The organism is Streptacidiphilus sp. BW17, from assembly GCF_041262485.1.
GTDB lineage: Bacteria > Actinomycetota > Actinomycetes > Streptomycetales > Streptomycetaceae > Streptacidiphilus.
Genome location: NZ_JBGCCR010000038.1, coordinates 1 through 56,222, shown reverse-complemented (window position 1 = coordinate 56,222; position 56,222 = coordinate 1). Strand labels below are relative to the sequence as shown.

The 56,222-nt window shown below is 70.6% G+C and carries 51 protein-coding genes and 2 pseudogenes (1 of these 53 running past the window's edge); 23 read left to right on the top strand and 30 right to left on the bottom strand.

Annotated features, from left to right (window positions below; genetic code table 11):
- The 6 genes and pseudogenes from ABH940_RS31975 to ABH940_RS31950 all read left to right on the top strand — a co-directional run.
- Window positions 1-1,443 carry the 3' portion of an ABC transporter ATP-binding protein gene (locus ABH940_RS31975; protein WP_370070952.1) on the top strand. Its footprint begins 198 nt before the window's first position, so the window shows 1,443 of its 1,641 coding nt (coding positions 199-1,641); the start codon falls outside the window, past its left edge; its stop codon occupies window positions 1,441-1,443.
- Entirely contained in the window at window positions 1,440-2,825 is a 1,386-nt protein-coding gene (locus ABH940_RS31970; RefSeq protein ID WP_370106870.1) for an ABC transporter permease, read from the top strand. The genes ABH940_RS31975 and ABH940_RS31970 overlap by 4 nt, the downstream gene beginning before the upstream one ends.
- Complete coding sequence (locus tag ABH940_RS31965; RefSeq protein ID WP_370070948.1) at window positions 2,822-4,135, top strand: ABC transporter permease; 1,314 nt, start codon at window positions 2,822-2,824, stop codon at window positions 4,133-4,135. The genes ABH940_RS31970 and ABH940_RS31965 overlap by 4 nt, the downstream gene beginning before the upstream one ends.
- Before the next feature lie 10 nt (window positions 4,136-4,145).
- A complete protein-coding gene (locus tag ABH940_RS31960) occupies window positions 4,146-4,550 on the top strand; it encodes a cytidine deaminase (protein ID WP_370070946.1) in 405 nt (134 codons plus the stop codon).
- 44 nt (window positions 4,551-4,594) lie between these two features.
- Window positions 4,595-4,717 (top strand): annotated as a pseudogene (locus tag ABH940_RS31955) (RNA polymerase subunit sigma-24); the annotation flags it as partial.
- 195 nt (window positions 4,718-4,912) lie between these two features.
- Window positions 4,913-6,211 carry a thymidine phosphorylase gene (locus tag ABH940_RS31950; RefSeq protein ID WP_370070944.1) on the top strand — a complete coding sequence of 433 codons (1,299 nt, stop codon included), beginning with the start codon at window positions 4,913-4,915 and terminating at the stop codon, window positions 6,209-6,211.
- A gap of 21 nt (window positions 6,212-6,232) precedes the next feature.
- Here ABH940_RS31950 and ABH940_RS31945 read toward each other — a convergent pair whose 3' ends face one another.
- The 3 genes from ABH940_RS31945 to ABH940_RS31935 form a co-directional block, all read right to left on the bottom strand.
- Complete coding sequence (locus ABH940_RS31945) at window positions 6,233-6,790, bottom strand: Uma2 family endonuclease (RefSeq protein ID WP_370070942.1); 558 nt, start codon at window positions 6,788-6,790, stop codon at window positions 6,233-6,235.
- A 27-nt stretch (window positions 6,791-6,817) separates the two neighbouring features.
- Complete coding sequence (locus tag ABH940_RS31940; protein WP_370070940.1) at window positions 6,818-7,972, bottom strand: phosphodiester glycosidase family protein; 1,155 nt, start codon at window positions 7,970-7,972, stop codon at window positions 6,818-6,820.
- 111 nt (window positions 7,973-8,083) lie between these two features.
- Complete coding sequence (locus ABH940_RS31935) at window positions 8,084-9,379, bottom strand: MFS transporter (protein WP_370106869.1); 1,296 nt, start codon at window positions 9,377-9,379, stop codon at window positions 8,084-8,086.
- A 62-nt stretch (window positions 9,380-9,441) separates the two neighbouring features.
- Here ABH940_RS31935 and ABH940_RS31930 point away from each other — a divergent pair, with 62 nt between their 5' ends.
- The 4 genes from ABH940_RS31930 (at window position 9,442) to ABH940_RS31915 (ending at window position 14,807) form a co-directional block, all read left to right on the top strand.
- Window positions 9,442-10,410 (top strand): LysR family transcriptional regulator, encoded by a 969-nt coding sequence (locus tag ABH940_RS31930; RefSeq protein WP_370070936.1) that lies wholly within the window; start codon window positions 9,442-9,444, stop codon window positions 10,408-10,410.
- Between the two features lie 175 nt (window positions 10,411-10,585).
- Window positions 10,586-12,973 carry a protease pro-enzyme activation domain-containing protein gene (locus tag ABH940_RS31925; RefSeq protein ID WP_370106868.1) on the top strand — a complete coding sequence of 796 codons (2,388 nt, stop codon included), beginning with the start codon at window positions 10,586-10,588 and terminating at the stop codon, window positions 12,971-12,973.
- A gap of 135 nt (window positions 12,974-13,108) precedes the next feature.
- Window positions 13,109-14,230 (top strand): adenosine deaminase, encoded by a 1,122-nt coding sequence (locus ABH940_RS31920; protein ID WP_370106867.1) that lies wholly within the window; start codon window positions 13,109-13,111, stop codon window positions 14,228-14,230.
- Between the two features lie 169 nt (window positions 14,231-14,399).
- On the top strand, window positions 14,400-14,807 hold the full coding sequence (locus ABH940_RS31915) for a hypothetical protein (protein ID WP_370070930.1): 408 nt from the start codon (window positions 14,400-14,402) through the stop codon (window positions 14,805-14,807).
- Window positions 14,808-14,923: 116 nt separating this feature from the next.
- Here ABH940_RS31915 and ABH940_RS31910 read toward each other — a convergent pair whose 3' ends face one another.
- The 5 genes from ABH940_RS31910 to ABH940_RS31890 form a co-directional block, all read right to left on the bottom strand.
- Window positions 14,924-15,112 carry a PspC domain-containing protein gene (locus ABH940_RS31910; protein ID WP_370070928.1) on the bottom strand — a complete coding sequence of 63 codons (189 nt, stop codon included), beginning with the start codon at window positions 15,110-15,112 and terminating at the stop codon, window positions 14,924-14,926.
- A gap of 68 nt (window positions 15,113-15,180) precedes the next feature.
- Window positions 15,181-15,780, bottom strand: coding sequence for a VanZ family protein (locus ABH940_RS31905; protein ID WP_370070926.1), 600 nt, complete (start codon window positions 15,778-15,780; stop codon window positions 15,181-15,183).
- A 114-nt stretch (window positions 15,781-15,894) separates the two neighbouring features.
- Window positions 15,895-16,317, bottom strand: coding sequence for a hypothetical protein (locus ABH940_RS31900; protein ID WP_370070924.1), 423 nt, complete (start codon window positions 16,315-16,317; stop codon window positions 15,895-15,897).
- Window positions 16,314-17,741: a sensor histidine kinase gene (locus ABH940_RS31895; RefSeq protein WP_370071055.1), complete on the bottom strand. Its 1,428-nt coding sequence runs from the start codon at window positions 17,739-17,741 to the stop codon at window positions 16,314-16,316. Before ABH940_RS31895 ends, ABH940_RS31900 begins: the two co-directional genes overlap by 4 nt.
- Window positions 17,742-17,986: 245 nt before the next feature.
- Window positions 17,987-18,664, bottom strand: a complete 678-nt coding sequence (locus ABH940_RS31890; RefSeq protein ID WP_370070922.1) for a response regulator — start codon at window positions 18,662-18,664, stop codon at window positions 17,987-17,989.
- Window positions 18,665-18,888: 224 nt separating this feature from the next.
- Between ABH940_RS31890 and ABH940_RS31885 the strand changes: the two genes are divergently transcribed.
- The gene (locus ABH940_RS31885; RefSeq protein WP_370070920.1) at window positions 18,889-19,569 is read left to right on the top strand and encodes a SigE family RNA polymerase sigma factor; all 681 of its coding nucleotides are present in this window, start codon (window positions 18,889-18,891) and stop codon (window positions 19,567-19,569) included.
- 165 nt (window positions 19,570-19,734) lie between these two features.
- On the opposite strand, the gene ABH940_RS31880 is transcribed toward ABH940_RS31885, so the two are convergent.
- From ABH940_RS31880 to deoC, 4 genes are all read right to left on the bottom strand, one after another.
- Window positions 19,735-20,370, bottom strand: coding sequence for a uridine kinase (locus tag ABH940_RS31880; protein ID WP_370106866.1), 636 nt, complete (start codon window positions 20,368-20,370; stop codon window positions 19,735-19,737).
- Between the two features lie 99 nt (window positions 20,371-20,469).
- Window positions 20,470-21,375: an aldehyde dehydrogenase family protein gene (locus tag ABH940_RS31875; protein ID WP_370106865.1), complete on the bottom strand. Its 906-nt coding sequence runs from the start codon at window positions 21,373-21,375 to the stop codon at window positions 20,470-20,472.
- A complete protein-coding gene (locus ABH940_RS31870) occupies window positions 21,368-22,804 on the bottom strand; it encodes an aldehyde dehydrogenase family protein (RefSeq protein ID WP_370070914.1) in 1,437 nt (478 codons plus the stop codon). The genes ABH940_RS31875 and ABH940_RS31870 overlap by 8 nt, the downstream gene beginning before the upstream one ends.
- A gap of 5 nt (window positions 22,805-22,809) precedes the next feature.
- The gene (gene deoC / locus ABH940_RS31865) at window positions 22,810-23,799 is read right to left on the bottom strand and encodes a deoxyribose-phosphate aldolase (RefSeq protein ID WP_370071053.1); all 990 of its coding nucleotides are present in this window, start codon (window positions 23,797-23,799) and stop codon (window positions 22,810-22,812) included.
- A 159-nt stretch (window positions 23,800-23,958) separates the two neighbouring features.
- Between deoC and ABH940_RS31860 the strand changes: the two genes are divergently transcribed.
- Entirely contained in the window at window positions 23,959-24,723 is a 765-nt protein-coding gene (locus ABH940_RS31860; protein ID WP_370106864.1) for a PH domain-containing protein, read from the top strand.
- A gap of 264 nt (window positions 24,724-24,987) precedes the next feature.
- Here the strand turns inward: ABH940_RS31860 and ABH940_RS31855 are convergent, their stop codons facing one another.
- The 4 genes from ABH940_RS31855 to ABH940_RS31840 all read right to left on the bottom strand — a co-directional run bounded on the left by ABH940_RS31855 (window position 24,988) and on the right by ABH940_RS31840 (window position 29,106).
- Window positions 24,988-25,752 (bottom strand): tyrosine-protein phosphatase, encoded by a 765-nt coding sequence (locus ABH940_RS31855; RefSeq protein WP_370106863.1) that lies wholly within the window; start codon window positions 25,750-25,752, stop codon window positions 24,988-24,990.
- 58 nt (window positions 25,753-25,810) lie between these two features.
- Complete coding sequence (locus ABH940_RS31850) at window positions 25,811-27,532, bottom strand: phospho-sugar mutase (RefSeq protein WP_370070908.1); 1,722 nt, start codon at window positions 27,530-27,532, stop codon at window positions 25,811-25,813.
- Between the two features lie 165 nt (window positions 27,533-27,697).
- On the bottom strand, window positions 27,698-28,528 hold the full coding sequence (locus ABH940_RS31845; protein WP_370070906.1) for a purine-nucleoside phosphorylase: 831 nt from the start codon (window positions 28,526-28,528) through the stop codon (window positions 27,698-27,700).
- Between the two features lie 140 nt (window positions 28,529-28,668).
- Entirely contained in the window at window positions 28,669-29,106 is a 438-nt protein-coding gene (locus tag ABH940_RS31840) for a gamma-glutamylcyclotransferase (RefSeq protein ID WP_370070904.1), read from the bottom strand.
- 72 nt (window positions 29,107-29,178) lie between these two features.
- Between ABH940_RS31840 and ABH940_RS31835 the strand changes: the two genes are divergently transcribed.
- Complete coding sequence (locus ABH940_RS31835; protein ID WP_370070902.1) at window positions 29,179-30,630, top strand: NAD(P)H-quinone dehydrogenase; 1,452 nt, start codon at window positions 29,179-29,181, stop codon at window positions 30,628-30,630.
- Between the two features lie 172 nt (window positions 30,631-30,802).
- Window positions 30,803-31,651 carry a DeoR/GlpR family DNA-binding transcription regulator gene (locus ABH940_RS31830; RefSeq protein WP_236047862.1) on the top strand — a complete coding sequence of 283 codons (849 nt, stop codon included), beginning with the start codon at window positions 30,803-30,805 and terminating at the stop codon, window positions 31,649-31,651.
- Between the two features lie 147 nt (window positions 31,652-31,798).
- Here ABH940_RS31830 and ABH940_RS31825 read toward each other — a convergent pair whose 3' ends face one another.
- Window positions 31,799-32,812, bottom strand: coding sequence for a bile acid:sodium symporter family protein (locus tag ABH940_RS31825; protein ID WP_370106862.1), 1,014 nt, complete (start codon window positions 32,810-32,812; stop codon window positions 31,799-31,801).
- Between the two features lie 37 nt (window positions 32,813-32,849).
- Window positions 32,850-34,625 carry a biotin carboxylase N-terminal domain-containing protein gene (locus tag ABH940_RS31820; protein WP_370106861.1) on the bottom strand — a complete coding sequence of 592 codons (1,776 nt, stop codon included), beginning with the start codon at window positions 34,623-34,625 and terminating at the stop codon, window positions 32,850-32,852.
- A 230-nt stretch (window positions 34,626-34,855) separates the two neighbouring features.
- Between ABH940_RS31820 and ABH940_RS31815 the strand changes: the two genes are divergently transcribed.
- Window positions 34,856-35,338 (top strand): hypothetical protein, encoded by a 483-nt coding sequence (locus ABH940_RS31815; RefSeq protein WP_370070895.1) that lies wholly within the window; start codon window positions 34,856-34,858, stop codon window positions 35,336-35,338.
- Here ABH940_RS31815 and ABH940_RS31810 read toward each other — a convergent pair.
- The 5 genes from ABH940_RS31810 to ABH940_RS31790 all read right to left on the bottom strand — a co-directional run bounded on the left by ABH940_RS31810 (window position 35,226) and on the right by ABH940_RS31790 (window position 38,872).
- Entirely contained in the window at window positions 35,226-36,032 is an 807-nt protein-coding gene (locus ABH940_RS31810; protein ID WP_370070893.1) for a hypothetical protein, read from the bottom strand. The two genes, ABH940_RS31815 and ABH940_RS31810, sit on opposite strands and share 113 nt — an antisense overlap.
- 93 nt (window positions 36,033-36,125) lie before the next feature.
- Window positions 36,126-36,746, bottom strand: coding sequence for a nucleoside triphosphate pyrophosphatase (locus ABH940_RS31805; protein WP_370106860.1), 621 nt, complete (start codon window positions 36,744-36,746; stop codon window positions 36,126-36,128).
- Between the two features lie 37 nt (window positions 36,747-36,783).
- On the bottom strand, window positions 36,784-36,909 hold the full coding sequence (gene mmpB, locus ABH940_RS31800) for a morphogenic membrane protein MmpB (protein WP_370070889.1): 126 nt from the start codon (window positions 36,907-36,909) through the stop codon (window positions 36,784-36,786).
- Between the two features lie 117 nt (window positions 36,910-37,026).
- A complete protein-coding gene (locus tag ABH940_RS31795) occupies window positions 37,027-37,230 on the bottom strand; it encodes an acyl-CoA carboxylase subunit epsilon (RefSeq protein WP_370106858.1) in 204 nt (67 codons plus the stop codon).
- Between the two features lie 46 nt (window positions 37,231-37,276).
- On the bottom strand, window positions 37,277-38,872 hold the full coding sequence (locus ABH940_RS31790; protein ID WP_370106857.1) for an acyl-CoA carboxylase subunit beta: 1,596 nt from the start codon (window positions 38,870-38,872) through the stop codon (window positions 37,277-37,279).
- A gap of 148 nt (window positions 38,873-39,020) precedes the next feature.
- Here ABH940_RS31790 and ABH940_RS31785 point away from each other — a divergent pair, with 148 nt between their 5' ends.
- Window positions 39,021-39,881, top strand: coding sequence for a biotin--[acetyl-CoA-carboxylase] ligase (locus tag ABH940_RS31785; RefSeq protein ID WP_370070883.1), 861 nt, complete (start codon window positions 39,021-39,023; stop codon window positions 39,879-39,881).
- A 204-nt stretch (window positions 39,882-40,085) separates the two neighbouring features.
- Entirely contained in the window at window positions 40,086-41,213 is a 1,128-nt protein-coding gene (locus tag ABH940_RS31780; protein WP_370070881.1) for an adenylate/guanylate cyclase domain-containing protein, read from the top strand.
- Between the two features lie 12 nt (window positions 41,214-41,225).
- On the opposite strand, the gene ABH940_RS31775 is transcribed toward ABH940_RS31780, so the two are convergent.
- The 4 genes from ABH940_RS31775 to ABH940_RS31760 all read right to left on the bottom strand — a co-directional run bounded on the left by ABH940_RS31775 (window position 41,226) and on the right by ABH940_RS31760 (window position 47,040).
- Window positions 41,226-41,834: a DUF4291 domain-containing protein gene (locus tag ABH940_RS31775; protein WP_370106856.1), complete on the bottom strand. Its 609-nt coding sequence runs from the start codon at window positions 41,832-41,834 to the stop codon at window positions 41,226-41,228.
- A gap of 262 nt (window positions 41,835-42,096) precedes the next feature.
- Window positions 42,097-42,399 (bottom strand): hypothetical protein, encoded by a 303-nt coding sequence (locus ABH940_RS31770; RefSeq protein ID WP_370106855.1) that lies wholly within the window; start codon window positions 42,397-42,399, stop codon window positions 42,097-42,099.
- A gap of 53 nt (window positions 42,400-42,452) precedes the next feature.
- On the bottom strand, window positions 42,453-46,229 hold the full coding sequence (locus ABH940_RS31765; protein ID WP_370106854.1) for an RHS repeat-associated core domain-containing protein: 3,777 nt from the start codon (window positions 46,227-46,229) through the stop codon (window positions 42,453-42,455).
- A gap of 88 nt (window positions 46,230-46,317) precedes the next feature.
- Entirely contained in the window at window positions 46,318-47,040 is a 723-nt protein-coding gene (locus ABH940_RS31760) for a hypothetical protein (RefSeq protein WP_370070873.1), read from the bottom strand.
- Between the two features lie 239 nt (window positions 47,041-47,279).
- Here ABH940_RS31760 and ABH940_RS31755 point away from each other — a divergent pair, with 239 nt between their 5' ends.
- Window positions 47,280-49,010 (top strand): diguanylate cyclase domain-containing protein, encoded by a 1,731-nt coding sequence (locus tag ABH940_RS31755; protein ID WP_370106852.1) that lies wholly within the window; start codon window positions 47,280-47,282, stop codon window positions 49,008-49,010.
- 212 nt (window positions 49,011-49,222) lie between these two features.
- Here the strand turns inward: ABH940_RS31755 and fdhD are convergent, their stop codons facing one another.
- Window positions 49,223-50,041, bottom strand: coding sequence for a formate dehydrogenase accessory sulfurtransferase FdhD (gene fdhD, locus ABH940_RS31750; protein WP_370106851.1), 819 nt, complete (start codon window positions 50,039-50,041; stop codon window positions 49,223-49,225).
- Window positions 50,042-50,184: 143 nt separating this feature from the next.
- On the opposite strand from fdhD, the gene hutH reads away from it, so the two are divergent.
- The 4 genes from hutH (at window position 50,185) to ABH940_RS31730 (ending at window position 54,671) form a co-directional block, all read left to right on the top strand.
- The gene (hutH, locus tag ABH940_RS31745; RefSeq protein WP_370106880.1) at window positions 50,185-51,765 is read left to right on the top strand and encodes a histidine ammonia-lyase; all 1,581 of its coding nucleotides are present in this window, start codon (window positions 50,185-50,187) and stop codon (window positions 51,763-51,765) included.
- Window positions 51,766-51,927: 162 nt separating this feature from the next.
- Window positions 51,928-52,953 carry a MurR/RpiR family transcriptional regulator gene (locus ABH940_RS31740; RefSeq protein WP_370070867.1) on the top strand — a complete coding sequence of 342 codons (1,026 nt, stop codon included), beginning with the start codon at window positions 51,928-51,930 and terminating at the stop codon, window positions 52,951-52,953.
- A 90-nt stretch (window positions 52,954-53,043) separates the two neighbouring features.
- Complete coding sequence (locus ABH940_RS31735) at window positions 53,044-53,595, top strand: hypothetical protein (protein WP_370070865.1); 552 nt, start codon at window positions 53,044-53,046, stop codon at window positions 53,593-53,595.
- 116 nt (window positions 53,596-53,711) lie between these two features.
- Window positions 53,712-54,671: a hypothetical protein gene (locus ABH940_RS31730; RefSeq protein ID WP_370070863.1), complete on the top strand. Its 960-nt coding sequence runs from the start codon at window positions 53,712-53,714 to the stop codon at window positions 54,669-54,671.
- Here ABH940_RS31730 and ABH940_RS31725 read toward each other — a convergent pair.
- Both ABH940_RS31725 and ABH940_RS31720 read right to left on the bottom strand, forming a co-directional pair.
- Window positions 54,664-54,927, bottom strand: coding sequence for an SHOCT domain-containing protein (locus ABH940_RS31725; protein ID WP_370070861.1), 264 nt, complete (start codon window positions 54,925-54,927; stop codon window positions 54,664-54,666). The two genes, ABH940_RS31730 and ABH940_RS31725, sit on opposite strands and share 8 nt — an antisense overlap.
- Window positions 54,928-54,932: 5 nt before the next feature.
- Window positions 54,933-55,358, bottom strand: coding sequence for a DUF6325 family protein (locus tag ABH940_RS31720; RefSeq protein ID WP_370070859.1), 426 nt, complete (start codon window positions 55,356-55,358; stop codon window positions 54,933-54,935).
- A gap of 175 nt (window positions 55,359-55,533) precedes the next feature.
- Here ABH940_RS31720 and ABH940_RS31715 point away from each other — a divergent pair.
- Window positions 55,534-56,222: pseudogene (locus ABH940_RS31715) on the top strand (urocanate hydratase); the annotation flags it as partial.

The window sequence follows — 56,222 nt, the reverse complement described above, 5'->3', positions numbered from 1 at the left end:
ACCATCAGCGGTCCGCGCGACGCCATCGCCAACGGCATCGGCATGGTGCACCAGCACTTCATGCTGGTCCCGGTGTTCACCGTCGCCGAGAACGTCGTGCTCGGCGACGAGGTCGAACTCGGCGCCAGCCGCGGCCCGCTGGGGCTGCTCGACCGCCGCCGTGCCCGCAAGGACGTGCGGGAGGTCTCCGAGCGCTACGGCCTCCCGGTCAACCCCGACGCGCTGGTCGAGGACCTGCCGGTCGGCGTCCAGCAGCGTGTCGAGATCGTCAAGGCGCTGGTGCGCAACGCCCAGACGCTGATCCTCGACGAGCCGACCGCCGTGCTCACCCCGCAGGAGATCGACGACCTCTTCGTCGTCATGAACTCGCTGCGCGAGGCGGGCAAGTCGATCGTCTTCATCACCCACAAGCTCAAGGAGGTCAAGGCGATCGCCGACCGGATCACCGTGATCCGGCGCGGTGCGGTCGTCGGCCAGGCCTCGCCCAGCTCCAGCGAGCAGGAGCTGGCCTCGATGATGGTCGGCCGCAGCGTGCAGCTGGTCGTCGACAAGGAGCTGAGCAAGCCGGGTGCTCCGTCCTTCCAGGTCGAGAACCTGACGGTGCTGGACGCCAACGGCCAGGCCGCCGTCGACGACATCTCCTTCACCGTCCACGACGGCGAGATCCTGGGCATCGCCGGGGTCCAGGGCAACGGCCAGTCCGAGCTGGCCGAGGCGATCCTCGGCCTGGTCCCGGCCGCCGCCGGTTCCATCTCGCTGGACGGCAAGCAGCTCAACGGCCGGACGCCGCGTCAGGTGCTGGACGCGGGTGTCGGGTTCATCCCCGAGGACCGTGGCCACGACGGCGTCGTCGGCGAGTTCACCATCGCTGAGAACCTGGTCCTCGACCTCTACAAGTCGGCCCCGTTCGGGCGCGGGCTCTCGATCAACCTGGGCGAGATCGAGAAGAACGCGACGCACCGGATCCAGGAGTTCGACATCCGCCCGGCCGTGGCGCAGCACCCGGCGGGCAAGCTCTCCGGCGGAAACGCGCAGAAGGTCGTGGTGGCACGCGAGTTGTCGCGTCCGCTGCGGCTGCTGGTGGCCTCGCAGCCGACCCGTGGCGTCGACGTCGGCGCGATGGAGTTCATCCACAAGCGCATCGTCGCCGAGCGCGACCAGGGACGGCCGGTCGTGGTGGTCTCCACCGAGCTGGACGAGGTGCTGGCGCTGGCGGACAAGATCGCGGTGATGTACCGGGGCAAGATCGTCGCCACGGTCCCGCCGACCACCTCCCGCGAGGAGATCGGTCTGCTGATGGCGGGTATCACCAACGGCCAGGCGCCGCAGGCCGAGACGGCCACGGGCGAGGCGGCCACGGGCGAGGCGGCCGACACCGGGACGGGGAGCAATGACAGCGCGGCGGACGCCGCACCGACGAACACGGAGGAGGCGGACTCGTGAGCACGCCCGAACCTGAGAAGAACGAGGCCGACGCCGCCAAGGCCGATGCCGCCAAGGCCGCCGCCTCCGCGCAGCCGAACGGAGCGACGCCGACCGCGCCGAAGCCGTCCCGCGACTGGGGCACGGTGATCCGCAACGTCTTCACCGCGGAGAACTCCACGACCGTCACCATCTTGGCCATCGTGCTGGCCCTGGTCGTCGGCGCGATCCTGATCGTGGTGTCCAACACCGACACCATGAACAAGCTCGGCTACTTCTTCGCCGCCCCCGGGGACTTCCTCTCCTCCGCCTGGAACGACATCTCCAGCGCCTACACCTCGCTGTTCAAGGGTGCGATCTTCGACCCGGCGACGGTCTCCGGCACGCCGTCCCAGTTCTTCGGCCCGATCTCGAACACCCTCGAGTACGCGACGCCGCTGATCTTCGGCGGTCTGGCGATCTCGGTGGCGTTCCGGGCCGGGATGTTCAACATCGGCGGCCAGGGCCAGCTGATCATCGGCGCGATCTTCGCCTCCTACGTCGGTTTCTCCTGGACCGATCTGCCGGGTCTGCTGCACATGATCGTCGCGGTCCTCGCGGGCATCGTCGGCGGCATGCTCTACGGCGGGCTGGTCGGCTGGCTCAAGGCCTACCGCGGCGCGCACGAGGTGATCGTCACGATCATGCTCAACTACGTCGCCTTCTTCTTCCTGGGCAGTTGGCTGCTGAACACCTCGGTGTTCCACAACCCGTCGGCGGCGGGCCAGGCGATCTCCAAGCCGGCCAGCCCCAGCGCGGTGCTGCCGCACCTGTTCGGCGACTCGCTCTTCACCGACATCGGCCTGCTCTTCGCGCTGGCCGCGACCTTCGGTGTGGCGTGGTTCTTCAAGCGCAGCAAGCTGGGCTTCGAGGTCCGTGCGGTCGGTCTGCGCCCGAGCGCGGCGCGCACCGCCGGCATCAACGTCAACCGGGTCCAGATCGCCTCGATGCTGATCTCCGGTGGGCTGATGGGCCTGATCGGCGTGACCCAGACCCTCGGTCTGGCCAACCCGAACAACAACTCGCTCAGCCCCAACATCGACGCGGGTCTCGGCTTCACCGCGATCACCGTGGCGCTGCTGGGCCGCACCAAGCCGTGGGGCGTCGTCTGGGCGTCGCTGCTCTTCGGCGCGCTGCAGGCCGGTGGTGCGCTGATGCAGACCCAGGCGCAGGTCTCGATCGAGATCATCACCGTCATGCAGGCCCTGATCGTCATCTTCGTCGCCGCGCCGCAGCTGGTGCAGGAGATCTTCCGGCTTCGGGCCCACAAGATCGACACCGGCGGCAAGGGCGACGAGAACGCGCCCGCCCCCGACCCGTTCCACACGACCGACACCACCAACGTTGCCGGAGGCGAGGCATGAGCACGGCATCCACCGCTACCGGGAACAACAGCACGGGCGGCGACATGCTCTCGCTGGCCGACGCGGCAGCCAAGCGGTCCAAGCTGGTCAGTGGCATCGCCATGGCCGTGATCGGCGCGCTCGGCCTGTGGGGCTTCGGCTTCGGCTCGCGTACCTCGAACGGCGTGCACACGCTGTTCGGTCTGGAGCTCGTCCCCGGCACCGGCAGCCTCAGCCCCATCTCGGCCCCGGCCCAGCCGGTCGCGCTGGCGCTGATGTCGCTGGCCGTCGTCTGCGGCCTGGTCCGGGCGTTCGCGCCGGTGTCGAAGAAGGTCCAGCTCTGGCTGGCCGGCGTCTACTTCGCGGCCTACGTGGTGGCCTTCCTGGTGTGGGCCGCGGCCGGGTCGTCCGTCGGCCTGAACGTTCCGTCGATCATCCAGCAGACCGCGCTCGCCGCGGTGCCGCTGGTGCTCGGTTCGCTCAGCGCGCTGCTGTGCGAGCGCTCCGGCGTCGTCAACATCGCGGTCGAGGGCCAGTTCCTCTTCGGCGCGTTCGCGTCGGTGCTGACCGCGTCCACGACCGGCTCGGTCTGGGCCGGTGCGGTCGCCGGCTGCCTCGGCGGCGCGCTGATGTGCGCGCTGCTGGCCGTCTTCGCCAACCGCTACCTGATCGAGCAGGTCGTCCTCGGCGTCGTGCTCAACCTCCTTGCCTCCGGCGTCACCGGCTTCCTCTACGACCGGCTGATGTCGAGCAACGGCGGCGAGTACAACAAGGGGCTGGGCTTCAACAACATCTCGATCCCTGGGCTGTCGTCCATCCCGATCATCGGCTCGCTGTTCGACGAGAACATCCTGTTCTATGCGGCCTACGTGCTGGTGCCGGTGATCTGGTTCCTGGTCTTCCGCACCCGCTGGGGTCTGCGCACCCGCGCGGTCGGCGAGCACCCGACGGCCGCCGACACCGTCGGCATCAAGGTCATCGGGCTGCGCTACCGCAACGTCATCACGGCGGGTCTGCTGTCCGGTCTCGGCGGTGTCTGGCTGACGCTGGGTCTGGCCAGCCAGTTCGGCAAGGACATGAGCGACGGCAAGGGCTACATCGCCATCGCGGCGCTGATCGTCGGCCGCTGGTCGCCGATCGGCGCGCTGGGCGCGGCGGTGCTGTTCGGCTTCGCCACGGAGATCCAGCTGGCGCTCTCCTCGCTGAGCACACCGATCCCGGGCGCGTTCCTGGCGATGGCGCCGTACCTGGTGACCATCTTCGTCGTCGCGGCGCTCGGCGGTCTCTCGCGTCCGCCGGCGGCGTCCGGCAAGCCGTACATCAAGGGCTGAGGGATTCGCGATGGCGGAGACGAAGGCGGACCTGGTCATCGACTGGGACGAGCTGCGCACGGCCGCCCGGGAGGCGATGGGACGCGCGTACGCGCCGTACTCCCACTTCCCGGTCGGCGCGGCGGCGTTGGTCTCCGACGGCCGGATCGTCAGCGGCTGCAACGTCGAGAACGCGAGCTACGGCCTCGGCCTGTGCGCGGAGTGCGGCCTCGTCTCCGCGCTCCACGCCACCGGCGGCGGGCGGCTGATCGCGTTCACCTGCTGTGACCGCGACGGCAAGCCGTTGATGCCGTGCGGCAGGTGCAGGCAACTGCTGTGGGAGCACGGGGGAGCGGAGCTGATCGTCGAGTCCGTCTCGGGGATCCGGCCGCTGGCCGAGCTGCTGCCCGACGCGTTCGGACCGGAACGACTCTGAGGTAGTTGCACTCTGCCAGGGGCGTGGGGAACTGTTGCGCAACGGGCCGGATCCAGGCGATCCGCTCGGTGGTCAACCCCGACAAGCTCGGCCGTCTGGGGCCGGTGGCCGACGCCTGGGCGCTCAACCGCGAGGCGCAACAGGCCCGTCGAACGGCAGAGGACTAACGGCGGACGAGTAACGGCGGGGGAGTAACGACGGCGGCAGCCGCGCACGGGTGGTGCACGTCCGTGACCTGCGGGATCGTGGGGTCTGGGCGGAATCAGCCCGTGTTGCGACTTCGCGCCTGGTGCAAGCCTTGGTTACGCGCGTAGAGTTGCCGCGTCATCCCCCCGGGTCATCCCCGCACCTCAGGAGCCACCGTGGACGCCATCTCCGTCATCCGCGCGAAGCGCGACCGCGCCGAGCTGACCGATGCTCAGATCGACTGGGTGATCGACGCCTACACCCGCGGCGAGGTCGCCGACGAGCAGATGTCCGCGCTGGCGATGGCGATCCTGCTCAACGGCATGAACATGCGCGAGATCTCCCGCTGGACCGAGGCGATGATCCGCTCCGGCGTCCGGATGGACTTCTCCGCGCTGCCGCTGCCGACCACGGACAAGCACTCCACCGGCGGCGTCGGGGACAAGATCACCCTGCCGCTCGCCCCGCTCGTCGCGGCCTGCGGCGCGGCCGTGCCGCAGCTCTCCGGCCGCGGGCTCGGCCACACCGGCGGCACGCTGGACAAGCTGGAGTCGATCCCCGGCTGGAAGGCGCTCCTGTCCAACGACGAGATGATGCACGTGCTGCGCGAGACCGGCGCGGTGATCTGCGCGGCGGGTGACGGCCTCGCCCCGGCGGACAAGAAGCTCTACGCGCTGCGCGACGTCACCGGCACGGTCGAGGCGATCCCGCTGATCGCCTCCTCGATCATGTCGAAGAAGATCGCCGAGGGCACCGGCGCGCTGGTCCTGGACGTGAAGGTGGGCTCGGGCGCGTTCATGAAGAACCTGGCCGACGCCCAGGAGCTGGCCCGCACCATGGTCGGCCTCGGCAAGGAGGCGGGCGTCAACACCGTCGCGCTGCTGACCGACATGAGCACGCCGCTCGGCCTCACGGCGGGCAACGCGCTGGAGGTGCGCGAGTCGGTCGAGGTGCTGGCGGGCGGCGGCCCGGCGGACGTGGTCGAGCTGACGCTGGCGCTGGCCCGCGAGATGCTGGCCGCCGCGGGCGTGAGTGGCAAGACCGGTACATACAAGGACCCCGAGACCGCCCTCAAGGACGGCTCCGCGATGGACCACTGGCGTCGCATGATCGCCGCTCAGGGCGGCGACCCGGACGCGACGCTGCCGGTCGCCCGCGAGCAGCACGTCGTCACCGCGCCCGCCACCGGCCTGCTCACCGGCCTGGACGCCTACGCCGTCGGCGTCGCCGCCTGGCGGCTGGGTGCCGGTCGTGCGCGCAAGGAGGACCCGGTGCAGGCGGGCGCGGGCGTCGAGATCCACGCCAAGCCGGGCGACAAGGTCACCGCGGGCCAGCCGCTGCTGACCCTCCACACCGACACCCCGGACCGCTTCGCCTACGCCCTGGAGGCGTTGGACGTCGACGGCGCGGTCACCGTCGCGCCGGAGGGCACGGACTTCCGCCCGACCCCGATCATCCTCGACCGGATCGCCTGAGAGCGCGTCCGGCAGGTCAGGTCACGGCCCGTAGGTCAGCAGGACGCTCGTGTCCAGCCGCCACGGGCCGACCTTGACCGTGTCGCCGAAGGCGAAGTGCTCGCGGCTGGCATACCTCGGCTGCGAGTGCACGATGCCGGTGCCGTCGCGGGGGTCGACGATCAGGTAGAGCGGGATCCCCATGGCGGCGTAGTCGCGGACCTTCTCCTCGTAGTCGTTCTCCGGGTTGGACTTGGAGACGACCTCGACCACCAGCAGGATTTCGGAGGGATGGAAAGCCGCGTCCTCCTCCTCGAGTGCTTGCTCGGGGAAGACCATGAGGTCAGGACGTCGAAGCCGACCCAGGCCCTGGTCCTCCAAGTCGGCTCCTCCGTGAGCGATGAAGCCAGGGTGGGTGTCGGGAAGCTGCTCGTTCAGCTGCCGGGCGAGCTTCAGGACCGCCAACTCGTGTCGCTTGACGGGCGACATCATCATGACGATCTCGCCGTGGGCGATTTCCACACGCCCTATCCCGGGTACCTGAGGCAACTGATCCGCGATCGCGCGGAGCCGGGCATATGTGGCGGCGTCCATGCTCATGCACCGAGTGTAACGACGCGTACCCGCTCACTGCCGGGCGTAGACGGCGACGAAGTCGCGGCTGGAGTAGTCGTAGTAGCGGGTGGGCGCGCGGACGAAGTTGACCAGGTTGTGGGGGACCGGGTTCTTGGGGTCGTGGGTGGCATCGTAGGAGATGTAGGACGGCCAGCTCAGGTTGATGTCCAGCATCATCGCCGTCACGGCGCCCGCGCGCTGCAGCATCGTCGCCAGGTCCTGGACGGTCAGCAGCCGCCCGCCGACGTAGACGATGTCGCCGTTGCGGTCGACGCCCACGCCGGAGCGGGCGACCGCCGGGTTGCCGCCGTCGTCGAGGCCCCAGGTGGCGGTCCCGCCGTAGCGGGCGTCGTCGGTGACCTGGCCGTTCAGCACCAGCGGGACCAGGCACTGGCGGACGCCGGTCACGTCCGGGGCCATGGAGACGGTCCGACCCCAGACGCCGACGGTGAGCGAGCCGTCCTTGTGGAAGACCTCGGACGCCGCGCCGTCGCGTAGATAGCCGACGGTCCGCCCGTCGAGGTAGAAGCCGCCGTGCGCGTCGCCGTTGGAGACCTTGAAGCCGCCGTTGTAGGCGGCCACCAGGCCGAGGCGCTCGTTCGGCGTGATCGTCGGCGGCACCGGCCAGGTCCCGCCGGGCTCGGCCACGCCGGGGTGGAGGTCGAAGCGGAGCGCCTTCTGTTTCATCCAGACGACGCCGACCGGGTTGCCGCTGTCGTACGCGGCCCACCGGACCAGCGTGCTCTGGACAACCGGCCGACCGTGCTCGGTGACGAGCGGGGTGAAGACGCCCTCGCCGTGCTGGGCGGGGGAGACCAGCGGTTGGACCGGCGCGTGCATCGGGATCGGTGGGAGCATGGGCGTCCGGGCCGGGGCCGGGTGAACGGCCGTCAGGGTGTGGGCCTCCGCCGCCGTGCCGTTCGAGGCGCAGGTCAGGGTGTGGACGGTGTGCTGGTGCCGGTTGTCGACCAGGTCGACGACGGAGCTGAGACCGTGGCAGCGTCCCCAGAGCACGAGCTTGGTCTCGGTCCCGGCCGGACCGGGCGCGGCCAGCGCGTCCTGCACGCAGTACCCGACGCCGGCGGCGAGGGCCAGGGCCGTGCCCAGGGCCGCCCAGCGGAGCCGCTCGGGGGTGAACGCGTTCTTGCTGATCCTGGGCAGTCGCATGGGGACCTCTTCGCTCGGCGCACAGGTCCGGGGAGACGTACCCCGGCGGGAGCGGCCCGCCGGGAAGTTCACCCACCCGGCGGACCTGTTCCCGCGTCGCTTTGGGCGGGCCTACCCCAGCGCCGCAGCCTGTGTGCGCCTCAGGTGCGCGGCTGAGACGGAGCCGTACGCCGTCACGCCCAGCGCCAGCACCATCGCCGCCAGTGCCACCATGACCGTCGCGTTCCATCCGGCGGCGTGGTACGCGTCCGCGCCGACCGAGCCGCCGAGGCTGTTGCCGAGGTAGTACGCCGCCAGGTAGAGCGCCGAGGCCTGCGCCCGTCCGGTGGTGGCCGTCCTGCCGACCGCCGCCGAGGCGACGCAGTGGCCGGTGAAGAAGCCCGCCGTGATCAGCACCAGGCCGAGCAGGGTCAGCGCCAGCGAGTCGGGCAGGGTCAGCAGTAGGCCGACGGAGGTCGTCCCGGCCGCGACGTACAGCGCGCCGCGTCGGCCCAGCCGGGCGCCCACCCGGGCCGACAGGGCCGAGGCGACCGTGCCGACGAGGTAGACCACGAAGATAGAGCTCGCCAGGGCCTGCGGCAGGTTGAACGGCGCAGCGACCAGCCGGAAGCCGAGCACGGTGTAGACCGCGCCGAAGACGGTCATGAAGAGCAGGCCGAGCGCGAAGAGCCGGGACAGCAGCGGGTTGCGGATGTGTCCGGTGACGGTCCGCCAGAGTGCGCCGGGGTTCACCGGTCCGGGGCGGAAGCACTGCGCCTTCGGGATCAGCACCCGGAACGCGATCGCGCACAGCAGCGACGCGACGGCGACGGCGGCCAGCCCGGCCCGCCACCCGTACGCGCCGGCGACGACGCCGGAGAGCAGCCGGCCGCTCATCCCGCCGATGCTGTTGCCAGCGACGTAGAGGCCCATCGCCGGGGCCAGCGCGGACGGGTGGACCTCCTCGGCGAGGAACGCCATCGCCGTCGCGGGCAGCCCGGCGAGCGCGACGCCCTGCAGACCGCGCAGCGTGGTCAGCACCGCCAGGCTGTCCGTGAACGGCAGCACCAGCGCGATCACCACCGCGGCGAAGACGGAGGCGGTCATGATCCGCGTCCGGCCGAAGCGCTCGGAGAGCGCGCTGATCGGGATCACCGCGAGCGCGAGCCCGATGGAGGCAGCCGAGACGGTCCAGCTGGCCTGCCCGGGCGTCAGGTGGAGGCCCTGGGAGAGGGAGGGGAGCAGGGCCTGGGTCGAGTAGAGCAGCAGGAAGGTGGCCAGACCCGCTCCGAAGAGCGCCAGCTGGGTGCGGCGCAGTCCGGGGGAGCCGGGCAGATGGCGCAGGTCGGCGTCGGGAAGGTCGAGGTTGGGGAGGGCGGGGAGGGCGGGGAGGGTGGTGCTGCTGGCTGGGGCTGCTTCCGCTGGCATGCTTCGAAACTAGGTCCGGGGCATTGATGCGTCCAATACATCAATGAGCGAGTATCCATACCATGAGGCATCATCGCAGCTTGGAGCCCGCATCCCTCCCAGCGGAACTGGCCGCGCTGTCGCCCAGATCACCTGCCGCGCTGCTCTCCCCGCTGCTGGCGCAGTTCGCGGCGGTCGCCCGGCAGGAGCACGTGACCCGGGCGGCGGCGGAGCTGGGCATGCCCCAGCCGACGCTGAGCCGGGCCGTGGCCCGGCTGGAGTCCGAGCTGGGCGTCGCGCTGCTCTCCCGCGAGGGACGCGCGGTCCGGCTGACCCGCGCCGGACGGGTCTTCCTCGCCTCGGTGGAACGGGCGTTGGCCGAGCTGGAGCGGGGCGTGGACGCCGCCCGCGCCGAGGCGGACCCGATGGGCGGCCGGGTCGCCTTCGGCTTCCTGCACACCATGGGGACGGAGGCGGTGCCGATGCTGCTGCGCGGCTTCCGTGCGGAGTTCCCCCGGGTGCGGTTCCAGCTGGTGCAGGACTACGGCGAGGCGATGCTGGACCGGTTGCGCGAAGGGGAGTTGGACCTGTGCCTGCTCTCGCCGCGCCCGGAGGACCCGGATCTGACGTCGCGTCGGATGGGGGAGCAGCGGCTGCGCCTGGTCGTCCCGGCGGACCACCCCCTGGCCGGACGCCGCCGGGTGCGGCTGGAGGAGTTCGCCGAGGACACCTTCGTCACCCTGGTCCCGGGCTACGGGATGCGCAGGATCACCGACAGCCTGTGGGCGGAGGCCGGGTTCACGCCACGCATCTCGTTCGAGGGCGAGGAGGCGGAGACGCTGCGCGGCCTGGTGGCCGCGGGCCTCGGCGTCGCGGTGCTGCCGCCGTCGTCGGTGCCGCGCGCGGACGTGGTGGAGCTGGCCCTGACCTCCGCCGCGGCCCGCCGCGAACTGGCCCTGGCCTGGTCGTCGGTCCGCCCGCTCCCGCCTCCTGCCGAGGCCTTCCGCGACTACGTGCTCTCCGAGAAGGACCATCTGCCGCTGCACAGTTGACCTGCTCCCCGGATGTGATCGTTCGGTGTGCAGGCCGCGACCGCTGCGACCGGCCTGTATGACGCCTCGCTACGATGCGCACGGGCGTGCGAGGAATGCGTATGGCGACCGGGGGGGCCGCGCACGTCTGTCGGTGTGTCATGACTCCCGGTTGAGCTTCGAGGAGAAGGCACCCGTGAGTTACCCGCCCTATGGCAGCGGCCCCGGGGGCAACGCGCCCCAGCCGAACAACCCGTACCAGAGCGGCTTCCCGCCGCAGGGGCAGCCTCCGCAGCAGTCGCAGCAGCAGCCGAACCCGTACAACCAGGGCCCGGCTGCGCCGCAGTCGCCCTACGGCGGGCAGCCCGCATACGGCGGCCAGCCCGCTTACGGCGGCCAGCCCGCTTACGGCGGTCAGCCGCCGTACGGTGGTGGGCAGCCGCCCTTCGGTGGCGGGCCGGGCATACCCGGCGGCGGAGTCGGTGGCTCCGGAGGCTCGGGCGGTGGCGGACCGAAGCGCTCGAAGAAGAAGCTGCTGATCACGGTGGGCATCGTGCTCGTCGTGCTGGTCGGCGGCGGCACGGCGGTCATGGCCGCCGTCGGCAAGAGCAACGCGGTCAGCACCTCGTCAGCGGGCGGGAGCAGTTGGGCTCCGCCGGCGTGGGCCACAAAGGCGAACGACATCGGCGCGGCCGATCCCAAGACCAAGGTCCAGGGCACGGTCTGGTTTGCGAAGAAAGACCCGAACAGCCTGGCCGAGTACGCCGAGAGTGTCGCCACTCCTGGATCACCGGACTATCACAAGTATCTGACTCCAGATCAGTTCTCCTCGAACTTCACCAACGCGACGGACGCCGGCACCGCCGTCGAGGACTGGGTCCAGCAGGCCGGGATGACGATCGTCTCGCAGGACGACCAGTCCGTCGTCGTCTCCACGACCTTGGGTGAGGTCGAGTCCACGCTCAAGGTCCAGGTCGACAAGTTCAAGCACGACGGCCGAGTGGACATCGCGCCCACCGGTCAGCCGCAGTACCCGTCCGACGTCAGCCAGTACGTCGCCAGCGTCACCGGTCTGACCACCTCCTCGCCGGTCTTCAGCGACTTCGTCGCCCAGTCCGGGGCGACTGCTCCCAAGAAGAAGGGCAAGCATGTCGCGGCGGCAGCAGGCAAGTACGCGCCCGCTGATGCCAGCGGCTTCAGCTCGCAGTACTGCAGTGTCTACTGGGGGCAGAAGCACTGGAACGATGCCCCGCCCGGCCCGGGTGGGCCACTGCCGATGCGGATGTGCGGTTACACCCCCGACCAACTGCGGCACGCCTACGGTGTGGCACAGAGCGGTCTGACCGGCAAGGGCGTCACGGTTGCAGTGGTGGACGCCTTCGCCTCGCCCACCATCGTGCAGGACCTCGCCCAGTACGACCAGCAGATGGGCCTGCCCCAGTTCGCGCCCGGCCAGTTCACGCAGGTGTCGCCTGCCGGGGGCTTCGACCCCAGCAGCACTCCTTCGGACGTGGAGAACTGGGCGGGTGAGGAGACGATGGACATCGAGGCCATCCACACCATGGCCCCGGACGCGAAGATCGTCTACTACGGAGCGCGCGCGGACACCGACTCCGACTTCGACAATGCGCTCGAGGATGTCGTCGCCAAGCACACCGCCAACATTGTCAGTTGCTCCTGGGGCGGCCCCGAAGCCGACAACCCGCAGGAGGAATACCAGGCCGAGACCCAGATCTTCCAGCAGGGTGCCGCGGAGGGGATCGGCTTCAACTTCTCCAGCGCCGATAACGGGGACTACACGAAGTTCGCATCCGAGGCCTCCGGCAGCGCCGACCAGACCACGACCCCGGCGGTCGCCTACCCGGCCTCCAACCCGTTCGTCACCGGGGTCGGCGGAACGAGCCTCGGCATCGGCGCCAACGGCAGTTACTCCTGGGAGACCGGCTGGGGCAACTGGTACCAGCCCGTTTCCGGAAACAGCTGGGCTGCGCCCACCACCTTCATCGGCGGTGCCGGCGGCGGCAACAGCAACGTCTTCCCGGAGCCCCCGTACCAGAAGGGCGTCGTCCCGAGCTCCCTGACCACCGTGTCCACCGGCACTGCGAACCGGGAGGTGCCCGACGTCAGCATGGACGCGGACTGGGACACGGGCATCTTGATGGGCCAGACCGTAAACGGCACGATCAGCGTTGATCCCAGTTCGAGCGGGTCGGGTGCAACCTTCAGCGAGAGCGGCGGCAAGTACGTTGCCTACGAGTCCGGCGGCACCAGCCTGGCCGCCCCGATGTTCTCCGGGGTCGAGGCGGATGCCCAGCAGGCGGCGGGCGGGGTGCCGGTCGGTTTCGCCGATCCCGCGCTCTACAAGATGGCCGGAACGCCTGCGCTCCACGACGTCGCCGGGGTGCCTGCCGCACTTGGACATGAGCCGGCTCAGGAGGGTTGGGACCAGAATCAGCTTCCCGAGATGATCACCATGGACTCGGACACAACGCTGAAGACCGCAGTCGGCTACGACGACATCACTGGCAACGGCAGCCCCGCGCCGGGCTTCCTGACCTGGTTCAAGGATCACCCGAACGGCTGAGCGGAAGCGCTACTTGTATGGAGGGTGCCCAGGGGTCGGGTCGTGCCGGCTGACCTGGGCGCCCTCGCCGTTTCCGGGGTGCGCGGCGGTGAACTTCGGAGTTGCATCTACGCGCGTAGGGGCTACCATCGGCAGATGGTGACCCAGACGCCCCCCAGCCCTCTTGCCACGCCTGAGCAGATCCGCCGCGCACCCAAGGTCGTCCTGCACGATCATCTCGACGGTGGCCTGCGCCCGCAGACGATCATCGAGCTCGCCGACGCCGTCGGATACGACGCTCTCCCCGAGCGGGACCCGGCCAAGCTCGGCCAGTGGTTCCGTGACGCGGCCGACTCCGGCTCGCTGGAGCGGTACCTGGAGACCTTCGCCCACACCTGCGCCGTGATGCAGACCCGCGAGGCGCTGATCCGCGTCGCCTCCGACTGCGCCGAGGACCTGGCGGCCGACGGCGTCGTCTACGCCGAGGTGCGGTACGCGCCGGAGCAGCACCTGGAGCGCGGGCTGACCCTCGACGAGGTGGTCGAGGCCGTCAACGAGGGCTTCCGCCTCGGTGAGGAGCGCGCCCGCGAGAACGGCGGCCGGATCAAGGTCGGCACCCTGCTCACCGCCATGCGCCACGCTGCCCGCTCCCGCGAGATCGCCGAGCTGGCCAACCGCTACCGCGACCACGGCGTCGTCGGCTTCGACATCGCCGGCGCCGAGGCCGGTCACCCGCCGACCCGGCACCTGGACGCGTTCGAGTACCTGGCGGGCGAGAACAACCACTTCACCATCCACGCCGGTGAGGCTTTCGGTCTGCCCTCCATCTGGGAGGCGATCCAGTGCTGCGGCGCCGACCGTCTCGGTCACGGCGTCCGCATCATCGACGACATCACCGTCAAGGACGACGGGCGGGTCGAGCTCGGCCGACTCGCCTCCTACGTCCGCGACAAGCGGATCCCGCTGGAGATGTGCCCCACCTCCAACCTGCAGACCGGCGCGGCCAGCTCCTACGCCCACCACCCGATCGGCCTGCTGCGCCGCCTCCACTTCCGCGTCACCGTCAACACGGACAACCGGCTGATGAGCGGCACCAGCATGAGCCAGGAGTTCCAGCACCTGGTGGACGCCTTCGGCTACACCCTGGACGACCTGCAGTGGTTCACCGTCAACGCGATGAAGAGCGCGTTCATCCCCTTCGACGAGCGACTGGCCATGATCAACGAGGTGATCAAGCCGGGATATGCCGCGCTCAAGGCGGAGTGGCTCTTCGTCTGAGGTCTCCTCGGCTCTCCTGAGCACCTCTGGTTCCTCACTCTTTCGAGGGATGCGGGATTTGGGGTGCGCCGCGCCTGCTGGATACGTTGGGCGGCCAGTCGGGCACCGGGAGTGACTGTCGGCGCTCGGCGGCACACGACGCAGACGACAGGACACGAGGAGACCGCTCATGAAGAAGGCCACGTTGCAGGTAGCGGGCACGACCCTGCTCGGCGCCGCGGTTGTCGCGGCCGTCGCCGGTCCGGCCGCGGCGGACCCGGTCGGCGGCGCGGCGCCGCAGCTCGGCTCGCTGACCAGCGGAGCCTCGTCGCTGACCGCTCCCAACGGCGGTCTGTCGAGCGTGACCTCGACGGCCCAGGGCCTGATCAACAACACCGCGCCGACGGTCCAGGGCGCGACGTCCTCGCTGCCGACGTCCTCCCTGCCGATCGCCACGCGCTCGATGCCGGAGCAGCGCGCGGCGGCGCCCGCGCCCCTGGGCGGCGGCCTGCCGGGCACCGACCAGTTGACGGGCGGCGTCGGCAAGGCCCTCGGCGCGCTGCACGGCCTGCCGATCCAGGCCCCGGCCATCAGCTGACGTACCGACAGTTGCTCCTTGGCCGGGCCGGGCCGGACTGGACCGGATCGGTCCGGCCAGGCGTGTCGACGTCGGCTCAGGGCCTGTCGGCTCACTGGCACCGTCGGCTCAGGGGTTCAGTCGGAGGGGAGCAGCAGCCACAGGGCCAGGTAGACGACGAACTGCGGCCCGGGCAGCAGGCAGGACAGCACGAACAGCACACGGACGGTGAGCGGGCTCAGCCCGAAGCGACGGGCGATTCCCGCGCAGACGCCGCCGAGCATGCGGTCGCCGCGGGGACGAGCGAGGGTGGCGGTCGCGGACATGGGATCACTCCTGAGGATCGGGCCCGGGCGGGTGTTTCTCCCGTTGTCCCGGGCTTCGTTTCGATACCTCAAGCCTCCCGTGCGGGAAGCCCCGTCGCGTCAGCCCCGCCGATGATCCGAACCCTGCCCGAACCCGTGCTCCGGAGGGACCTGACCTCAGGGGTTTTCTCAGGGGCGCTCTCGGGGGCGTGCTCAGGGCTGCCTCCGAGCCCCAGGCCGGAGGAGGCAGCGCGCCGTCGCAGCCAGGCCCGTCCGGCCGGGACCACGGCCAGGTGCGCCAGCGCGATTCCCAGCATGGCCAGCACGATGTCGTCGACGTTCGGCATCTTCAGACCGAGCGTGGTCTGCACGACCTCGATGGCGGTGGCGATCAGAATGCCCGTCAGCAGGGTCCGGGCGAACGAGCCGAACGCGGGCGCGTCCCGCCGTCCACCGGCGAGCGGCAGGAGCACGCCGAGCGGCGCGAGTGCGAGGACGCCGCGCAGCAGCTCCAGATAGGCCTGCGTGGTTCCGGCCGCGAGCTCCACCTTGACCGAGGCGAGCGGCGTCAGGTTGGTGTCGGCCACCCACGGGGTCGGCGTGGTGTGGACGGTGACCCAGAGCAGCACGCCCAGATGCACCGTCAGCAGCAGGAGTCCGAGCCGCCGTGCGCCCTGGTGTACGTCCACGGCTCCAAGGACGCGGTGGTGGCGCGGGTGGTTGCGCAGCGGTCAGCCGTGTGGCCCCCGTCACGCGCGAGGTGCAGTTGCCCCTCCGCGCCCCTGGGGGTGCGACTACCTGTTTCACGGTGCCTGACTGCCGTCCGCCGACGGCGAGAGGCTCAGGCAGGAGTCCAGCGACTCCGTGCTCTGGCTCGCGCTCGGCGTCGGGCTCGGTGCGGTCGTCTGCTGCGCCGCCGACGCCGCCGACGCCGCCTCCCCCGGCGGTGCCGTGGCATCGAGGCCCGGGATCAGGGCCAGCCAGGCAGAGGGGCTGGCCGACGCGGGGACCAGGAAGCTGGGGGCCGCCGGTTGTTCGGGCCCGTTCGAGGCACCGGGGGTCGGTGGGCAGGCGGTTCGGGACGCGGGCAGGCCCGCGTCGACCGGTACGGCGGTGCTGCGGATGCCGCAGCCGGTCAGCGCGAGCGCGGCGACCAGGCCGAGGACCACCGCCGCCCCCGTGCGTCGCGTCCGAGTGCTACCGCGGAGCTCCAGGCGTCGTTTCACTTCGCGTCGTCGCCTTCCTGCGTCGGCGGAGGGGTCATCGGCAGGCGCAGGGTGAAGACCGCGCCGACGCCGTCGACCGCGTTGGCCGCCGAGATCGTGCCGCCGTGGATACGGGCGTTCTCCATGGCGATGGACAGTCCGAGGCCGCTGCCCTCGGAGCGGCGGCGCGAGGCGTCCGCCTTGAAGAAGCGGTCGAAGACGTGCGGCAGCACGTCCTCGGGGATGCCGGGACCGCCGTCGGCGACCTCGACGACCAGCTCGTCGGCGACCTCGTCGACCCGGGTCCGCACCCGGACCGGCGAACCGCCGTGCTTGAGCGCGTTGCCGATCAGGTTGGCCAGCACCACGTCGATCCGGCGCGGGTCCACCGGGACCATGATGCCGCGCGGCGCGTCCAGTTCGACGGCGTCCAGCCAGGCGCGGGCGTCGATGGTGGAGGTGATCAGGTCGGCGATGTCGACCTCGTCGCGGACCACCTTCGCGGTGCCCGCGTCAAAGCGGGTGACCTCCATCAGGTTCTCCACCAGCTCGGTCAACCGCCGCGTCTCGCTGACGACCAGGCGGACGGCCGGCTCGATCATGGGGTCCAGCGAGTCGGCCTCGTCCTCCAGGATGTCGGTGACGGCCGTCATCGCGGTCAGCGGTGTGCGCAGCTCGTGCGACATGTCGGCGACGAACCGGCGGCTGGCGTGCTCGCGGGCGCTGAGGTCGGCGACCTGCTCCTCCAGTGCCGCGGCGGTGTGGTTGAACGTGCGCGAGAGCTCCGCCAGCTCGTCCTGGCCGGTCACGTCGAGGCGGGCGGCCAGATTGCCCCTGCCGAGCTGTCGCGCCGCCTCGGCCAGCCGGGCCACCGGCCGCAGCACCGTCGCCGCGGCCGCCTGCGCCAGTAGCGCCGCGCCGACCAGGGCCAGCAGGGTGGCGATGCCGAGCGACCAGGCCAGCGAGTCCATGTCGCGGCGCTCGTCGTCCAGCGACTTGAACATGTAGGCGGTCGGTCCGTCGGGCAGCACCCTGGTGCCGCCGATCAGGTAGGGGACGCCGTCGATGCTGACCCGCTGCCAGAACAGGTGGTACTGGTTCGGTGCGGTGGTGCACCGCACGCAGGGTGTGTCGACCTGCTGCTGCAGCGCGGTCGGCACGGTCGTCGGGGAGAACTGCGGGTTCGAGCTGACGGCGCAGCTCGGCGAGGTGAGCAGCACGTCGTAGCGGAGGCCGGTGGCGGCCACCGCGTCGGCGGTGTACTGCAGCTGCGCGCAGTTCGGGTCCAGCGGCAGCGCGGTGATGTTGCGGTCCAGCGACGCCCGGAAGTCCGCCAGCGCGGTGTCCTGGGTGCGCTTGAGCACGGCGTCCCGGTTGAGCCAGTACGCGATGCCGGACGACGACACCGCTGCGGCCAGGGCGACCAGGGCGAAGACGGCGACCATCCGTATCCGCAGCGAGGTCAGCCGGAGGCGCCGGGCCAGCCAGCTCGCGCGCGGATGCGCGGGACGCGGCTCGTCGCCGGTCCCGGTGCGGGTGCCGGTCGTGGTCCCGGTACCGGTTCTGGACCCGGCACGGCCGCTGCCGCGCTCGGAGGGCCCGGACTGCCCGGAATGCCCGGACCGCCCGGTCTGCTCGGACTGGTCAGGTGGCTCAGGGTGCCGGGTGTGCTCGTCGCTGGTGCTCATCGTCACGCGGGAACGTCCAGGCGGTAGCCCACGCCGCGCACCGTGCGGATCAGCGTCGGGGCGGACGGGACGTCCTCGACCTTGGCGCGCAGCCGCTGGACGCAGGCGTCGACCAGGCGGGAGTCGCCCAGGTAGTCGTGCTCCCAGACCAGTCGCAGCAGCTGCTGGCGCGAGAGCGCCTGGCCGGGACGACGGCTGAGCTCCAGCAGCAGCCGCAGTTCGGTCGGGGTCAGCTGGAGTTCGGAGCCGGCCTTGGTGACGATCATCGCGTTGCGGTCGATGACCACGTCGCCGAAGGCCGCCGAGTCCGAGCTCTCCCGCTCGCCACGCCGCAGTACCGCCCGGATCCGGGCGTCCAGCACCCTCGGCTGGACCGGCTTGACGACGTAGTCGTCCGCGCCCGACTCCAGGCCGACGACCACGTCGATGTCGTCCGAGCGCGCGGTCAGCAGGATGATCGGCAGCTGGTCGGTGCGACGGATGCGCCGGCACACCTCGAAGCCGTCGATGCCGGGCAGCATCACGTCCAGCACGATCAGGTCCGGTCGCTGCTCCTTGAACAGGCGCAGCCCGTCCTCGCCGGACGCGGCGGCCGAGATGCGGTGGCCTTGCCGGGTCAGCGCGAGTTCGAGACCGGTGCGGATCGCATCGTCGTCCTCGATGAGCAACAGGTGAGACACGCGGTTCATTGTGGCCTACCGGACGGGGGTGGATCGAGCCTGTGCGAGGAGGCTCCCGGCCGCTCCGTCCCGGAACAGGACCTTCGACCCGTGCTCTGTTGCACGCCTGTGACAGTCGGCGGACAGCGCGATGACGACCCCTTGGCAGGATTTTCGGTGTCGGGAGGAACACCGGGGGCCCGACACCGCAACGGACGCACCACTGGACACCGAGGGAGCACACGATGAACGCAGTCATCGAGGCCCACGCCGACAAGGCCGCCGCGACCCTGCCTCAGCCGCTGTACGCGCTCCGCTCTGTTCCTGGTGTCGGACGCCAGGGAGCCGCGAACGGTTCCACGGGTCACACCGACCCGTTCGAAGCGGCCTCCAGCCGCACCGACGAGTTCACCGCCTACGTGCAGGAGCGCCGAGCCTCCCTCTACGCGACGGCCTACCACCTGACCGGTGACCGCTTCGCCGCCGAGGACCTGCTGCAGAGCGCGCTCTTCAGCACCTACCGGGCCTGGGACCGGATCTCCGACAAGGCCGCGGTCGGCGGCTACATGCGCCGCACCATGACCAACCTGCACATCTCGGCCTGGCGCCGGCGCAAGGTCAACGAGTACCCGACCGAGGAGATGCCGGAGCCCGCGGGCTTCGCCGACACCGACGCGATGGGCGGCACCGAGCTCCGCGCCGTGCTGTGGCAGGCGCTGGCGAAGCTGCCGGAGAACCAGCGCACCATGCTGGTCCTGCGGTACTACGAGGGCAAGACGGACCCGGAGATCGCCGACGTGCTGGGGATCAGCGTCGGCACGGTCAAGAGCAGCATCTGGCGCGCGCTGCGTCGCCTCCGCGAGGACGAGAGCCTGGCCGCCGCAGACGGTGACCTGGGCCACGCCTTCGGCGAGCTGGTCGCCTGAGAGAGCTTTTCTGAGGGGGGGTGCTGCGGGTACGGGGGTAGCCCGCAGCGGCAAAAGGCCTGGAATCGGCGTTGGGGGACGCCAGGTCCAGGCCTTTTGCCGTGTGCCGGGCTTTCTGTGTCCTACGGCTTTGCCCCACGCGGCTTTGTCCTGCGCGGCTGCGTCCTACGCCGCCGTGGGCTGGACCGGTAGCGCCTCGCGCTCCCTGGCGCTGACGCGCTGCAGCGCCTCGCGGCCGTTGCACGGAACCGCGCCGAGATCCTTCTGCCGCGTGACGACCGCGCGCTCCGCGCGCATCAGGCGGTAACCGCGACGGAGCAGGTACGGGACGGACTTCCGCGCCTCGCGGACGTCGCGGAGGAAGCGGCGGTACGCCGTGGTCAGCGCGTGGTTGCGCAGGCAGATCGCGTCGGCGAGCAGCCCCTCCGCCTCGCAGGCGCGGACGATCTCCGCGGCGAAGATGCCCTCGGCGAGGAAGACAGGAGAGTCGATCGTCAGCGTGCGCGCGTCGACGCGGCCGTTCGCCGGGATCGAGTAGACGGGGACCTCGGTCGTGCCGGTCCCGCACAGCGCGCGGATCGCCGCGACCGCCTGGTCGAAGTGCCAGGACCGCGGGTCGTCCCAGTCGACGCTGTCGTCATGGAGCCGGGGCAGGGTCGGGTCGTCGCCGTCCTTGTAGAAGTCGTCGAGCTGGAGCACCGGGAGACCGGCGCGCTCGGCCAGCGTGGACTTGCCGGAACCGGACGGGCCGCAGAGCAGGATGACGCGGGCCGGAGAAGGGTTCACGGAAGAGGTAGCCACGGGACACCAGTGTGACATCCGCAGATAAAGAAGCGGGCACGAAAGAGCGGGCACGTGCTCACGGCGAGAGAGCACGTGCCCGCGTCAGTGTGGGGAGGGTCACATCCCCATCGGGTGCCAGACCGTCTTGGTCTCCAGGAAGGTCAGCAGCCGATCCGTCCCGGGGGCCGTCGTCCAGTCGAACGAGGCGTCCGCCGGGCGCAGGATCCGCTTGAGCGTGTCCGCCGCCGCGACCTCCAGCTCCCTGGCCGAGGCCGGGCCCTCGTCCGCGACGACGCCCGCCAGTTCGAGCGCGTTGACGTCGGCGTGGGAGGCCAGCGTCGGGGCGATGTCCTCGGTGCGGCCGGAGATCAGGTTGACCACGCCGCCCGGCAGGTCGGAGGTGGCCAGCACCTCGCCCAGCGAGAGACCCGGCAGCGGTGCGTTCGGGGCCAGCGCCACGACCGCGGTGTTGCCTGTGGCGATGACCGGGGCCAGCACCGAGACGAGGCCCAACAGCGAGAAGCCGTTGCCGCCCTGCGGAGCGACGACGCCGACGACGCCCGTCGGCTCCGGGGTGGACAGGTTGAAGTACGGACCGGCGACCGGGTTGGCGTTGCCGACGATCTGGGCGACCTTGTCGGTCCAGCCCGCGTACCAGACCAGGCGGTCGACGGCGGCGTCGACCAGCGGCGCGGCCTTCTTCGCGCTCAGGCCCTCCGACACCGCGACCTCCGCGGTGTACTGCTCGCGGCGGCCCTGGAGCATCTCGGCGGCGCGGTAGAGGATCTGGCCGCGGTTGTACGCGGTCGCGCCCGACCAGCCGCCGAAGGCCTTGCGCGCGGCGGAGACCGCGTCGCGGGTGTCCTTGCGGGTGCCCTGGGGGGCGTTGGCGAGCCACTCGCCGGTCTTGCGGTCGGTCACCTCGTACACCCGTCCGCTCTCGGAGCGCGGGAACTTGCCGCCGACGAAGAGCTTGTAAGTCTTGTAGACGTCAAGGCGGAGTGCCGTCGTGGGCTCAGACATCGAGGTAGGCCTCCAGACCGTGGCGACCGCCTTCGCGGCCGTAGCCCGACTCCTTGTAGCCGCCGAAGGGCGAGGTCGGGTCGAACTTGTTGAAGGTGTTGGACCACACCACACCGGCCCGCAGCTTGCTCGCCATCCACAGGATGCGCGAGCCCTTCTCGGTCCAGATGCCGGCCGACAGCCCGTACGGGGTGTTGTTGGCCTTGGCGACGGCCTCCTCCGGCGTGCGGAAGGTCAGCACGGACAGGACCGGGCCGAAGATCTCCTCGCGGGCGATCCGGTGGGTGGCGGAGACGTTGCTGAAGACCGTCGGCGCGAACCAGTAGCCGGAGGAGGGCAGTTCGCACGCCGGGGACCAGCGCTCGGCGCCCTCCGCCTCGCCCGCCGCGGTCAGCTCCTGGATCCGCGCAAGCTGCGCGGCGGAGTTGATCGCGCCGATGTCGGTGTTCTTGTCCAGCGGGTCGCCGACGCGCAGCGTCGACATCCGGCGCTTGAGGGCGTCGAGCACCTCGTCGTGGACCGACTCCTGGACCAGCAGCCGCGAGCCCGCGCAGCAGACGTGGCCCTGGTTGAAGAAGATGCCGTCGACGATGCCCTCGACCGCCTGGTCGATCGGCGCGTCGTCGAAGACGATGTTGGCCGCCTTGCCGCCCAGCTCCAGCGAGAGCTTCTTGCGGGTGCCGGCCAGCGTGCGGGCGATGGCGCGGCCGACCTCGGTCGAGCCGGTGAAGGCGACCTTGTCGACGTCCGGGTGCGCGGTCAGCGCGGCGCCGGTGCGGCCGTCGCCGGTGACGATGTTGACGACGCCCTTGGGCAGGCCCGCCTGACGGCAGATCTCCGCGAAGCGCAGGGCGGTCAGCGGGGTGGTCTCGGCGGGCTTGAGGACGACCGTGTTGCCGGTGGCGAGCGCCGGGGCGATCTTCCAGGCCAGCATCAGCAGCGGGAAGTTCCACGGGATGACCTGGGCGGCCACGCCCACCGGGCGCGGGTCGGCACCGTAGCCGGCGAACTCCAGCTTGTCGGCCCAGCCCGCGTAGTAGAAGAAGTGCGCGGCGACCAGCGGCAGGTCGACGTCGCGGGTCTCCTTGATCGGCTTGCCGTTGTCGATCGACTCGAGCACGGCCAGCTCGCGGGAGCGCTCCTGGATGATCCGGGCGATGCGGAACAGGAACTTGCCGCGCTCGCCGCCCGGCAGGGCGGACCAGGAGGTGAAGGCCCTGCGGGCGGCGGCGACCGCCCGGTCCACGTCGGCCTCGGTGCCCTGCGCGAACTCGGCGAGGACCTCCTCGGTGGAGGGGTCGACGGTCTTCAGCGCCTCGGAGCCGGTGGAGTCGACGAACCCGCCGTCGATGAAGTGCCCGTACGTCGAGGCGATGTCACCCGCGGCGGCGCGCGACTCGGGCGCGGGGGCGTACTCGAACAGTGCCATGGTGATCAGTCCACCGTCACGTAGTCGGGACCGGAGTAACGGCCCGTGGAGAGCTTCTGCCGCTGCATGAGCAGGTCGTTCAGCAGGCTGGAGGCGCCGAACCGGAACCAGTCCGGGCTCAGCCAGTCGTCACCGAGGATCTCGTTCACCATGACCAGGTACTTCATGGCGTCCTTGGTGGTGCGGATACCCCCGGCCGGCTTCACACCCACCTGCACGCCGGTGGCCTCGCGGAAGTCGCGTACGGCCTCCATCAGTACGAGGGTGTTGGCCGGGGTCGCGTTGACGGCGACCTTGCCGGTGGAGGTCTTGATGAAGTGGGCGCCCGCCAGCATCGCCAGCCAGGAGGCGCGGCGGATGTTGTCGTAGGTGACCAGCTCGCCGGTCTCGAAGATCACCTTGAGGTGGGCGGAAGTCCCGTCCGGGCGCTCGCAGGCCTTCTTGATCTCGGTGATGGTCTCGAAGACCTCCGAATACCGGCCGGAGAGGAAGGCTCCCCGGTCGATGACCATGTCGATCTCGTCGGCCCCGGCGGCGACGGCCTCGGCGGTGTCGGCCAGCTTGACCGGCAGCCCGGCCCGGCCGGAGGGGAAGGCGGTGGCGACGGCGGCGACGTTGACCGGCGCGCCGCCGAGGGCCTCCTTGGCGAAGGGGACCATGTCCGGGTAGACGCAGACGGCCGCGGTGTGCGGGACGTCCGGGTTCCCGGGGTCGGGGGATTGGGCCTTCTGGCAGAGCGACCGGACCTTGCCAGGGGTGTCGGCACCCTCCAGCGTGGTCAGATCGATCATGGAGATGGCCAGATCGATGGCGTAGGCCTTGGCGGAGGTCTTGATCGACCGCGTGCCGAGCCCGGCGGCGCGCGCCTGCAGGCCGACGGCGTCGACGCCGGGCAGCCCGTGCAGGAAGCGACGCAGGGACGCCTCGGAGGAGGCGATCTCGGCCAGGCTGTTCCTGGAGGCCGATCCGCTGGCGGAGGGGGAGGATGACGACATACTCACCAGCGCAGCATATCTACACGCGTAGCGTTTCGTCAGGGGGGCGTCCGTGTGAAGTGCGTCGGGTCTCGGTGCTTGACGCGCGTTGCGCCCGATGCCATACCGAAACCCCACTGCACGTGGTGTCGGCGCCAACCTGGGGCAGAATCGGTGACCATGAGCGACACCCCGGGCGGCGACAAGCCCACCTCCTCCGGCAGCGACGACGACGTCCCTGTCTACAGCGACAAGGTCTACCGCTCCGTTTCGGGCGTGGCGGGCGGCGTGTTCCTGCTGGCGCTGCTGATCTCGCTGAGCATCGACGCGATGGTGCAGGGCTCCGGCCGCGCCCCGATCACGGCTGCCGCCGTCCTGGTGGCGGCGGTCCCGCTGATCGCCGCGTTCACCCTCTGGCCGCAGGTCCGCTCGGGGGAGAATCGGCTGCTGGTCCGCAACCCGTTCCGGACGATCGACGCCCCGTGGGGCACGGTCGAGTCGCTGACCGCCGCGCTCTCGGTCGAACTGCGCGCGGGCGGACGGAAGTTCGTCGTGTGGGCGCTCCCGGTCTCGATGCGGCAGCGCAAGCGCGCCAACAAGCAGGCGATGCTCGCCGCGGGCGACCGTTCGATCACCGGGGGCGGCGCGTCGCGCCGCGACTCGGGCAGGCTCGGCTTCGGTCTGATGGGCGGAGGGGGCCGCGATTCCCGTGGCGGCGGCTTCGGCCGCCCGGCCGAGGACACCGGCCCGACCCAGGCGTGGGCGGACAAGGCGGTCGTCGAGCTCAACGAGCGCGCCGAGATGTTCCGCGCGGAGCGCGGCGCGGTCGCGGACGAGGGCGCAGCCGCGGTGACGGGTCAGGTGAAGGTGACCTGGACCTGGCCGATCGTCGCTCCGCTGGCGGTGGGGATCATCGCCCTGATCGTCATCCTGGCGACAGGCTGACGCTTTTCGGTACGGGTGACCGGTTCTGGTTGTTGCAGGCCGGGGAAGTTGCAGCACGCTGGGGGCGTGGGGAACTGCGCGAGACACCACCCCGTGCGGATGGCCCTGCGCGTTCGGGGACTTACCGCGTTGGGTGGCTTGTCGCGCAGTTCCCCACGCCCCCAGCGTGCTGCAACTGCCTGTCGGAGCAAGAGTGGTCGGCCCTGCATTGTCGGCAGCGCAGTTCCCCGCGCCCCGGATCGTGCAACTGCCTGTGGGAGCGCGTCAGGGCGTAAGGAGGAACGCCGCTTCCAGCGCGGCCAGTTCCGCGTCCGTCACGCCGTGCGCACGCACGTACGCGCGGGCCTCGCCGTGGCGTTCGCGCATGCGCGCGAAGAACGCGGAGAGGAGGTCGCGGGAGATCGCGCGGCTGCGCCGCTCCACGCCGAACTCGTCGACGTAGAGGACCGGCCCCTGGTCGAGGCCCAGCGCGGAGTTCGAGACGAAATAGTGGTCGAGGATCTCCGCGTCGGAGACGCCCAGCGCGGACTGGAGGGTGGCCACCGTGATGCCCGTGCGGTCCTTGCCGACCGCGCAGTGGAGCAGCGCGGGCAGCGCGCCCGGGCGTGCCAACGCGCTCAGGGACCGGGCGATCGCCGGGCCCGCCGTCTCCGCCATGAACGCGTAGAGGCCTTCGAGGGACTCGCGTCCGGCCTCCGCGTCCCGCTCCTCGTTGTCGCGCTCTGCGGCGATCTCCTCCGCGGTGGCCTCGCGCGGCGGGAAGGTCGGCAGGTGGAGGACGGCGACGTCCGCGCCGAGCGCGCGGTCGGGCCAGACGTCGAGTTCGGGCTGCGAGCGCAGGTCGATCACCGTGCGCAGGCCCAGCTCGGCGAGGTGGCGGGCGCCGTCCTCGGTGATCTCGTGCAGGGAGCCCGAGCGGTAGAGGAGGCCGGACGCCAACTGCGCGCCCGACGTCGTCGGCAGGTCCCCGGCGTCGCGGAAGTTGCGGACGCCGGGGACCGGGATCAGTTCCACACCAGATATCGACACCCCGACAGCATGGCAGAGAGTCCCTGGTGGCTGACCTGGTGGCTGACCTGGCGGGTGATCAGATCCCTGCGGCCGTGGCCAGATCCGACTTCAGGCGGGCCAGCAGCTCCGTCGCGCGCTCGCGTGCCGCACCGAGTTCGGCGCGGGAGGAGACCGGGACGACGACCTCCAGGTAGCACTTGAGCTTCGGCTCGGTGCCGGACGGTCGGACCACGATCCGTGCGCCGCGGACGGCCTCGCCGCTCAGGTGGTAGCGGAGCCCGTCGGTGGGCGGGAGCTTGTCCGAGCCCGCCTCCAGGTCCTCCGCGGAGTCGACGTGGAGGCCCGCCAGTTCGGTCGGCGGGTGCTGACGCAGTCGGGCCATCGCGTCGGCGATCAGGCGCAGGTCGGCGACGCGGACCGAGAGCTGGTCGGTGGCGTGCAGGCCGTGGGTGGCCGCCAGGTCGTCGAGGAGGTCCTGCAGGGTGCGGCCCTGGGACTTGAGCGTGGCGGCCAGTTCGGCCATCAGCAGCGCCGCGCTGACGCCGTCCTTGTCGCGGACGGCCTCCGGGTCGACGCAATAGCCGAGCGCCTCCTCGTAGCCGAAGCGTAGACCGTCCACGCGCGAGAGCCACTTGAAGCCGGTGAGGGTCTCCTCGTAGCCGAGGCCCGCCGCCTCGGCGATCCGGCCGAGCAGCGAGGAGGAGACGATCGTGGTCGCGAAGGTGCCCTTGGCCTGCTTGGACACGAGGTGCGCGGCGAGCAGCGCGCCGACCTCGTCGCCCCGGAGCATCCGCCAGCCGCTGCCGTCGGCCGCGTCCGGGTCGGCGACGGCGACCGCGAGGCGGTCCGCGTCGGGGTCGTTGGCCAGGATCAGGTCCGGCTGGTGCTCGGCCGCGGCGGCGAAGGAGAGGTCCATCGCGCCCGGCTCCTCCGGGTTGGGGAAGGAGACGGTCGGGAACTCCGGGTCCGGGGCGCCCTGCGCGGCGACCACGGTCGGCGCGGGGAAGCCGGCGCGCTCGAACGCGGCCAGCAGCGTGCCGCGGCCGACGCCGTGCATCGGCGTGTAGACGACGGAGAGGTCGCGCGGCGCGTGCGGGTCCACCACGGAGGCGACCCGGGCCAGGTACGGCTCCAGCACGTCGGCCTCGCTGAGCACCTCCCAGCCCTCCACCGCCAGCGGCACCTCGTCCAGCGAGCCGACCTTGGCGATCTCCGCGGCGATGCCCGCGTCGTGTGGGGGCACGATCTGCGAGCCGCCGAAGTCGCCGCCCAGGTACACCTTGTAGCCGTTGTCGCGCGGCGGGTTGTGGCTGGCCGTGACGGCGACGCCGGCCGCCGCGCCGAAGTGGCGGACCGCGAAGGCGAGCACCGGCGTCGGCAGCGGACCCGGCAGCAGCGCGGCCTTGAGTCCCTGGGCGACCATCACAGCGGCGGTGTCGCGGGCGAAGACGTCGGAGTTGTGGCGGGCGTCGTAGCCGACGACGACCAGTCCGGTGGCGGACCGCTGCTTGAGGTACGCGGCCAGGCCCATCGCCGCGCGGATCACCACGGCGCGGTTCATCCGCATCGGTCCGGCGCCCATCTCGCCGCGCAGCCCGGCGGTGCCGAACTGCAGCGTGCCGCTGAAGCGTTCGGACAGGTCGGACCAGGCGGCGGTACACGCCTCGTCCGGACCCCCCTCGGTGGCGGCGAGGAGACCGGCGAGTTCGTCGCGGGTGGCCGGGTCGGGGTCCTCCGCGAGCCAGGTCCGGGCCCGGTGGAGCAGATCGTCGCCGGAGTTGACCTGATGGGCAGTCATCGCGTCACGTCCTCATTGCCTGTTGCCGTTGCGTGGAGTGGAGAATTCGGCCGTACAAAAAGCATGGCACCCGGGGCGGAAACCGTCGGATGCCATGCTGTGCGAGTTGCGGGTGGTCTGCCCGTGGGGGCTGACGGGGCTCGGAACGAGGGCCCGATCGGCGGCTCAGATCCGCTCGAGGACCTTGCCGAGCAGCGCGCCCATCCGGGTGGCCGAGGTGCGACCGGCTTCGAGAACTTCCTCGTGGTTGAGCGGCTCGCCCGTCATGCCCGCGGCCAGGTTGGTGACCAGCGAGAGGCCGAGCACCTCGGCGCCCGCGTCGCGGGCGGCGATCGCCTCCAGCGTCGTCGACATGCCGACCAGGTCGCCGCCGATGGCACGGACCATGGCGATCTCGGCCGGGGTCTCGTACTGCGGGCCGCGGAACTGGACGTAGACGCCCTCCTCCAGGGTGGGGTCGACCTCCTTGCAGAGCGCGCGCAGGCGGGCGGAGTAGAGGTCGGTCAGGTCCACGAAGTTGGCGCCGAGCAGCGGGGACGCGCCGGTCAGGTTGATGTGGTCGCTGATCAGGACGGGCTGACCCGGCTGGAAGCCCTGACGCAGACCGCCGCAGCCGTTGGTCAGCACGACCGTGCGGCACCCGGCGGCGACGGCGGTGCGTACGCCGTGGGCGACGGCGGCGACGCCGTGGCCCTCGTAGTAGTGGGTGCGGCCGAGGAAGACCAGGGCGCGCTTGTCGCCGATCTTGATCGACCGGATCTTGCCGGCGTGCCCGGCGACGGCGGGCGGCGGGAAGCCGGGCAGCTCGGTGATGGGGAACTCGAACTCGGGCTCGCCCAGCTCGTCAGCGGCGGGGACCCAGCCGGAGCCCATCACCAGGGCGACGTCGTGCGCCACCCCACCGGTCAACTCGCGCAGCCGGGAGGCTGCGGCCTTCGCGGCATCGTACGGGTTGACGGGGTTCGTGCCGGCGTCCGGCTGCGGGGAAGCGTTCACGCAAGTGAGGATATCTGTTTTCTCCTACGCGCGTAGAGCACGAAAGGATGACATTTGCGTGGACGTGTCGCGGGTCCTTTTGGAGCTTCCTCCAGATGAGATGCGAGGGACGTTCGCAACGTCCCACCTGCTCATGCGCGTCAGCAGGGGCGCTTGCGGACGTCCATCACGTAGTCGTGGGGCGCGCCCGCGCTCTCCGCCGCGTCGGCGATCAGGCCGAGGTAGCGGGCGCTGGGCAGGCCGCCCTCGTAGTCGTTGAGGATGTACGTCCACGCCGTGACGTCCCCGTCGAGGGTGTGCACGCGCACCCGCAGCTTGCGGTAGAAGCCCAGCGGGACGCCCTCCCAGCGGTCGAGGCCCGGTTCGTCCATGGGGGCGATGTCGTAGAGGGCGACAAAGACCTGCTCCTTCTCGTCCTCCACGACGGTGGCGATCGAGCCTTCCCAGCCGAACTGCTCGCCGCCGAAGGTGAGCCGCCAGCCGTCGAGCCAGCCCGTGCCGCGGAGCGGCGAATGCGGCGCACGGCGGCTCATCTGCCGCGCGTCGAGGTTGCTGGCGTACGCGGCATAGAGCGTCATGCGGCATAGCGTACGTGAGCCTGGCCACGCCGGGTCGAGGCGTGTGTCACTGCCGGATGAATGTGCGGGAGAATGGGGCACGTGACTCGGATTGTGATCATCGGTGGCGGACCTGGCGGCTATGAGGCGGCGCTTGTCGCCTCGCAACTCGGCGCGGAGGTGACCATCGTCGATCGCGACGGCCTCGGCGGGGCCGCCGTGCTGACCGACTGTGTGCCATCCAAGACGCTGATCGCGACTGCCGAGGTGATGACCACCTTCGACAGCTCGTACGAGGAACTCGGCATCGTCGTCCGTGACGACGCCAGCGGCGGGGCTCCGGCGGATCGTTTCATCAGCGTCGACCTCGGCAAGGTCAACCGACGCGTCAAGCGGCTCGCCGTCGCGCAGTCGCACGACATCACCCAGTCCGTCACCCGTGCCGGAGTCACCGTGGTGCGCGGCCACGGCCGTCTGGAGGGCGGCCAGGCGCTGGACGGTTCGCGTGCGGTCATCGTGGACCTGGTCGACGGAGGCAGCCAGGAACTGCGCGCCGACGTCGTGCTCCTCGCCACCGGTACCCACCCGCGCGAGCTGCCGGACGCCCGCCCGGACGGCGAGCGCATCCTGACCTGGACCCAGGTCTACAACCTGGAGGAGCTTCCCGAGGAGCTCATCGTGGTCGGTTCCGGTGTCACCGGCGCCGAGTTCGCCGGCGCGTACCAGGCGCTCGGCTCCAAGGTCACCCTGGTCTCCAGCCGCGACCGCGTGCTGCCGGGTGAGGACCCGGATGCCGCGACCGTGCTGGAGGACGTCTTCCGCCGCCGCGGCATGAACGTGATGAGCCGCTCGCGCGCCGAGTCCGCGCGCCGGGTGGGCGACAAGGTCGAGGTGACCCTCGCCGACGGCCGGGTGATCACCGGCTCGCACTGTCTGATGGCGGTCGGCTCGATCCCCAACTCCGAGGGCCTGGGCCTGGAAGCCGCGAGCGTGAAGACCAGCGACTCCGGCCACATCAAGGTCGACCGGGTCTCCCGTACCTCCGCTCCCGGCGTCTACGCGGCCGGTGACGTGACCGGCGTGCTGCCGCTGGCGTCCGTCGCGGCGATGCAGGGCCGGATCGCGATGTACCACGCGCTCGGCGACGCGGTCGCGCCGCTGAACCTGAAGACCGTCTCCTCCAACGTCTTCACCGACCCCGAGATCGCCACCGTCGGTTACAGCGCGGCGGACGTGGAGTGCGGGAAGATGGACGCCGTCTGCGTGAAGCTGCCGCTGCGCAGCAACCCGCGCGCCAAGATGCAGGGCATCCGCGACGGTTTCGTGAAGCTGTTCTGCCGTCCCGGCACCGGCATCGTGGTCGGCGGCGCGGTGGTCGCGCCGCGCGCGAGCGAGCTGATCCACCCGATTTCGTTGGCCGTCGACCTCAACCTGACGGTGGAGCAGGTCGCCAACGCGTTCACGGTCTACCCGTCGGTCTCCGGCTCCATCGCCGAGGCCGCGCGCCAGCTGCACGTCCGGAAGCGGAGCGGGCAGCACAACTGACGGCGCGTGAGGGGAGCGCGGACCCGCAGCGGAGCGGCGCACAGTGTAGAGGTGTGCGCCGCTCCGCTGCGGGCGTTTTGAGCAAGTAGGCGCAATCGCCTGAAAGCTAACGGTCGTGCACGTTACCGTCTGTTTCGTGTTCGCAGCAGAACGTCGTCAGTTGATCCTCGAAATGGTGCGCGCAAACGGAGCGGTGTCGCTCCGGGAGCTCGCCCGCGTCGTCCAGACCTCAGAGGTGACCGTACGCCGAGACGTACGCGCCTTGGAGGCCGAGGGCCTGCTCGACCGCCGGCACGGGGGCGCGGTGCTCCCCGGCGGATTCTCCCGAGAGCCCGGATACCCGCAGAAGACGCATCTCGCCGCCGCCGAGAAGAGCGCCATCGCCGACCTCGCCGCGACCATGGTCGCCGAGGGCGACGCCATCGTCGTCGGCGCCGGCACGACCACCCAGGAGCTGGCCCGTCGCCTCGCCCGGGTCCCCGGTCTGACCGTCGTCACCAACTCGCTCCTGGTCGCCCAGGCGCTCGCCCATGCCAACCGCGTCGAGGTGGTGATGACGGGCGGGACGCTGCGCGGGTCCAACTACGCCTTGGTAGGCAGCGGCGCGGAGCAGTCCCTGCAGGGGCTGCGGGTCGCCCGTGCGTTCATCTCCGGCAGCGGGCTGAGCGCGGAGCGGGGTCTGTCGACCACCAACATGCTGTCGGCGTCCGTGGACCGGGCGCTGGTCAACGCGGCGGCGGAGGTGGTGGTCCTGGCGGACCACGGCAAGCTCGGCAACGACACCATGTTCCAGACGGTGCCGAGCGAGGCGATCACGCATCTGGTCACCGACGAGCAGGCCACGCTGGGTGAGCCGGCGGCCCGCGAGCTGGACGCTCTCGCGGACTGCGGTGTCCAGGTCCACGTCGCGCCGATGGCTCCGCCGAGCACCTACCCCACCCCGCAGGACGCTCCGCGCAGGCCGGCCAGCTTTCCCGGCCAGCGGCGCGCGCCCGTGCCGGTAGCCTCCGGCAGGCGGTGAGGTTCCTTTGGGCAAGAGGGGAGTTGCACTGTCTGGGGGCGCGGGGAACTGCGCGACGAGCCACCCCGGGTGGTAGGCCGCCGAACGTGCAGGGCCATCCGCACAGGGTGGTTGCTCGCGCAGTTCCCCGCGCCCCTGATAGTGCAACTAGCTGTTGTCCGGCTTCCTCAACGCCATGCGCCGGGCGATCACCGTACAGGCCATCAACTGCACCTGGTGGAACAGCATCAGCGGCAGCACCATCACGCTCACCGACGACGCCGGGAACAGCACCGCCGCCATCGGCAGCCCACTCGCCAGGCTCTTCTTGCTGCCGCAGAAGATGAGCACGATCCGGTCCGCGCGGGCGAAGCCCAGCCGCTTGCCGGCCACCGAGGTGACGCCCAGGACCGCGAAGAGGACGGCCAGGCAGACGCCGAGCAGCAGCGCCAGCCTGATCACGGAGAGGCTGCTCCAGACGCCGCTGACCATGCCCTCGCTGAACGCGCTGTAGACGACCAGCAGGATCGAGCCCCGGTCGACCAGCGTCAACGCGGGCTTGTGACGGGATATCCACGCCGCGATCCAGCGGCGTGAGAACTGGCCCAGCAGGAACGGCAACAGCAGCTGCAACAGCAGGTCGACCGCCGAGCCCGCGTCGATCCGTGCGCTGCCGCCGAGGACGATCGCGGCCAGCAGCGGCGTCAGCACGATGCCGATCAGGCTGCTGAACGACGCCGCACAGACCGCCGCTGCGACGTTGCCGCCCGCGATCGAGGTGAAGGCTATGGACGACTGGGCCGTCGACGGCAGCAGCGTCAGGAAGAGCACGCCCTTGGCCAGGGACGCGCCCAGGACCGGCGTGGTGAGCCACTGCGCCGCGAGGCCCAGCAGCGGGAAGAGGGCGAAGGTCGACAGCAGGATGGTCAGGTGCAGTCGCCACTGCTTGGCCCCGTCCAGTGCGGCCTTCGGGGAGAGGCGCGCGCCGTAGAGGAAGAACAGCAGGCCGATCGCGACCTCGGTCGCGTCTGAGACGGCGTGTGCCGCCTGTCCGCGCGCGGGGAGGAGCGCGGCGAGGCCGACGGTGGCCAGGATGGCCATCAGATACGGATCGACGCCCACCCGGCCCAGCGTGTTGCGCAGGGCCGTGATGGACGTCGTCCGGTCGTTCAGGTCATTCATACGTGCGGGTCGTGCCGTGATCCGGGGATCGCGGACGTCAGTCCTTGATCTCGCAGATGGCGGCGCCGGAGGTGACGGTGGCGCCGACCTCGGCGGTGATGCCGACGACGGTTCCGGACTTGTGGGCGTTGAGGGGCTGTTCCATCTTCATGGCCTCGAGGACGACGACGAGGTCGCCCTCGGCGACGGTCTGGCCCTCCTCGACGGCGACCTTGACGATGGTGCCCTGCATCGGGGAGGCGAGGGTGTCGCCGGAGACGGCGGAGCCGCCCTTGCCCGCGACCGCGCGGCGCTTGGCCTTGCCGCCCGCGGCTTTCGCGGCCGGGCCGGAGGAGACGCCGAGCCCGGCGGGGAGGGAGACCTCGATGCGCTTGCCGCCGACCTCGACCACGACGGTCTCGCGGCCGCCGTCCTCGTCGCTCTCACCCGCGCCCGCACCGGCGAACGGCGGGATGGTGTTGTCGAACTCGGTCTCGATCCAGCGGGTGAAGACCTGGAACGGGGCGTCGCTGCCGCCCAGCTCGGGTGCGAACGCCGGGTCGGCGACCACCGCGCGGTGGAACGGGATGGCGGTGGCCATGCCCTCGACCTGGAACTCGGCCAGGGCGCGGGCGGCGCGTTGCAGGGCCTGCTTGCGGGTGGCGCCGGTGACGATCAGCTTGGCCAGCAGGGAGTCCCAGGCCGGGCCGATCACGGAGCCGGTCTCCACGCCGGAGTCCAGGCGGACGCCGGGGCCGGACGGCGGGGCGAACAGCGTCACCGTGCCGGGGGCCGGGAGGAAGCCTCGGCCCGGGTCCTCGCCGTTGATGCGGAACTCGAAGGAGTGACCGCGCAGCTCGGGGTCGTCGTAGCCGAGTTCCTCGCCGTCGGCGATGCGGAACATCTCGCGGACCAGGTCGATGCCGGTGACCTCTTCGGAGACCGGGTGCTCGACCTGGAGGCGGGTGTTGACCTCGAGGAAGGAGATGGTGCCGTCGTTGGCGACCAGGAACTCGCAGGTTCCGGCGCCGACGTAGCCGGCCTCCTTGAGGATCGCCTTCGAGGCGGCGTAGAGCTGGGTGTTCTGCTCGGCGGTGAGGAACGGCGCGGGGGCCTCCTCGACGAGCTTCTGGTGCCGGCGCTGCAGGGAGCAGTCGCGGGTGGAGACGACCACGACGTTGCCGTGGGTGTCGGCCAGGCACTGGGTCTCGACGTGGCGCGGCTTGTCGAGGTAGCGCTCGACGAAGCACTCGCCGCGGCCGAACGCGGCCACGGCCTCACGCACGGCGGACTCGTACAGCTCGGGGACCTCTTCGAGGTTGCGGGCGACCTTGAGGCCGCGTCCGCCACCGCCGAAGGCGGCCTTGATCGCGATCGGCAGGCCGTGCTCCCGGGCGAACGCCACGACCTCGTCCGGGCCGGTGACCGGGTCCGGGGTGCCGGCCACCAGCGGCGCGCCGGCGCGCTGGGCGACGTGGCGGGCGGTGACCTTGTCACCGAGGTCGCGGATGGCCTGCGGCGGCGGGCCGATCCAGATCAGGCCCGCGTCCAGGACGGCCTGGGCGAACTCGGCGTTCTCCGACAGGAAGCCGTAGCCGGGGTGGACGGCGTCCGCGCCGGCGTCGGCTGCGGCCTTGAGGACCTTGGCGATGTCGAGATAGCTGGTTGCCGGCGTGTCGCCACCGAGGGCGTAGGCCTCGTCGGCCGCGCGGACGTGCAGCGCGTCCCGGTCCGGCTCGGCGTAGACGGCGACGCTGGCGATTCCGGCGTCCCGGCAGGCACGGGCGACGCGGACGGCGATTTCTCCGCGGTTGGCGATGAGCACCTTGCGCACAGTCAGTGGCTCCCTTCTAGAACCCAGGAGAGTCTAGGGAACTTCCTGGTGTACCCACGAGTCCGGCCCGGTGGTGAGCTTGCCCACACGCACGGTGAGCGCCGCTTTGTCCACGGTACGCCGCTTGTCTCGAGCGGACGTTGTGCGGATGTCGTGCCCCTGCGCAGCGCCTGGAATCGGACTCGGTCAACGGTCTTCCGCCGGTGACTACTGCTCAGTAAGGTGCGGGGATGCGGAGATGGACAGCTGTCGCGACGTTGGTTCTGCTCGTCCTGGAGGCGGGCGTCTCGGCCGTGGTCGCCCTGGTCGTCGGCAAGGCGGCCGACTACCAGCACATGAGTCTCGGCGGGGTGCCCACGTCGGCCATGGCCTCCAGCGCCTATGTCGGATTCGGGCTGATCGCGCTGTTCCTGCTGCTGGTCGCGGCGCTGCTGCTGCGTGTCGCGCTCCGTGACGTCGCGCCGACGAAGGTCGAGAGGATCGTCCTGATCCTTGCCGCCGTCCTGCACGGCCTGTTGGCCGCGGTGCTGCTCGCCCTGAGCGGCGTGTGGGTGTTCGTGCCGCTCGCGGTCACGTTGACGCTGCTGGTGCTGATCCTCTTCATTCCGTCGGACGGGCCGCGGCAGCCTTCTGCGCGGGAGCCGTCGCCGACGCTGCCTCCGTCGCTTCCGCCGCAGGGCGGGCCTTCCGCTCCTGCAGCACCTGCCGCGTGACGTCTCCGACGGACTCGATCACGTCGGACCCGTAGTTGTCCGGCTGCAGCACCCGAAACAGCAGCGCGAAGGTGCCGTCGACGCCGTGGCGGTGATTCAACTGCCGGTAGTTGTTGCGGAGATGGCGTACGCCCGCGAGGTTCGAGACCGCTGTCTGGCCGCAGACCAGGAAGGTCGGCTGCTGCTGCTCGCCCACCGCGATCCGGGCCAGCAGCACGTAGTCGACGACGCCCGGCTCGCGCACGTAGGAGTGGTCGCCGATCTCGAAGACGTTGCCCTGGCTGCCCTCCCACTCCGGGAGGTGGACGAAGCCCGGCAGCTTCAGCCGCAGGTGCGCGGCGGTGCGCTCGTTGGCCAGCGGCCCGCCGATGCAGAACTCGGCGCGGTCGCCGATCCCCTGGCGGATCTGGTTGGCGGGCTTCACCGCGTAGCGGGCGCCGCACTCGTAGACGAGGGCGGAGAGCTCCATCAGCGCGTAGACGTCGTTCTGGGCGACGATCCGGTCGCTGTCGGTGGTGCCGACCTTCCTCGGCACCACCAGCAACGCCTCACCGCCGGGCCGCAGCCCGAAGAACTCCCGCTTGTGGTCCAGGCGCCGACGTCGCAGCAAAGCCTGCACCACCCACGCGAGCGCCGCGCTGAAGGCGCTGGAGACCACGCCCAGCACGATGTTCCATATGTCGCCGCTGCTCATGCCCCGGGCCCCCGACGTCGAAGTGAGATCTCGTCAGAGAGCATGCCCGACGCGGGCGCTCAGCTCCACAGGTCGGTCAGCTCCACAGGTCGGTCAGCTCCACAGATCGGTGATGCGGACGTCCACCTCGGCGAGGAGCCTGCGCAGCAGGGGGAGGGAGAGGCCGATCACGTTGCCGTGGTCGCCCTCGATCCCGTCGACGAACGGCGCGGACCGCCCGTCCAGCGTGAACGCGCCTGCGACGTGCAGCGGTTCGCCGGTCGCCAGGTAGGCCTCGACCTCCTCGTCGTCCGGCGTCCCGAAGCGGACCGTGGTCGACGCGGTGGCGGAGGCGCGCTTGCCGGTCCGGGTGTCGATCACGCAGTGCCCCGTCTGCAGGACGCCGGACCGCCCGCGCATGGAGTGCCAGCGGGCGCGTGCGTCGTCGACGTCCTCGGGCTTGCCGAGGGCCTGGCCGTCCAGCTCGAGGACGGAGTCGCAGCCGATCACCACCTCCCCGTCGTGCAACTGCGGGGCGACGGCGTCCGCCTTGGCCTCCGCGAGCACGAGCGCGAGCGCGCCGGGCGTGGGCGCGGTCAGCGCGTCCTCGTCCACACCGCTCACCACGACGCGCGGATCCATCCCGGCCTGCCGCAGCAGCCCCAGCCGGGCGGGAGAGGCGGAGGCCAGCACGAGGGCACGGCGGGGGCGGTTGCCGGTGATGGTGTCGGTCATGGGGCCCACAGTACGGGGGTGCCTGAACAGGAACGGTTCAGACCATCACCACGATGAGCGCCAACGAGGCGCAGACGGCGATCAGAATCCCGACCCGCCGCAGCAACGCGCGGACGAGAAGCGTCTCCGACCGCGAGTCGTCGGGAGGGTCTGACCAGAGCACACCTCCACTGTGTGGAACGGCCTGGAGCGGCGCATGAGTATCCCTACTCAATTGCCTGAGCGCCTTGTACCAGTGGGTAACAGAAGGCTCTGCAGCGTCCCCGGTACGAGAGCTGAACTACCGCGCCCAGGCGGAGGTGCGCCAGGTGCTCGGGCCCGGCTTCGGCGGAGCCTGCAAGCGCCGCGCCTTGTCGCGCCACGCGGTGGTCTCCTCGGGTGGGGCGGCGGCAGGCGTCTGCGCCGCCCGGGCGGAGACCACCGCCAGGACGGCGGCGATCTCCTCGGGGTTGGGCTGCCCGTGCAGCACGCGGATGGGGGCCATCAGGCCTGTTCCTTCCTGGTCGAACCTGACCGAAGCCGACGGGCGCTTACAGCGGGATGTTGCCGTGCTTCTTCGGCGGGAGGACCTCCCGCTTGTTGCGCAGCGCGCGCAGGCCCTTGACCACGTGCTGGCGGGTCTCGGACGGCAGCACGACCGCGTCGATGTAGCCGCGCTCGGCCGCGACGTACGGGTTGAGCAGGGTGTCCTCGTACTCCTGCATCAACCGCGCGCGGGTCGCGTCCGCGTCGTCCGCCGCGGCGATCGTGCCGCGGTGCAGGATGTTGACCGCGCCCTGCGCGCCCATGACCGCGATCTGCGCCGTCGGCCAGGCCAGGTTGAGGTCGGCGCCCAGGTGCTTGGAGCCCATGACGTCGTACGCGCCGCCGAAGGCCTTCCGCGTGATCACGGTGATCAGCGGGACGGTCGCCTCCGCGTAGGCGTAGATCAGCTTGGCGCCGCGGCGGATGATGCCGTCCCACTCCTGGCCGGTGCCGGGCAGGAAGCCGGGGACGTCGACGAAGGTCAGCACCGGGATGTTGAACGCGTCGCAGGTCCGCACGAAGCGCGCGGCCTTCTCGGACGCGTCGATGTCCAGGCAGCCGGCGAACTGCATCGGCTGGTTGGCGACGACTCCGACCGCGTGGCCCTCGACCCGGCCGAAGCCGGTCAGCATGTTCGGGGCGAAGAGCGACTGCGTCTCCAGGAACTCACCGTCGTCGACGATGTGCTCGATCACCTTGTGCATGTCGTACGGCTGGTTGGCCGAGTCCGGGATGATCGAGTCCAGCTCCTCGTCCTCCGCGGTGGTGGCCAGGTCGGCCTCCTCCGGGAAGGACGGCGGCTCCTCCAGGTTGTTGGAGGGCAGGTAGGACAGGAGCGCCTTGACGTACTCGACGGCCTCCTTCTCGTCCGAGGCCATGTGGTGCGCCACGCCCGACTTGGAGTTGTGGGCGCGCGCGCCGCCCAGCTCCTCCATGCCGACGTCCTCGCCGGTGACGGTCTTGATCACGTCGGGCCCGGTGATGAACATGTGCGAGGTCTGGTCGGCCATCACGATGAAGTCGGTGATGGCGGGGGAGTAGACCGCGCCGCCCGCGCACGGGCCCATGATCAGCGAGATCTGCGGGATCACGCCGGAGGCCAGCACGTTGCGGCGGAAGATCTCGCCGTACAGGCCGAGCGAGGCCACGCCCTCCTGGATGCGCGCGCCACCGGAGTCGTTGATGCCGATCATCGGGCAGCCGGTCTTCAGCGCGAAGTCCATGACCTTGACGATCTTCTCGCCGAAGACCTCGCCCAGCGAGCCGCCGAAGACGGTGAAGTCCTGTGCGAAGACCGCGACCTGACGGCCGTCCACGGTGCCGTAGCCGGTCACCACGCCGTCGCCGTAGGGGCGGTTCTTCTCCTGGCCGAAGTTGGTCGAGCGGTGCCGCGCGAACTCGTCGAACTCGACGAAGGAGCCCTCGTCCAGCAGCTGCCGTACCCGCTCACGGGCCGTCAGTTTGCCCTTGGCGTGCTGCTTCTCCACAGCACGCGCCGAGCCGGAGTGGACCGCCTCGTCGATACGGCGACGCAGGTCGGCGACCTTGCCCGCGGTGGTGTGGATGTCCACGTCGGCGTTCGCCTGGTCGGCGGAGGACATAGGGGCGCGGCTCCCGTCAGGAGGGGTAGTACCGGGGCCTGGCCGAGGAGGCCGGCGCGCAGTACCAACGGGTGGGTTTCCGATCAGTAGGTTAGCCACGACGGCTTGCCTCGGATATGGCGAGTGACAGGGGTCATACGCTGGAGCCGTGACCGAATCCCCGTGGAACGATCTTGAGCGCCCGCCGCTGCGCGCCACCCAGCTGAACCGTGATCCGGGACGGCTCGGCGCGCTCTGGAACAGCCTGGTGGTGGTGAACGAGACGGGCTCCACCAACACCGACCTGGCCGAGCTCGCCGCGCGCGGCACGCCGGAGGGCGCGGTGCTGGTGGCCGAGCAGCAGACGCACGGCAAGGGCCGGCTCGACCGGCGCTGGTCGGCCCCGGCCCGGTCCGGGATCTTCCTGTCGATGCTGCTCCGTCCGGGTGACGCGGGCGTGCCGCGCGACAACTGGAGCTGGCTGCCGCTGCTGGTGGGCGTCTCCGCGTCGACCGCGCTGAGCCGCGCGGCGGAGTGCGAGGTGCGTCTCAAGTGGCCCAACGACCTGCTGGTCCCGATCGGCCCGCAGGGCCATCGCGAGGAGCGGAAGACGGGCGGCATCCTGGTCGAACTGGCCGACGAGGGCCGCGCGGTGATCGTCGGTATCGGCGTCAACGTCACCCTGCGGGAGGCGGAGCTGCCGGTCCCGACCGCTGCCTCGCTGGCGCTGGCCGGAGCGAAGGTGACGGACCGGGAGATCCTGCTGCGCGAGGTGCTGCGCACCTTCTCCGAGCTGTACGAGGAGTGGTGCGCGGACGGCGGCGACCCGTCGGCGACGCGGTTGCGCGAGGCCTACCTGAGCCAGTGCGCCACTATCGGCAAGCATGTGCGGGTGCTGCTGCCGGGCGACAAGCAGATCGTGGGCGAGGCGGTCGACGTGGACGACCTGGGCCGGTTGGTGCTGCGCGAGCCGAGCGGCGCGGAGCACGCCGTCAGCGCGGGCGACGTGATCCACGTGCGCGGGGCCTGAGCGCGGGGCCTGAGCACGGGGCGTACGGCGGGTCGACATGTGGCCGGCGGGCCCGCCGTGCACGGCGTCCACCGGGGCGGATGCCCCGGAATGACGGATTCCGTGCGAGTATCACTGGGCGAGGTGTGAGCAAGGACACGCCTGTCGCACGTCGGCTGTGGTAGGTCGGCACGGGCGGGTGGCGAGGACGGACGGGACGGACAGGTGGACGACCGGGAGCGGGAGGATCACGGCGAGCAGCAGCACCGTGATTCGGTGGCGCTGCAGTTGGAGCAGCTGATCCTGGACTCCGAGCGGCAGTACACCCCGTACCAGGCCGCTCGGGCGGCCGGCGTCTCGATGGAGCTGGCCTCGCGGTTCTGGCGGGCGATGGGCTTCGCCGACATCGGCCAGTCCCGGGCGCTGACCGAGTCCGACGTGATCGCGCTGCGGCGGCTCGCCGGTCTGGTCGAGGCCGGGCTGCTGAGCGAGCAGATGGCGATCCAGGTCGCCCGCTCCACGGGCCAGACCACGGCGCGCCTCGCCGAGTGGCAGATCGACACCTTCCTGGAGCACCTGACCACGGCGTCCGAGCCGGGCCTGACGCGCGCGGAGATCGCCTACCCGCTGGTCGAGCTGCTGCTGCCGGAGCTGGAGCAGTTCCTGATCTACGTGTGGCGGCGTCAGCTGGCCGCGGTGACCGGGCGGGTGGTCCAGGCGGAGAACGACGAGGAGATGCAGAGCGGCCGCCTCGCGGTCGGCTTCGCGGACCTGGTCGGCTTCACCCGGCTGTCGCGGCGGCTGGAGGACGAGGAGCTCGGCGAGCTCGTCGAGAACTTCGAGTCGACCTGCGCCGACCTGGTCGCGGGCCGGGGCGGGCGTCTGGTGAAGACCCTCGGCGACGAGATCCTCTTCGTCGCCGACGAGGCCGCGACGGCGGCGGACATCGCCCTGGCGCTGGTGGAGATGCTCGGCAAGGACGACTCCATGCCGGCGCTGCGGGTCGGCATGGCCTTCGGCGCGGTCACCACCCGCATGGGCGACGTCTTCGGCACCACGGTCAACCTGGCGTCCCGGCTCACTTCCATCGCACCCAAGGACGCCGTCCTGTGCGACGAGGAACTGGCCCGGGCCCTTCAGCGCGAGGGCGCGGTCGCGCAGGCGGAGCCGTCCGGCACGGACGCGCTCCAGGAGATCTCCTCGGTCGGCGTCTCCCCGCTCCCGGAGCCGGTGCAGCCGCCGCTGCCGGACGCGGAGTACCGCTTCGCGCTCCAGCCGATGTGGCGCAGGCCGGTCCGTGGTCTCGGTCTGGTCGAGCCCTGGCTGCTCACCCGGCGCGCGTCGGGGGCGTGAGGTTTCCGCAGTTCAGCTCTTGTCGGCGCCGATGCGGGCGCGGAGCAGTTCGGAGAGCGGGTACGGGGGCTCGGCGGGGATGGGGGCGTTCGCCTTTGTCGTCTCGCCCGCGCGGACCAGGGCGTGGGTCTCGTGGGCCAGGTCGGTGACGTCCGTGATGCCGATGATCCACTCGTCGACGTAGCGGTGGACCGCCTCGCCGGTCAGGCCCATCTGGATCGCGCGGTGGGGGAGTTCCTGCTGGTTCGTCGAGCGATCGGGGTCCCACTGGATCCGTACCGGGCTGGCGCGGAGCTGCTCCTTCCACGCATCGGCGGAGCTGTGCAGGTCGCGGTCGTAGTGGCTCAGGCACGCGTGCGCCAGCGCCCACGCGAACCCGTCCCGGCAGATGCGGACCGCCAACACCCGCTCCTGGTCCGGCTTCGTGCCCCAGCCGGAGCGGTACATCATCCAGCGGAAGGACGGTTTGATCCACGTCATCCGCTCCCGCTTGAACGGAGCGACGAACGTCCCGGCGTCGAGCGCGGCGTCGGCGATGGCGGGCGGATAGGCCTGATAGACCGTCAGGGTGTCGTCGTCATGGGCGGTTCGGATCTGTCGTTGGGGTCGTACGGGTTCCATGACGAGAAGCGAAGCATTCCGGCTGCGCCCGTGTCGAAGCGTTATGGGAAATCGAGCTCCACGTGCTGCTCGCCAGGCAGTGGCGTGGCCGGTGACCGCCACCGACCGTGCCCTTCGCCCCGCGCACAGGAGAAGGTCACCCGAGTCCGACGCCCGTCTTCCTCGCCCGCCTCGGTGATTCGGATCCTCACCGATCAACTGCCCTTTGACGGCTTGCAGCTGAGCAGCACGAACACGGAGAGGCGCGCTTGCTCCCGACTTCTCAGCAAGGGCCGGAGAGGTCGAAGACAGGCAGCCCCTGAGGGTCACCGGGCGCTGTGATCGAGAAGATCCACTCCCCGTAGGGGAAGTCGCTCACGGCGGTGAGCGAACGGCTGTCGTCGAAGGTCAGGCGCAGGTCCCGGTACTCTCCATGCGTCTCCAGGGCGAGATCAGTCACTCGGCGGCCGATGAGGGACGCCAGCTCCTGGATTCCTGAACTTTGGCCGCCAATATGCCATTCGGTGTTGATGCGGTAGTGCCAGTTGCTCCCGCCCACCAGCACGCCGTCCTGATCGGGTGCCACCGTGGTGACTGTGAGAGGCAGAAGCGCTGACGCGTCGTCGAGGATGGGGTCCACTACGGTTCCAGTTCTACGTGGGTCCGGGATCGAACATACTGCTTCGACGACGTGTTTGGTGGGAGCTGCTTCGGCGGTTGGACCGCTTTGCCGGTGAAGGGGCTGATGGGTGCATCGCTCCCATTGGTGAAAGACGCGCGGAGGCCGGCGCCGTTGGCCTGTGGTTGCATGATGCGAACCCGAGAACCGTCAGGGAGTTCGTAGCCGGTACCCGCCGACTTCGTGGCGAACGTGCCGAATCCTGGCTCGCCGGAATTGACGGCTTCCTGAAGACCCTGCTCGAACTCTGCTGCGCTTGTCGGGACCACGACTCCGTCTGCAGACGCTACGAAAGCAGGCTTTGACGGGTGCGGCGAGAGGCCGAGCGGGTCAAGCCAGATGTGGGGATTGGGTACGTACGCGTAGGGATCGGGGCCCGGTCGAAGGCCCAGCGGGTCCAGCGAGAGATACCTTCCGGCCTCGGGGTCGTAGTAGCGGTGGTAGTTGTAGTGGAGGCGGGATTCGGGGTCGAAGTACTGGCCGGGAAAGCGGAGCGGGGTGTATGTGCTGGCGTTGGTGGGCCACGTCGTGCGTCCCCACAGGAACGACGACGACCGCCAGGCAATCATTCCATTGACGACGTCGAAGAGTTCTGTCGGTGTGCCGACGAGGTCGGTCATCACAGCGAAGAAGCGCTTCTCCGTGTTGCCATTGACCGAGATGTCCTCGGTTTGCGTCAGCGGGTGATGTCCGAGGTGGTCCCAGGTCAGGGTGTACGGTCCTGGTAGATGCGCTGCCCTTGTGATCTGTTCGACGAGGGTCGACGAGTCCCAGGTGAACTCGGTGACCTCAACGGGACCCACGCCGCCCGACGCGATGCGTTCCTTGCTCAGCCGACGCCCGAAAGCGTCGTAGCGGTAGTGCCAACGGCTCCCGTCCGGAGTCTCGACGTCCGTCAGTTGGTCGGCCTCGTTCCAGGTGTAGCCCCAGACATCGGCCGTGCGGTTGTCAGGCGTCGCGATCTCACGGCGTACAACACGACCGCACGAGTCGTACTGATAGCCGACCTGCTCGGCCAGAAGAGTGCCGTTGGCGTCGTAGCTGCAGTTCTCGGTGCGCTGGTCGGAATGTGAGGCGGTGACCCGTCCGCCTCGGTCCAGTTCGAACGACTGCTCTCCGAAGAGAAGATCCGATATGGCGACGAGTCCACCATCGGCGCGATAGCGGAAGCGGCGCGCTTGGAGGACGGACGGCTCGCCCTGGCCGTGCCAGGCGGTCGCGGTCTGTTCAGTGAGCCGCCCTGATTCGTCGCAGGAACTGGCCAGGCTCAACTGGCCATTGATCACGCGGAGCACTTCCGACCCTCGAGGATCGAAGGAGAAGTCGAGTTGGCCGTTCGGCGTCGCGAGACTTGAGGGGAGTCCCGTCGCTCCGTACGTCCAGGTGCTGGTGTGACCTCCCGGCGTCCTACGTGTGAGCCGTCGGCCCAGCGAGTCCCTTGAGCTGCTGAGCGTGCGGCCGTTCACTGTTTCGCTCAGCACGTTGCCCAGCGCGTCGACAGTCCTGTGGATGTCCGCCTCGGGGTTTGTCGCTCGTACGACGTTTCCAGCTCGGTCGTAGGCGAAGTCGGTGCGCCCTCCGCCGTGTACCTTGCTGGTCAGGCGACCGAGTTGGTCGTACGAGAACTCCGTTCGTCGGCCCATCGGATCTGTGCGAACGCTGATCTGTCCGGCTGCGTCGAGAAGGTACCGCGTCTCACGTTCCTCGTAGTCCCGCTCCGCGATCAGTCGACCAGCGGTGTCGTACGTGTAGCTCCACGTTCGTCCGAGTGCGTCGGTGAGCGAGACGAGCTGCATGTGGGCGTCGTGCTGGAAACTGATGCGGCCGCCGTCGGCGTCGACCCGGGCAGCCAGGGTCTCGAAGTGCGTGTACTCGGATCGGGTAGTGGCGCCGGACTCGTCGGTGTTGCTCAGGCAGTTGCCCTCTGCGTCATAGGTCCAGAGCTGAGTGGTGCCGTCCTGCGCGGTACGCCGCGTCAGATTGCCCTCGACTGTCCACTCCTGCCGAGTGGTGTTGCCCCTGCTGTCAGTGATCAGGCATACGCGGCCGAAGGCATCGCGTGTGTAGTGAGTCGTTTCACCGGTGTGAGTAGTCACCTCGACGGGGAGCCCGGCCCTGTCGCTGCGAATACGGCTGGATGCCCCGGTCGGGTGGCTGATGCCGGACAGATGCCCGCGCTCGTCGTACGTGTAGGCGGTGACCGCGCCGAGCGGATCTGTCACTGAGGTGCGGCAGCCGGCTGCGTCAAAGGTTTGCAGCCACACTGACCCGCCCGGCTCGACAGTCCGGGTCGGCAGGCTGATCTCGCCGTCATATTCGGCGCTGGTGCGCTCGCCGTCCGGGCGGATGACCGCGACGAGGTCCCCCGCACCGTCGTACGTGTAGCGGGTGGTGCGGTCGAGGGGGTCGGTCTCGCTGAGCAGGCGGTTGAACTGGTCGCGCTCGTAGTGGGTGGTGTTGCCCAACGGGTCGACGATCGCGACGACTTGGTGGCGGTCGTTGATGTGGTGGTGCGTCGTGTGGCCCAGGGCGTTGGTCTCGCTGTGGATGCGGAGGCCTGTTGCCTCGTCCCGGTCTCCGTAGCGGAAGGTGAAGCGGAGCGAACCGTCCTCGCCCCTTTCGTCGACGACGCGTCCCCGGTTGTCGTAGACGTACCGGTACCGGCTGTTGTTGCGGTCGGTCCAGGAGGTGACGCGGTCCCAGGCGTCATAGGTGAAGCGCATCGGCAGGCCGGAGGAGTTGTACACCTCCGTCAGGTTGCCGTCCTCGCCGTAGGCGTAGCGCAGCAGCTCCTGGTCGCCGCCGTCCGGGGCAGCTCCGGCCAGCAGCAGGGAGGTGATCCGGCCGGACTCTGTGGTGACCAACAGCCGGTAGCCGCCGGAGTGCTGGATGGCCAACGGGGTGCCGACTCCGTCGTACTCCAGGTCGTAGTGGCGGCCGGAGCGGTCGTGGACTCGGGTCAACAGGGCGGTCACGCCGTCGGGTTGGACGGTGAACTCGCGGACCAGGCCTGTGCTCGGTTCGGTGACGGTGTAGGCGCGGCCCCGGGCGTCGACGCCCAGCAGGTGGCGGTCGCCGGCGGAGGCGAAGACCGGGTCGCCAGGCTCGGGGTGCGGGTAGGCCTGGGTGACGCGGTCGGCGCGGATGTGGACGACGCCCTCGGCGTCGATCTCCAGGCGCTCGTCGAAGGTGCAGACCCAGCGGCGGCCCATCCAGCGCCCGGCCCGGTAGCCGGACTCGAAATTGCGGGTGAAGAGCAGCGGCAGCGATCCGGGCAGGGAGGCATCGACCTGGTCGATGAACATCCGACCCGTGGCAATGTCGACGGGCTCACCGGCACCGCAGACGGCGTCGTCACCGCGTCCGGCTTCCTCGGGGTCCTGGACCTGCTCGCGGCCGGGGCTTCCCGGAGCGCCACCCTCGTCCGACGGCGCGCCCTCGTTGCCGGGGCTGCCGCCTTCGTCGGGGTGCGTGCCGGCGCCACCGGTTCCGGAGCCGTCTCCGCCGCCCGCGCCCGTGTGCGGGTCCGGCGGGGCAGCGGCGCCGGGCTTCTCGCCTGACTTGGCGATGTCCTCGGCGGTGTTCTTCTCGTCCTGGGCAGCGCCCTCAGCGATCTGCTTGGACTTCTTCTCGGTGTCCTTGAGGATGTTCTGGTAGGCCTCGCTGAAGTCCTTGGAGAGCGCCTCCCCGGCCTTCTCCGCGGTCTTGCCGACCTCGTCGGCGATCTGGTTGCCCATTCCCCCGTGCCCTTGTCCGGTGCTTCCGTTCGGCCTACGTGAACTGCTCGGCCTACGTGAACTGCTCGACTTACGTGAACTGCTCGGACTACTCGAAGCTCATGCCCTGGAGCTTCCCCGAGAGGTTCTGGGCGTGGGTCTGGACCGCGTCGGCGTGGACGGCGAACATCTGGGCGTGGGAGCTGAGGTTCTCCGGGTGGATCATGAAGCCGTCGCCCGCGCCGGAGCCGGAGACGCCGAGCATGTCCTCCAGGGCGGAGTAGGTCATGCCCGCGACGGCCTTCTCGATCACACCGAGCAGCGGCGTCAGCGCGGCCTGGACGATCTCGCCGATGATGTACTGGACCAGCTGCTGCTCCAGGTAGTCGACGGCCTGCTCCGCCGCCTCGACGATCAGCCCCTCCGCCGCCTCGGCGAGGCCGAGGGTGGCCACGGCGGCGGCCTGGTCGGCGACGAAGCTCGCGGCGAGCCCGATCAGTTCGCCGATGCAGTCCATCTTCATGCCGACGATGTAGTCCGCGCCCGCGTCCAGCGCGGTGGCCAGGACGTTGCAGGCGTCGAGCAGGTCGGACATGTGACTCTGGGACAGGTGGGCCCACTTGGAGACCAGGAGCTCGTACGAATTCGCCTGGTAGTGCTGGCCCATGGACTTGATCGTGGACGTGGCCTGCTGGTGCGTGTCGTCGATGTTCTGCGCGAACTCGCGGACGTGGGACGCGAATTCGCGAACTTTGTCCTCGTTGACCTGCGGCCAGTTCACCCCGATGAACTGGAGGAAGGAGACGACCTCCCCGGGCAGTTCGATGGCCATGCGGTTCCCCCCTGATCGTCGGGTCCCCCATGACCCGGCCGGAGCAGCGTCGGCTTTTCGCCACGGTAGCAGCCGGGTCTGTCAGCCGGGGCGGGGAGAATTCGACAGCCGGATGACTCTGCGCTGCCTGTGGTGCTTGCATGGGATATGTCAGTTTTATCCGTACGCTGTATGCGAGGTGATCAGCGTCGGCCGGCCGAGCAGACCGTGTCCGCGAGTGACCGCGAGGAGCAAGCACCGTGCAGGCCAGTGAAGAAGCCCCCGCGTCGCCCCTGGCCGATCTGCGCCTGCGTGCGGTGGTCGGGCTGGCGCAGGCCATGGCCGGAGCGCCGGACGCGCGGCACGCCGCGCAGCTCGGGGCGGGCCGGGCCCGGGCGGCGATCGACGCGGACTTCGCCGCGATCTCGGTCTGGGAGCGGGAGCGCGGCGAGCTGCGGGTGCTGGTCAACGACGGTCTGCTCGCGCCCGGCGAGGAGCAGTTGCCAGAGAACGAGTCCTACCCGCTCGGCGAGTACCCCGAGATCGCCCGCAACCTCGCCGAGCGCGGGCTCGGCGAGGACTTCGCCCCCGACGGCCTGCCGCGCGCGTGGGTGCAGAGCGCCGACGGCGGCGTCGCCAACGGCCCCGACTGCCGCGCCAGGGCCGCGTCCCTGCGCCGCCGGGGCCGCGCCTGCTGCCTGGTCGCGCCGATCGTCCTGGGTGGCCGGGCCTGGGGTGAGCTCTACCTCGCCCGGATCGAGGGCAAGCCGGTCTTCGACGCCGACGAGGCCGCCTACGGCACCGTGCTGGCCGCGCAGATCTCCGCCGGGCTGGCGCAGAGCGAGCGGTTGGAGGAGGTCCGCCGCCTCGCCTTCACCGACCCGCTGACCGGCCTGGCCAACCGCCGCGCGGTCGACACGCGTCTGGACGAGGCGCTGGAGGAGCACCGCGCCGACGGCACCGTCGTCTCCCTGGTCGTCTGCGACGTCAACGGTCTCAAGCGGGTCAACGACGACAAGGGGCACGAGTTCGGCGACCGCCTGCTGGAACGGTTCGCCAACCAGCTGTCGCTGTGCGGGGCGATGCTGCCGGGCTCGGTCGCCGGACGGCTCGGTGGCGACGAGTTCTGCCTGGTCGCCGCCGGTCCCACCGCGGACGAGGTGGTCCGCGTCGCCGAGGAGCTGTGCGCGCAGGCGCTGACGCTCGATCAGGGCGAGGGCGTGGCCTGCGGAGTGGCCTCGACCGGCGACCCGATCGGCCCGGTCACCACCGCCGACCGCCTCTTCCGGCTGGCCGACGCCGCGCAGTACCGGGCCAAGTCGGGCCCGGCGGCGCAGCCCGTCGTCGCCGGACGCGGCAGCCTTCCCGACCCGACGATGAGCCTCGCCGACAGCGGTGCCCGCCCCAGCGGCAACCGCCGCACCGAGCGCCGCCGCTTCCGCGGTGCGCGGCACACCGCGGACCCGGGCCAACTCCTTTCCGCGGCGCTCGCGGTGCTGGACGAGCACCCCCATCCCGCCGACACGGTCACCCGACTGGAGGCCGTCGCGGAGACGGCTGCGCAACTGCTGGACGCGGTCGCCTGGTGGGTCTCCTACGTGCCACCCGGCGCGACGCAGATGCACACGGTCCGCTACGGCATCCGCAGGATGACCCGCGGCCCCGGCAGTACGCGCGCCCAGGTGCAGCGCGCGATGAACGAGGCGCCGGACGCGGTCTTCGACCTCGGCGCGTATCCGCTCACCGCCCAGGCGATCCGGGGCGGCAGCTTCGGCATGCGCACGGGCGTCCCCGGCAACGACCCGGCGGAGGAGGCGGTCCTGGTCGTCGGCGGCTACCGCGCGATGGCCGCGGCGGGTGGGACCAACCCTGCGGGCGGCTGGATGCTCGAACTCTTCGCGGACGAGACGACGTTGTCTCTGACGGGCGTCGGCCCGACGCTGCGGGCGTTGGTTGCTGTGGCGATCTCCGGGCCGGTCAGCGCACCGTGAAGTCGCACTGTGTGAGGATCAGCTTGGGCAAGCGAGGTAGTTGCAGCACCCAGGGGCGCGGGGAACTGCGCGACCAGCCTCCAGGGAGCTGGCAGGCCGAGCGCACCGGGCCGTCCGCACAGGGTGGTGTCTCGCGCAGTTCCCCGCGCCCCTGGGTGCATGGCTCATCGCCTGCAGAATCCCCGCGCCCCCGGGGTGAGTGCAACGACCCGTCAGGCGATCCGGTCCGCGCCCGCGTAGATGTTCGCGCTGCGGTCGCGGAGGAAGCCGACGAGGGTCATGCCCGTCTCCGTCGCGAGGTCGACGGCCAGCGCGCTGGGCGCGGACACCGCGGCGAGCAGGGGGATGCCCGCCATCGCCGCCTTCTGGACCAGTTCGAAGGACGCGCGTCCGCTGACCATCAACGCGTGCCGGTGCAGCGGCAGCAGGCCTTCCCGCAGGGCCCAGCCGATGACCTTGTCGACCGCGTTGTGGCGGCCCACGTCCTCGCGGACGCACAGCAGGCGGCCCTCAGCCGTGAACAGCCCGGCGGCGTGGACGCCGCCCGTCGTGGCGAATGCGCGCTGGCCGGTGCGGAGCGCGTCCGGGAAGGAGTAGAGCAGGTCGGAGGTGAGCTTCAGGTCGTCCGTCGCCAGGTCGTACCGCAGGCGCTTCTGGACCGCGTCGACCGTCTCCGCGCCGCAGAGGCCGCACGCGCTGGTCGTGAGCAACTGCCGGTACGCGGAGACGGGGACGGCCGCCGGGTCCGCGACGCGCGCGTCGACGACGTTGTAGGTGTTCTCACCCTCCGCGTTGGTGCCCGCGCAGTAGCGCAGCGTCGGCAGGTCCTCGCCGGAGGCGACCACGCCCTCGGCGACGAGGTAGCCGGCGACCAGGTCGAAGTCGTCGCCCGGGGTGCGCATGGTGATCGCCAGCGAGCGACCGCCCACGCGGATCTCCAGCGGCTCCTCCGCGGCCAACGCGTCGGGGCGCGCGTCACGGCGTCCGTCGCGCAGACGGACCACGCGGCGGCGTTCGGTCACCCGGCCCATTGCGGACCCTCCGGTCGCTCGATCGGCACTGTCGGCTCCACCGTACCCGGCTGCTGTGAGGGCCTGATCGAGGTCGTTGCCGCACCGTCTTCCGGGCCCGGTTGTCATGGCGTCATTCACATGGTGTGATTTCGCATATGGATATGCAGAACGTCGACAGTGCCGGCAACGTGGTCGTCATCGGCAAGGCCAACGTCGGCCCGGACGACGTGATCGCCGTCGCCCGCGGCAACGCCCGCATCGAGCTCTCCGCCGACGCGGTGGCCGAGATGGCCGCCTCGCGGGCCCGGATCGACGCGCTGGCCGCCGAGCCGCGCCCGGTCTACGGGGTCTCCACCGGTTTCGGCGCCCTCGCCGTCCGGCACATCAGCCCCGAGCTGCGCGCCCAGCTGCAGCGCTCGCTGGTCCGCTCGCACGCGGCGGGCATGGGCCCGCAGGTCGAGCGCGAGGTCACCCGCGCGCTGATGCTGCTGCGCCTGAAGACGCTGGCCTCCGGCCGCACCGGCGTCCGTCCGGTCGTCGCCGAGACGATGGCCGCCCTGCTCAACGCCCAGATCACACCCGTGGTCCACGAGTTCGGCTCGCTCGGCTGCTCCGGCGACCTGGCCCCGCTCTCGCACTGCGCGCTGACGCTGATGGGCGAGGGCCTCGCCTACGGCCCCGACGGTGCGGTCCGCGACGCGGGCGAGCTGCTGGCCGAGGCCGGCATCACGCCGATCGAGCTGGCCGAGAAGGAGGGCCTGGCCCTCATCAACGGCACCGACGGCATGCTCGGCATGCTGGTGATGGCGATCGCCGACCTCGGCCGTCTCTTCACCGTCGCCGACATCACCGCCGCCATGTCCCTGGAGGCGCTGCTGGGCACCGACAAGGTGCTCCAGCCGGAGCTGCACGCCATCCGCCCGCACCCGGGCCAGGCCGCCTCCGCCGCCAACATGGCCAAGGTGCTGCGGGGCTCCCGCCTGACCGGCCACCACCAGGACGATGCGCCGCGCGTCCAGGACGCGTACTCGATCCGCTGCGCGCCGCAGGTCGCGGGCGCGGGCCGGGACACGCTCACCCACGCCCAGCTGGTCGCCGACCGCGAGCTGGCCGCCGCCGTCGACAACCCGGTGGTGCTGCCCGACGGCCGCGTCGAGTCCAACGGCAACTTCCACGGGGCGCCTGTCGCCTACGTGTTGGACTTCCTGGCCGTCGCCGCGGCCGACCTCGGCTCGATCGCCGAGCGCCGCACCGACCGGCTGCTCGACAAGAACCGCTCGCACGGTCTGCCGCCGTTCCTGGCCGACGACCCGGGCGTCGACTCCGGCCTGATGATCGCCCAGTACACCCAGGCCGCCCTGGTCAGCGAGAACAAGCGGCTGGCCGTCCCGGCCTCGGTGGACTCCATCCCGTCCTCGGCGATGCAGGAGGACCACGTCTCCATGGGCTGGTCCGCCGCGCGCAAGCTCCGCCAGTCCGTGGACAACCTGGCCCGCGTGCTCGCCGTCGAGCTGGTCGCCTCGGCCCGTGCCCTGGAGATCCGCACCTACAGCCACACCGGTGAGGGCGAGAGCCCGCTGGCGCCGGCCTCGGCCGCTGCGATCGCGGCGGCGCGCGAGGCGGGCGTCGGCGGTCCGGGCTCGGACCGGTTCCTGGCTCCCGACCTGGAGGCGGCGTACCAGTTCGTCCGTAGCGGCGGGTTGGTCGCGGCTGTCGAGCAGGTCACCGGCCCGCTGGCCTGACCGCTCGCGGTCGATGTTGATCAACACCGACTGCTTTCGATCGGACCTGTTCGCACCCCTTGGTACCCCTCGCTCACCAGGCGAGAAGGTACTTGCCGACTCTGCATGCGTTCATGCAGAGTCGGCACCTACTGAATCCCGGTCGGTTGCTGGAGGCCCCATATGAGCGTGACACCGTCTCAGGCGGCCGAGACCCTGCCGGGCCGCGGACCGGACGCGAATCCGGACGCGGATCCGGATGAGAAGCCCGACGAGAAGCCGGACGAGAAGCTCGACGAGGCACCCGAGGAGGCGACGGGTGTGGCGGGCGTCCAGTCGGGTGGTCCGTCCAGCCGGTTGCTCAGGCTGTTCGAGGGCTACCGGCTGACCCCGACCCAGCGCCGGATCGCCCACTGCCTGGTCAGGAACGCCGCCGAGGCGCCGTTCCTCTCCAGCGTGGAGGTGGCCGAGCTGGCCGGTGTCAGCCAGCCCTCGGTCACCCGCTTCGCCGTCGCGCTCGGTTTCGACGGTTACCCGGCACTCCGCCGCCAACTGCGTGAGCTCGGCCTGACCGAGCCCGGCGAGAAGCCCGGTGCGACGGGCGGCGGCGCCCGCGAGACGCAGGGCGAGGTCGTCCGCAACGAGCAGCAGCAGGCGGTGCTCACCGAGATCGCCAACCTGCAGCACCTCGCCTCGGTGCTGGCCGACCCCGAGCCGGTGCTGGAGGCGGCCAGGATCCTGGCCGCCTCCCGGCCGCTGGTCGTCCTCGGCCTGCGTGCGGCTTCCGCGCAGGCGAACGGCTTCGCGTACTTCGCCGCCAAGGTCCACCCGGACGTCCGGCTGCTCGACGAGGGCGGCAGCATGCTGCTCGACCGCATCGAACAGGCCCGCGTCGCCGGAGCCACGGCACTGATCTGCTTCGCGCTCCCGCGCCACCCGCGTGAGCTGATGGAGGCACTGACCACGGCCAAGGCCGCGGGCCTGACCGTCGTCACGGTCGCGGACAGCGCGTTCGCGCCGGTCGCCTCCCTCTCCGACCTGCTGCTGCCCGCGGCGGTCGGGTCGAGCCTGGTCTTCGACACCGCCTGCGCGCCGATGATGCTGGGCCGGGTCCTCCTCCAGGCCATGTGCGACGAACTGCCCGACTCGGTGCAGCGCCTGGAGCTCTTCGAGCAACAGGCCGCCGGCCGCGGCCTCTTCCTCGGCTGAGGCGGTCACTTGACCTGAGGTCGCGGGTGCTGTGAGGCTGCGGCCTGCCAGGTGCAGTCCGACCTGGGCAGATATACAGGAGGGGACCTGATGAGGAAGATCCAAGCCGGCCTCGGCGGCGCGCTCGCGGCTGCCCTGACGGTGGTTGCCATCCCGGCAGCGCACGCTGCGACCCCGGCGTACGTCGGCACGGTGAACACCTATGTCAACGGGATGCCCGCGACCGTCGAGCGCGGTACGACGGTGGATCTGACGATCTGGTACCGCGAGAGCTCCGCGTACAACGTGATCCCGTTCGGGTCCGCCCTGTCCCTTGCCGCTGATGATCTCCGGCAACCTGGTTACCGTGGCGTCACCGTGAGCGTCCAGGATCCGGTGACCGGGAAGTGGAATGTGGTGCGCAGCGCAGCGGGATCGAACGACGGCTACTACTTCTCCGGGTACTCCCAGCCGAAGGTGCTGCACCCGGCGTACTTCGCGCACCTCAACATTCGGATCTCGTTCAGTAAGGCTGCGTACGCGGGCCGTTGGGAGGCGTCCATGGATGCGACCACCGCGTACGGGGTGTTCAACGCTCGCGGTCAGGCGGTCAGCGGGTACATGCGACTCGAGAACCGGGCGGTTGACTTCACCGTCAAGTAGCCCCGGGAAGAGCGGCTGCTGAGGGCGCGTACCGACGACGGCCGGTCGTCGGTGGTCTGCACTAGAGTCCCTGAGTTGGACGCCCGGGCCGCCGGGCGCGGGGAACGGGGGACACTGTGGCGAAGGACCGTGACATCGACCCGGAGGCGGACGCGCGTGCCTGGCGCGAGGCCGATCTGCCGGAGCTGACGCCGGAGCGCGAGCAGGAGCTGAAGCACGCCGGCTTTGCGGTGAAGAAGCTGCGGCATCTGGCGGCTGGGGGCCGCTACGGGCGCTCCCTCGCTGTCAGTGTGCTGATCTGCTTCACCGACGCCTACCCGCAGGCCGCGTCCGTGCAGGACATCGCCCGCGCCGGTGAGGCGGGCCGGATGATCACTTCGCGCAGCGCCGACCAGCTCGAGGCGGCGCTCCAGCTGCGCGGGCTGCACAGCAGGAGCGGCGCGTCGGGCGGCGCGGCCGTGCAGAAGGCGAAGGCCCTCATGACCGCCACGCCGGCCACGGGCGTGCGCTGGTGGCTCGGCTGGGTCCTCGTCGCGCTCCTCGCAATCGTGCTCACCAGCGGCATAGCCGCGCTGGACGTCGGCATCGGCGTTGTGTTCGGTGTGATCTGGTTGATCATGGGATGGTTCCTGGTGGTCCGCCGGCTGGTCTATCGGCGCGCGCCGGTCGGCAAGGAGATCGGACGGCTCTACCTGATCGCTGCGATCTGCTTCGTGGTGGCCGGCGTGGGCGCATCCAACGCGGGGCTGCTCGTCCTGGGGCAGCAGGGCGTCGGCAGCGTCGACTCGCAGTCGACTGAGACCGGCAGCCACGGCACGCAGTACCTGCAGTGCACCGTGCTTCAGCCGGACGGTTCCTACGACGACATACGCTCCACCGGCGCCTGCCCCGGGCCGGTCGGCTCGTCGGTGACCATGGTCTACCTGCCGGGGGGTGAGGACCAACCCTTCCGCCCGGCGGTCGGCACCCGGGGCTCGCTCGCGCCGCTGGCCGTGCTCTGGGGGCTCGGCACCCTGGCCGGCTGTGGCCTGCTGGCGGGGGCAGGGTGGAGAGGGCGGCGTCCCCGTGCTAGCTGAGAATCTTCGCTTTCGCTGCCGCGAACTCCGTCGGGGTCAGTAGTCCCTGCTGGATCATCTCGCCCAGCCTGGCGAGTTTTGACGCCACGTCATCCGTTCCCGCGACCTGGTCCCGGGCCGCCTGGTCGGCCTGCGTGCGGGCGCGGGATTTACCCGCCGCGTAGGCCGCACCACCGACGAGTGTGCCGCGCAGCAGCGGGGCTCCCACCGGGCGGAGCACCGTCGGTCGGACCGGCCGCGTCGGTCGCATGAACATCCTGCTCACCCCTGTGCTTTCACGAGTGCCTGCCGCGCCTCGGCGACATGCTCGGGCGGGATCCTGACCGAGGCCGCCACACGGCCGTTCGCGGCGCGGAAGGCGTCGGCCGCCTCCGCAGCCCAGACGTGTTCGACGAGGAGCAGCAGCGCGCAGGAGCCTGGTTCCAGCAGCTCCGCCGCCTCTGCGGCGTCCTCCTCGCCCATCAGGTGGACCAGGTCGGCGCCGCCCGACTTCGGTAGCGCCGCGCGCAGGTGCTCGTGGTCGATCAGCTCGGACACGCTGATCGTGCCGTCCGCGGCCTTGGTGACCACGAGCGAGTCGATCAGCCGGACCCCGCCCGCGCGCCGCAGTGCGCCGAGTGGGGCGATGACGTCCGGGCCGATCTGCTCGCCGGGGAAGGCGAGGACCAGGAATTCCACGGGGCCCACGTCGGACTCCTCTCGGTTGGTCCGTGTCAGCATAGGTGCCAAAGCTTGACAAGCCGGTCATACCGGACACTCGCCCTCTGGTGGTGGGGTGAATGAACGGCTATCTTCATCCTCAAGAAATCTGAATGGATCCATCCAGGACTTCAGGATCACGACCTCCAGGGAGGACGAACCCATGGCGCAGCAGCAGAGCGGCCCTCGTACGGTCCGTGCCGCACGTGGTACGGGGCTCAGCACTTTGGGTTGGCAGCAGGAGGCCGCCCTGCGGATGTTGAACAACAATCTGGATCCGGAGGTTGCGGAGCATCCGGAGAAGTTGGTTGTTTACGGGGGGACGGGTAAGGCGGCGCGTGACTGGCGTTCGTATGACGCGATGGTGCGGACGCTGCAGACGCTCAAGGGTGACGAGACCATGTTGGTCCAGTCGGGGCGTCCGGTCGGTGTGATGCAGACGCATGAGTGGGCGCCGCGGGTTTTGATCGCGAACTCGAACCTGGTGGGTGACTGGGCGAACTGGGAGGAGTTCCGGCGTCTGGAGTCGCTGGGGCTGACGATGTACGGGCAGATGACGGCCGGTTCGTGGATCTACATCGGCACGCAGGGCATCCTGCAGGGCACGTATGAGACGTTCGCGGCGGTTGCGGCGAAGCGGTTCAACGGGACGTTGGCGGGGACGATCACGCTGACGGCGGGTCTGGGCGGCATGGGCGGCGCCCAGCCGCTGGCGGTGACGATGAACGACGGCGTGGCGATCTGTATCGACTGCGACCCGTCCCGGATCGCGCGTCGTATCGAGCACCGGTATCTGGATGTGGAGGCGAAGGACCTCAAGCACGCGCTGGAACTGGCGGTGGAGGCGCGGGA

What these genes read in the sequence shown, in the direction of transcription:
- ABH940_RS31740 (WP_370070867.1), top strand. Translation starts at nt 51,928, where the DNA reads ATGAGCGTGACACCGTCTCAGGCGGCCGAGACCCTGCCGGGCCGCGGA.
- ABH940_RS31945 (WP_370070942.1), bottom strand. Translation starts at nt 6,790, where the DNA reads ATGAGCATGGACGCCGCCACATATGCCCGGCTCCGCGCGATCGCGGAT.
- deoC (WP_370071053.1), bottom strand. Translation starts at nt 23,799, where the DNA reads ATGTCGTCATCCTCCCCCTCCGCCAGCGGATCGGCCTCCAGGAACAGC.
- ABH940_RS31775 (WP_370106856.1), bottom strand. Translation starts at nt 41,834, where the DNA reads ATGGAACCCGTACGACCCCAACGACAGATCCGAACCGCCCATGACGAC.
- ABH940_RS31940 (WP_370070940.1), bottom strand. Translation starts at nt 7,972, where the DNA reads ATGCGACTGCCCAGGATCAGCAAGAACGCGTTCACCCCCGAGCGGCTC.
- ABH940_RS31935 (WP_370106869.1), bottom strand. Translation starts at nt 9,379, where the DNA reads ATGCCAGCGGAAGCAGCCCCAGCCAGCAGCACCACCCTCCCCGCCCTC.
- ABH940_RS31840 (WP_370070904.1), bottom strand. Translation starts at nt 29,106, where the DNA reads ATGACGCTCTATGCCGCGTACGCCAGCAACCTCGACGCGCGGCAGATG.
- ABH940_RS31825 (WP_370106862.1), bottom strand. Translation starts at nt 32,812, where the DNA reads ATGAATGACCTGAACGACCGGACGACGTCCATCACGGCCCTGCGCAAC.
- ABH940_RS31965 (WP_370070948.1), top strand. Translation starts at nt 2,822, where the DNA reads ATGAGCACGGCATCCACCGCTACCGGGAACAACAGCACGGGCGGCGAC.
- ABH940_RS31830 (WP_236047862.1), top strand. Translation starts at nt 30,803, where the DNA reads ATGGTGCGCGCAAACGGAGCGGTGTCGCTCCGGGAGCTCGCCCGCGTC.
- ABH940_RS31920 (WP_370106867.1), top strand. Translation starts at nt 13,109, where the DNA reads ATGGTGACCCAGACGCCCCCCAGCCCTCTTGCCACGCCTGAGCAGATC.
- ABH940_RS31835 (WP_370070902.1), top strand. Translation starts at nt 29,179, where the DNA reads ATGGGGCACGTGACTCGGATTGTGATCATCGGTGGCGGACCTGGCGGC.
- ABH940_RS31805 (WP_370106860.1), bottom strand. Translation starts at nt 36,746, where the DNA reads ATGACCGACACCATCACCGGCAACCGCCCCCGCCGTGCCCTCGTGCTG.
- hutH (WP_370106880.1), top strand. Translation starts at nt 50,185, where the DNA reads ATGCAGAACGTCGACAGTGCCGGCAACGTGGTCGTCATCGGCAAGGCC.
- ABH940_RS31885 (WP_370070920.1), top strand. Translation starts at nt 18,889, where the DNA reads ATGAACGCAGTCATCGAGGCCCACGCCGACAAGGCCGCCGCGACCCTG.
- ABH940_RS31760 (WP_370070873.1), bottom strand. Translation starts at nt 47,040, where the DNA reads ATGGCCATCGAACTGCCCGGGGAGGTCGTCTCCTTCCTCCAGTTCATC.
- ABH940_RS31895 (WP_370071055.1), bottom strand. Translation starts at nt 17,741, where the DNA reads ATGGTCGCCGTCTTCGCCCTGGTCGCCCTGGCCGCAGCGGTGTCGTCG.
- ABH940_RS31960 (WP_370070946.1), top strand. Translation starts at nt 4,146, where the DNA reads ATGGCGGAGACGAAGGCGGACCTGGTCATCGACTGGGACGAGCTGCGC.
- ABH940_RS31790 (WP_370106857.1), bottom strand. Translation starts at nt 38,872, where the DNA reads ATGTCCTCCGCCGACCAGGCGAACGCCGACGTGGACATCCACACCACC.
- ABH940_RS31725 (WP_370070861.1), bottom strand. Translation starts at nt 54,927, where the DNA reads ATGTTCATGCGACCGACGCGGCCGGTCCGACCGACGGTGCTCCGCCCG.
- ABH940_RS31860 (WP_370106864.1), top strand. Translation starts at nt 23,959, where the DNA reads ATGAGCGACACCCCGGGCGGCGACAAGCCCACCTCCTCCGGCAGCGAC.
- fdhD (WP_370106851.1), bottom strand. Translation starts at nt 50,041, where the DNA reads ATGGGCCGGGTGACCGAACGCCGCCGCGTGGTCCGTCTGCGCGACGGA.
- ABH940_RS31875 (WP_370106865.1), bottom strand. Translation starts at nt 21,375, where the DNA reads ATGTCTGAGCCCACGACGGCACTCCGCCTTGACGTCTACAAGACTTAC.
- ABH940_RS31850 (WP_370070908.1), bottom strand. Translation starts at nt 27,532, where the DNA reads ATGACTGCCCATCAGGTCAACTCCGGCGACGATCTGCTCCACCGGGCC.
- ABH940_RS31915 (WP_370070930.1), top strand. Translation starts at nt 14,400, where the DNA reads ATGAAGAAGGCCACGTTGCAGGTAGCGGGCACGACCCTGCTCGGCGCC.
- ABH940_RS31930 (WP_370070936.1), top strand. Translation starts at nt 9,442, where the DNA reads ATGAGGCATCATCGCAGCTTGGAGCCCGCATCCCTCCCAGCGGAACTG.
- ABH940_RS31815 (WP_370070895.1), top strand. Translation starts at nt 34,856, where the DNA reads ATGCGGAGATGGACAGCTGTCGCGACGTTGGTTCTGCTCGTCCTGGAG.
- ABH940_RS31810 (WP_370070893.1), bottom strand. Translation starts at nt 36,032, where the DNA reads ATGAGCAGCGGCGACATATGGAACATCGTGCTGGGCGTGGTCTCCAGC.
- ABH940_RS31795 (WP_370106858.1), bottom strand. Translation starts at nt 37,230, where the DNA reads ATGGCCCCCATCCGCGTGCTGCACGGGCAGCCCAACCCCGAGGAGATC.
- ABH940_RS31735 (WP_370070865.1), top strand. Translation starts at nt 53,044, where the DNA reads ATGAGGAAGATCCAAGCCGGCCTCGGCGGCGCGCTCGCGGCTGCCCTG.
- ABH940_RS31870 (WP_370070914.1), bottom strand. Translation starts at nt 22,804, where the DNA reads ATGGCACTGTTCGAGTACGCCCCCGCGCCCGAGTCGCGCGCCGCCGCG.
- ABH940_RS31765 (WP_370106854.1), bottom strand. Translation starts at nt 46,229, where the DNA reads ATGGGCAACCAGATCGCCGACGAGGTCGGCAAGACCGCGGAGAAGGCC.
- ABH940_RS31910 (WP_370070928.1), bottom strand. Translation starts at nt 15,112, where the DNA reads ATGTCCGCGACCGCCACCCTCGCTCGTCCCCGCGGCGACCGCATGCTC.